The organism is Delftia sp. WY8 (assembly GCF_018437695.1).
Taxonomy (GTDB): domain Bacteria; phylum Pseudomonadota; class Gammaproteobacteria; order Burkholderiales; family Burkholderiaceae_C; genus Comamonas; species Comamonas tsuruhatensis.
On sequence record NZ_CP049795.1, the window covers coordinates 1,542,505 to 1,599,393 of the forward strand.

Annotated in this window: 48 protein-coding genes and 1 CRISPR repeat array (2 of these 49 cut by a window edge); of the genes, 27 read left to right on the forward strand and 21 right to left on the reverse strand. The window is 67.2% G+C overall.

Translation table 11 applies throughout. From position 1 onward, the window contains the following. On the forward strand, nt 1–787 hold the final stretch of the coding sequence (locus tag G4D77_RS30825; protein WP_250134278.1) for an ATP-binding protein. The gene continues 986 nt to the left of window position 1, outside the view; the window shows 787 of its 1,773 coding nt (coding positions 987–1,773); its start codon lies beyond the left edge, outside the window; it ends in the stop codon at nt 785–787. On the opposite strand, the gene G4D77_RS07115 is transcribed toward G4D77_RS30825, so the two are convergent. Next, nucleotides 774–1,277 (reverse strand): acyl-CoA thioesterase, encoded by a 504-nt coding sequence (locus tag G4D77_RS07115; RefSeq protein ID WP_017406259.1) that lies wholly within the window; start codon nt 1,275–1,277, stop codon nt 774–776. The genes G4D77_RS30825 and G4D77_RS07115 overlap by 14 nt on opposite strands. A 69-nt stretch (nt 1,278–1,346) precedes the next feature. Between G4D77_RS07115 and G4D77_RS07120 the strand changes: the two genes are divergently transcribed. From G4D77_RS07120 to G4D77_RS07130, 3 genes are all read left to right on the forward strand, one after another. After that, nucleotides 1,347–2,567, forward strand: a complete 1,221-nt coding sequence (locus G4D77_RS07120; protein WP_016449727.1) for a BaiN/RdsA family NAD(P)/FAD-dependent oxidoreductase — start codon at nt 1,347–1,349, stop codon at nt 2,565–2,567. Between the two features lie 165 nt (nt 2,568–2,732). Continuing rightward, entirely contained in the window at nt 2,733–2,945 is a 213-nt protein-coding gene (rpsU, locus tag G4D77_RS07125; protein ID WP_003052999.1) for a 30S ribosomal protein S21, read from the forward strand. A 117-nt stretch (nt 2,946–3,062) separates the two neighbouring features. Further along, nucleotides 3,063–3,509, forward strand: a complete 447-nt coding sequence (locus G4D77_RS07130; RefSeq protein ID WP_016449728.1) for a GatB/YqeY domain-containing protein — start codon at nt 3,063–3,065, stop codon at nt 3,507–3,509. A gap of 33 nt (nt 3,510–3,542) precedes the next feature. Here G4D77_RS07130 and G4D77_RS07135 read toward each other — a convergent pair whose 3' ends face one another. Further along, nucleotides 3,543–4,457 (reverse strand): LysR substrate-binding domain-containing protein, encoded by a 915-nt coding sequence (locus G4D77_RS07135; RefSeq protein ID WP_017406911.1) that lies wholly within the window; start codon nt 4,455–4,457, stop codon nt 3,543–3,545. A 130-nt stretch (nt 4,458–4,587) separates the two neighbouring features. Here G4D77_RS07135 and G4D77_RS07140 point away from each other — a divergent pair, with 130 nt between their 5' ends. After that, nucleotides 4,588–5,676 (forward strand): tartrate dehydrogenase, encoded by a 1,089-nt coding sequence (locus G4D77_RS07140; RefSeq protein WP_154834943.1) that lies wholly within the window; start codon nt 4,588–4,590, stop codon nt 5,674–5,676. Between the two features lie 38 nt (nt 5,677–5,714). On the opposite strand, the gene G4D77_RS07145 is transcribed toward G4D77_RS07140, so the two are convergent. After that, entirely contained in the window at nt 5,715–7,760 is a 2,046-nt protein-coding gene (locus tag G4D77_RS07145; protein ID WP_250134264.1) for an Ig-like domain-containing protein, read from the reverse strand. 387 nt (nt 7,761–8,147) lie between these two features. On the opposite strand from G4D77_RS07145, the gene gorA reads away from it, so the two are divergent. The 4 genes from gorA (at nt 8,148) to G4D77_RS07165 (ending at nt 12,779) form a co-directional block, all read left to right on the forward strand. After that, entirely contained in the window at nt 8,148–9,497 is a 1,350-nt protein-coding gene (gorA, locus tag G4D77_RS07150) for a glutathione-disulfide reductase (protein WP_154834944.1), read from the forward strand. A 628-nt stretch (nt 9,498–10,125) separates the two neighbouring features. Beyond that, entirely contained in the window at nt 10,126–10,380 is a 255-nt protein-coding gene (locus G4D77_RS07155; RefSeq protein WP_154834946.1) for a hypothetical protein, read from the forward strand. 114 nt (nt 10,381–10,494) lie between these two features. After that, entirely contained in the window at nt 10,495–11,547 is a 1,053-nt protein-coding gene (locus G4D77_RS07160) for an IolE/MocC family protein (protein WP_213757935.1), read from the forward strand. Next, nucleotides 11,544–12,779, forward strand: coding sequence for an NAD(P)/FAD-dependent oxidoreductase (locus G4D77_RS07165; protein WP_154834947.1), 1,236 nt, complete (start codon nt 11,544–11,546; stop codon nt 12,777–12,779). The genes G4D77_RS07160 and G4D77_RS07165 overlap by 4 nt, the downstream gene beginning before the upstream one ends. A 123-nt stretch (nt 12,780–12,902) precedes the next feature. Here the strand turns inward: G4D77_RS07165 and G4D77_RS07170 are convergent, their stop codons facing one another. Continuing rightward, nucleotides 12,903–13,841 carry a LysR substrate-binding domain-containing protein gene (locus tag G4D77_RS07170; protein ID WP_154834948.1) on the reverse strand — a complete coding sequence of 313 codons (939 nt, stop codon included), beginning with the start codon at nt 13,839–13,841 and terminating at the stop codon, nt 12,903–12,905. A 137-nt stretch (nt 13,842–13,978) separates the two neighbouring features. On the opposite strand from G4D77_RS07170, the gene G4D77_RS07175 reads away from it, so the two are divergent. Genes G4D77_RS07175 through hpaI form a run of 4 tightly spaced genes read left to right on the forward strand, consistent with a single transcriptional unit; the run spans nt 13,979 to nt 18,917 of the window. Then, nucleotides 13,979–14,974 carry a Bug family tripartite tricarboxylate transporter substrate binding protein gene (locus G4D77_RS07175; protein ID WP_046239777.1) on the forward strand — a complete coding sequence of 332 codons (996 nt, stop codon included), beginning with the start codon at nt 13,979–13,981 and terminating at the stop codon, nt 14,972–14,974. A gap of 42 nt (nt 14,975–15,016) precedes the next feature. Beyond that, nucleotides 15,017–16,546: a UxaA family hydrolase gene (locus G4D77_RS07180; RefSeq protein WP_154836403.1), complete on the forward strand. Its 1,530-nt coding sequence runs from the start codon at nt 15,017–15,019 to the stop codon at nt 16,544–16,546. A 34-nt stretch (nt 16,547–16,580) separates the two neighbouring features. Next, nucleotides 16,581–18,080 (forward strand): NAD-dependent succinate-semialdehyde dehydrogenase, encoded by a 1,500-nt coding sequence (locus G4D77_RS07185; protein WP_154834950.1) that lies wholly within the window; start codon nt 16,581–16,583, stop codon nt 18,078–18,080. Between the two features lie 30 nt (nt 18,081–18,110). Then, complete coding sequence (gene hpaI, locus G4D77_RS07190; RefSeq protein ID WP_017406921.1) at nt 18,111–18,917, forward strand: 4-hydroxy-2-oxoheptanedioate aldolase; 807 nt, start codon at nt 18,111–18,113, stop codon at nt 18,915–18,917. A gap of 1 nt (nt 18,918) precedes the next feature. Here hpaI and G4D77_RS07195 read toward each other — a convergent pair whose 3' ends face one another. From G4D77_RS07195 to G4D77_RS07230, 8 genes are all read right to left on the reverse strand, one after another. After that, complete coding sequence (locus G4D77_RS07195) at nt 18,919–19,251, reverse strand: DUF3325 domain-containing protein (RefSeq protein ID WP_154834952.1); 333 nt, start codon at nt 19,249–19,251, stop codon at nt 18,919–18,921. Further along, on the reverse strand, nt 19,248–20,900 hold the full coding sequence (locus G4D77_RS07200; RefSeq protein ID WP_017406923.1) for a PepSY-associated TM helix domain-containing protein: 1,653 nt from the start codon (nt 20,898–20,900) through the stop codon (nt 19,248–19,250). Before G4D77_RS07200 ends, G4D77_RS07195 begins: the two co-directional genes overlap by 4 nt. Then, nucleotides 20,897–21,223 (reverse strand): DUF3649 domain-containing protein, encoded by a 327-nt coding sequence (locus G4D77_RS07205; protein ID WP_016449744.1) that lies wholly within the window; start codon nt 21,221–21,223, stop codon nt 20,897–20,899. Before G4D77_RS07205 ends, G4D77_RS07200 begins: the two co-directional genes overlap by 4 nt. A 255-nt stretch (nt 21,224–21,478) precedes the next feature. Further along, nucleotides 21,479–22,390, reverse strand: a complete 912-nt coding sequence (locus tag G4D77_RS07210; RefSeq protein WP_013803501.1) for an O-acetylserine/cysteine exporter — start codon at nt 22,388–22,390, stop codon at nt 21,479–21,481. 184 nt (nt 22,391–22,574) lie between these two features. Further along, complete coding sequence (locus tag G4D77_RS07215) at nt 22,575–23,003, reverse strand: helical membrane plugin domain-containing protein (RefSeq protein WP_154834954.1); 429 nt, start codon at nt 23,001–23,003, stop codon at nt 22,575–22,577. A gap of 51 nt (nt 23,004–23,054) precedes the next feature. Continuing rightward, on the reverse strand, nt 23,055–24,245 hold the full coding sequence (locus G4D77_RS07220; protein WP_016449746.1) for an NAD(P)/FAD-dependent oxidoreductase: 1,191 nt from the start codon (nt 24,243–24,245) through the stop codon (nt 23,055–23,057). 78 nt (nt 24,246–24,323) lie between these two features. Beyond that, the gene (locus G4D77_RS07225) at nt 24,324–24,923 is read right to left on the reverse strand and encodes a TetR/AcrR family transcriptional regulator (RefSeq protein ID WP_012204257.1); all 600 of its coding nucleotides are present in this window, start codon (nt 24,921–24,923) and stop codon (nt 24,324–24,326) included. 81 nt (nt 24,924–25,004) lie between these two features. Beyond that, nucleotides 25,005–25,973 (reverse strand): helix-turn-helix transcriptional regulator, encoded by a 969-nt coding sequence (locus G4D77_RS07230; RefSeq protein WP_154834956.1) that lies wholly within the window; start codon nt 25,971–25,973, stop codon nt 25,005–25,007. Between the two features lie 176 nt (nt 25,974–26,149). On the opposite strand from G4D77_RS07230, the gene G4D77_RS07235 reads away from it, so the two are divergent. From G4D77_RS07235 to G4D77_RS07245, 3 genes are all read left to right on the forward strand, one after another. Next, entirely contained in the window at nt 26,150–27,814 is a 1,665-nt protein-coding gene (locus tag G4D77_RS07235; protein WP_154834958.1) for a hypothetical protein, read from the forward strand. A 201-nt stretch (nt 27,815–28,015) separates the two neighbouring features. Beyond that, nucleotides 28,016–28,819: a PhzF family phenazine biosynthesis protein gene (locus G4D77_RS07240; RefSeq protein WP_154834960.1), complete on the forward strand. Its 804-nt coding sequence runs from the start codon at nt 28,016–28,018 to the stop codon at nt 28,817–28,819. A 38-nt stretch (nt 28,820–28,857) separates the two neighbouring features. Then, nucleotides 28,858–29,598, forward strand: a complete 741-nt coding sequence (locus G4D77_RS07245; RefSeq protein WP_154834962.1) for an SOS response-associated peptidase — start codon at nt 28,858–28,860, stop codon at nt 29,596–29,598. Nucleotides 29,599–29,616: 18 nt separating this feature from the next. Here the strand turns inward: G4D77_RS07245 and blaOXA are convergent, their stop codons facing one another. Further along, nucleotides 29,617–30,417: a class D beta-lactamase gene (blaOXA, locus tag G4D77_RS07250; RefSeq protein WP_250134265.1), complete on the reverse strand. Its 801-nt coding sequence runs from the start codon at nt 30,415–30,417 to the stop codon at nt 29,617–29,619. A 229-nt stretch (nt 30,418–30,646) separates the two neighbouring features. On the opposite strand from blaOXA, the gene G4D77_RS07255 reads away from it, so the two are divergent. Both G4D77_RS07255 and G4D77_RS07260 read left to right on the forward strand, forming a co-directional pair. Further along, complete coding sequence (locus G4D77_RS07255; protein WP_154834965.1) at nt 30,647–31,987, forward strand: ammonium transporter; 1,341 nt, start codon at nt 30,647–30,649, stop codon at nt 31,985–31,987. Nucleotides 31,988–32,048: 61 nt separating this feature from the next. After that, nucleotides 32,049–32,357 carry a hypothetical protein gene (locus tag G4D77_RS07260; RefSeq protein WP_016449753.1) on the forward strand — a complete coding sequence of 103 codons (309 nt, stop codon included), beginning with the start codon at nt 32,049–32,051 and terminating at the stop codon, nt 32,355–32,357. 25 nt (nt 32,358–32,382) lie between these two features. Here G4D77_RS07260 and G4D77_RS07265 read toward each other — a convergent pair whose 3' ends face one another. From G4D77_RS07265 to G4D77_RS07275, 3 genes are read right to left on the reverse strand one after another with little or no spacing between them, the layout of a single operon-like run. Then, the gene (locus tag G4D77_RS07265; protein WP_047469867.1) at nt 32,383–34,011 is read right to left on the reverse strand and encodes a SpoVR family protein; all 1,629 of its coding nucleotides are present in this window, start codon (nt 34,009–34,011) and stop codon (nt 32,383–32,385) included. Continuing rightward, a complete protein-coding gene (locus G4D77_RS07270; protein WP_154834967.1) occupies nt 34,008–35,276 on the reverse strand; it encodes a YeaH/YhbH family protein in 1,269 nt (422 codons plus the stop codon). The genes G4D77_RS07265 and G4D77_RS07270 overlap by 4 nt, the downstream gene beginning before the upstream one ends. A gap of 46 nt (nt 35,277–35,322) precedes the next feature. Then, nucleotides 35,323–37,245 (reverse strand): PrkA family serine protein kinase, encoded by a 1,923-nt coding sequence (locus G4D77_RS07275; RefSeq protein WP_016449756.1) that lies wholly within the window; start codon nt 37,243–37,245, stop codon nt 35,323–35,325. A gap of 372 nt (nt 37,246–37,617) precedes the next feature. Here G4D77_RS07275 and G4D77_RS07280 point away from each other — a divergent pair, with 372 nt between their 5' ends. From G4D77_RS07280 to G4D77_RS07290, 3 genes are all read left to right on the forward strand, one after another. Further along, entirely contained in the window at nt 37,618–40,971 is a 3,354-nt protein-coding gene (locus G4D77_RS07280) for a mechanosensitive ion channel domain-containing protein (protein WP_046986683.1), read from the forward strand. A 208-nt stretch (nt 40,972–41,179) separates the two neighbouring features. Next, entirely contained in the window at nt 41,180–41,761 is a 582-nt protein-coding gene (locus tag G4D77_RS07285; RefSeq protein WP_154834971.1) for a hypothetical protein, read from the forward strand. Next, nucleotides 41,724–42,269 (forward strand): hypothetical protein, encoded by a 546-nt coding sequence (locus G4D77_RS07290; protein ID WP_016453827.1) that lies wholly within the window; start codon nt 41,724–41,726, stop codon nt 42,267–42,269. The genes G4D77_RS07285 and G4D77_RS07290 overlap by 38 nt, the downstream gene beginning before the upstream one ends. 8 nt (nt 42,270–42,277) lie before the next feature. Here the strand turns inward: G4D77_RS07290 and G4D77_RS07295 are convergent, their stop codons facing one another. Together G4D77_RS07295 and pmbA are read right to left on the reverse strand one after the other, a co-directional pair. Beyond that, nucleotides 42,278–44,026, reverse strand: coding sequence for a methyl-accepting chemotaxis protein (locus tag G4D77_RS07295; RefSeq protein WP_154834973.1), 1,749 nt, complete (start codon nt 44,024–44,026; stop codon nt 42,278–42,280). Between the two features lie 219 nt (nt 44,027–44,245). Continuing rightward, nucleotides 44,246–46,257: a CRISPR direct-repeat array (repeat unit 32 nt; unit sequence GTTTCAATCCACGCGCCCGCACGGGGCGCGAC). 284 nt (nt 46,258–46,541) lie between these two features. Further along, on the reverse strand, nt 46,542–47,951 hold the full coding sequence (gene pmbA, locus G4D77_RS07300; protein WP_016453829.1) for a metalloprotease PmbA: 1,410 nt from the start codon (nt 47,949–47,951) through the stop codon (nt 46,542–46,544). A gap of 66 nt (nt 47,952–48,017) precedes the next feature. On the opposite strand from pmbA, the gene yjgA reads away from it, so the two are divergent. Together yjgA and mog are read left to right on the forward strand one after the other, a co-directional pair. After that, nucleotides 48,018–48,695: a ribosome biogenesis factor YjgA gene (yjgA, locus tag G4D77_RS07305; RefSeq protein ID WP_016449652.1), complete on the forward strand. Its 678-nt coding sequence runs from the start codon at nt 48,018–48,020 to the stop codon at nt 48,693–48,695. After that, nucleotides 48,688–49,293 carry a molybdopterin adenylyltransferase gene (gene mog / locus G4D77_RS07310; RefSeq protein WP_154834975.1) on the forward strand — a complete coding sequence of 202 codons (606 nt, stop codon included), beginning with the start codon at nt 48,688–48,690 and terminating at the stop codon, nt 49,291–49,293. Before yjgA ends, mog begins: the two co-directional genes overlap by 8 nt. Before the next feature lie 43 nt (nt 49,294–49,336). Here the strand turns inward: mog and G4D77_RS31040 are convergent, their stop codons facing one another. Together G4D77_RS31040 and G4D77_RS07320 are read right to left on the reverse strand one after the other, a co-directional pair. Further along, nucleotides 49,337–49,645 (reverse strand): hypothetical protein, encoded by a 309-nt coding sequence (locus G4D77_RS31040; RefSeq protein WP_317840641.1) that lies wholly within the window; start codon nt 49,643–49,645, stop codon nt 49,337–49,339. Between the two features lie 203 nt (nt 49,646–49,848). Then, complete coding sequence (locus G4D77_RS07320; protein WP_209670695.1) at nt 49,849–50,535, reverse strand: helix-turn-helix transcriptional regulator; 687 nt, start codon at nt 50,533–50,535, stop codon at nt 49,849–49,851. Nucleotides 50,536–50,856: 321 nt separating this feature from the next. On the opposite strand from G4D77_RS07320, the gene G4D77_RS07325 reads away from it, so the two are divergent. From G4D77_RS07325 to G4D77_RS07340, 4 genes are all read left to right on the forward strand, one after another. After that, nucleotides 50,857–52,068: an ABC transporter substrate-binding protein gene (locus G4D77_RS07325; protein ID WP_016449656.1), complete on the forward strand. Its 1,212-nt coding sequence runs from the start codon at nt 50,857–50,859 to the stop codon at nt 52,066–52,068. 190 nt (nt 52,069–52,258) lie between these two features. Further along, the gene (locus G4D77_RS07330; RefSeq protein WP_016449657.1) at nt 52,259–53,443 is read left to right on the forward strand and encodes an efflux RND transporter periplasmic adaptor subunit; all 1,185 of its coding nucleotides are present in this window, start codon (nt 52,259–52,261) and stop codon (nt 53,441–53,443) included. 2 nt (nt 53,444–53,445) lie between these two features. Continuing rightward, complete coding sequence (locus G4D77_RS07335) at nt 53,446–55,392, forward strand: MacB family efflux pump subunit (RefSeq protein ID WP_154834979.1); 1,947 nt, start codon at nt 53,446–53,448, stop codon at nt 55,390–55,392. Nucleotide 55,393: 1 nt separating this feature from the next. Then, complete coding sequence (locus tag G4D77_RS07340) at nt 55,394–56,767, forward strand: efflux transporter outer membrane subunit (protein WP_154834981.1); 1,374 nt, start codon at nt 55,394–55,396, stop codon at nt 56,765–56,767. Between the two features lie 39 nt (nt 56,768–56,806). Here the strand turns inward: G4D77_RS07340 and G4D77_RS07345 are convergent, their stop codons facing one another. Beyond that, nucleotides 56,807–56,889, reverse strand: the 3' end of a protein-coding gene (locus tag G4D77_RS07345; protein ID WP_154834983.1) for a porin. Its footprint extends 973 nt past the window's final position; 83 of the gene's 1,056 nt are visible here — the last part of the coding sequence; the start codon falls outside the window, past its right edge; it ends in the stop codon at nt 56,807–56,809.

Here is a 56,889-nt window from a genome sequence, read left to right on the forward strand (position 1 = left end):
CGGCATTGCGCCGCAGGACCAGGCCCGGCTGTTCCAGCCCTTCTCGCAGGTGGAAGGCGCCCACCAGGACAGGGCCTTTGGCAGCGGCCTGGGCCTGAGCATCACGCGGCGCCTGCTGGAGCACATGGGGGGAACCATCACGGTGGACAGCGCACCGGGCCGAGGCTCGCGCTTCACGGTCAGGCTGAGCCTGCCACTGGTGGAGCCGGACCACCGCATGCAGGCCGACGTCACGCCCGCGTCAGAGGGAATATTGCCCCTGGTCCTGCCCGCCTCGGTGGCGCTGCAAGGAAAGCCCCAGGCCAGTGCCGAGCCCCTGCCCGCATCACAGCCCGGGTCCGGGTCCGACCTCAGAATCCTGGCCGTGGAAGACTATCTGTTCAACCGCGAGCTGCTCAAGAGCCAGCTGGCCGCGCTGGGCCACGGCATCTGCCTGGCCGGCGATGGACAGGAAGCCTGGGCACGCTGCCTGGTCGAGTCCTTCGATCTCATCATCACCGATGGACGCATGCCGCTCATGGACGGCTTCGAGTTCATCCGGCGCCTGCGCCAGCGCGAGGCCGAAAACCAGCTGCGCCGCTGCCGCGTGATCGCGCTGACCGCCAGCCCCGAAGCCTCCGAAGCGCTGCGCTACCTGCAGGCCGGCGCCGACGAGGTGCTGTCCAAGCCGGCTGCCATGGAAGACCTCAGGCGCGTCATCGAACAGGTGCGGAACGAGCTGCAGGGCGGCACGCCCGGCACCTGGCATCCGCCGCCCGCCGCGCCCTCCACGCTCAGCCCGGCCTGACAGTGCTGCTGGCCGTCACGCGGCTTTGCTCGAAGCGCTGGGCCAGCTCGCGGCGCAGGTCCTTGCGGATCAGCGCAGCCTGCCAGCGGCGCCTTTCCTCGTCGTTGGACGGCACCAGCGTCGGCACGGCGGCCGGCTGCTTGTTCTCGTCCACGGCCACCATGGTGAAAAAGCAGCTGTTCACATGGCGCACCACCTGGGTGCGGATGTCCTCGGCCACCACCTTGATGCCGATCTCCATCGACGACTTGCCCGTGTGGTTGACGCTGGCCAGGAACGTCACCAGCTCGCCCACGTGGATGGGCTGCAGGAACATCACCTGGTCCACGCTCAGCGTGACCACATAGCGGCCCGCGTAGCGGCTGGCGCAGGCATAGGCCACCTGGTCGAGCTGCTTGAGAACGGCGCCGCCATGGACGTTGCCCGAAAAGTTCGCCATGTCGGGCGACATGAGCACAGTCATGCTCAGCTGGTGCGATGGGAAATTCATCACGGGATTCTAGGAAAAAGCGCCATTGCGCGAGAATGGGCGCCCTTTTGCCCCCCGAGTGACGTTTTTGTGACCTCTTCCCTCTCTTTCGACGCCATCGTCATCGGCGCCGGCGCGGCCGGTCTGTTCTGCGCGGCCCAGGCCGGACAGCGTGGCCTGTCGGTGCTGCTCCTGGACCACGCGGAGAAGGTGGCAGAGAAGATCCGCATCTCGGGCGGTGGCCGCTGCAACTTCACCAACCGCGACCTGGACGTGCGCGCGCCCCACAAGCACTTCGTGGGCGGCAATCCGCAGTTCTGCCGCTCGGCCCTGTCGCGCTACACGCCGGCCGACTTCATTGCGCTCATGGACAGGCACGGCATCGCCCACCATGAAAAGCACAAGGGCCAGCTGTTTGCCGACCGCTCGGCCGAAGACATCATCGCCATGCTGCTGGCCGAATGCCAGGCCGGCGGCGTGCAGCGCTGGCAGCCCTGCAAGGTCGATTCCGTGGCGCACTCGGACGGCCAATACCGCCTGCAGACCAGCCGGGGCGCCGTGCAGGCGCCCAGCCTGGTCATCGCCACGGGCGGCCTGTCCATCCCCAAGATCGGCGCCACCGACTTCGGCTACCGCCTGGCCCAGCAATTCGGCCTGCCCCTGGTCGAACGCACGCCGGGCCTGGTGCCGCTGACCTTCGATGGCGACGCCTGGGCCCCCTACGCCCAGCTCGCGGGCCTGGCCCTGCCCGTGGAGATCAGCACCGGCAGCAAGAAAGAGCGCATGGCCTTCATGGAAGACCTGCTGTTCACGCACCGGGGCCTGTCGGGCCCGGCCGTGCTGCAGATATCGAGCTACTGGAAGCCCGGCACGCCCCTGAGCATCAACCTCGCGCCCGAGGTGGACCTGCAGGGCGAGCTGCTCAGGGCCAAGTCGCGCTCGCGCAAGCTCATCGCCAATGAACTGGCGCAGTGGCTGCCCTCGCGACTGGCCGATGCCTGGGTGCAGCAGGATGCTGCCTGGCAGCGCCCCATCGCCGAAGCCTCCGACAAGGCCCTGAACCAGCTGGCCGAGCGCCTGTCACGCTGGGAGATCGTGCCCACGGGCACGGAAGGCTACAAGAAGGCGGAAGTGACGCTGGGCGGCGTGGACACGCGGGCGCTCTCGCAGCAGACCATGGAATGCAAGACCCAGCCGGGCCTGTACTGCATTGGCGAAGTGGTGGATATCACCGGCTGGCTCGGGGGATACAACTTCCAATGGGCCTGGGCCAGTGGGCACGCCTGTGCGCAGGCCTTGCCTTCTGCCTGATTTGTCAGACCGCTTTCGTCTCGCGTATAATCGCCCGCTTTGCTGGCAATCGCCCCGTCGGCCAATACTAGTTAACTTTGGACGGGGACCAACCGCTGAACATGGCTCTCAGGCCCGATCTTCCCGGGAACCCGCTGTCAGCACAGATATCTGGAAATCTAGCTAATGACCACCATCCGCGTAAAAGAAAACGAGCCCTATGAAGTTGCCCTGCGCCGCTTCAAGCGCACTATCGAAAAGCTCGGCCTGCTGACCGACCTGCGCGCTCGCGAGTTCTACGAGAAGCCCACTGCCGAACGCAAGCGCAAGAAGGCTGCCGCCGTCAAGCGTCACTACAAGCGCGTTCGCAGCATGCAGCTGCCCAAGAAGCTGTACTGATCAGCCCTTGACCAGCCGGCTCTCGTCAGCCGCAAAACCCGCGCTCGGGACGCCAGGCGCGGGTTTTTTGTTTTTTTGTTCCGTGTTTTCCGACGCCATCACCTCAGGAGAAAAGCCATGAGCCTCAAGGCCCAGATCACCGAAGACATGAAGACCGCCATGCGCGCCAAGGACAGCGAGCGCCTGGGCACCATCCGCCTGCTGCAGGCAGCGATGAAGCAAAAGGAAGTCGATGAGCGCATCGAGCTGGACGACGCCGCCGTCATCGCCATCGTGGACAAGCTGATCAAGCAGCGCAAGGACAGCATCGCCGCCTTCGAGGGCGCGGGCCGCCAGGACCTGGCCGACAAGGAAAAGGCCGAGATGGCCGTGCTGACCGCCTACCTGCCCGAGCGCATGTCGGCCGAGGAAGTGGCCACCGCCGTCAAGGCCATCGTGGCCGAACTGGGCGCATCCGGCCCCGGCGACATGGGCAAGGTCATGGGCGCGGTCAAGGCGCAACTGGCAGGCAAGGCCGACATGGGCCAGGTCTCCGCCGCAGTGAAGGCCGCCCTGGCAGGCTGATCCCCGGCCAGTCCGCTGCAGCAGCCGCCCCGCTCAGGGAGCGGCTGCCATCCACTCCTTCTTGAAATGTTCCTGCAGGAACTCCACGCACACCCGCACCTTGGCCGACAGCTGCAGCCGCGTCGGATACACAGCCCAGACATTGGCCTCCTGCCGCCATTCGGGCAACACCTGCACCAGGCGCCCGGCCTGCAGATGGGCGCCCACATCCCATAGCGAGCGCAGCGCAATGCCGCGACCGTCCACGGCCCACTGCACCACCATCTCGCCGTTGTTGGCCGACAGCGGCCCCGTGACCTTCACCGCCTGCTCGGCCGCGCCCGCGCGCAGCCGCCACACGCCAAAGGCCTGGTCGCGCTCCTTGATGGCCAGGCAGTCATGGGCCGACAGCTCGGCCGGCGTGCGCGGCGTGCCACGGCGCGCCAGGTAGGCAGGCGCGGCGCACAGCACGCGGTGGTTGTCGGCCAGGCGCCGCGCAATCAGGTGGGGCGCGATCTCGTCGCCCACGCGCACATCCAGATCGAAGCCCTCGCCCGCCACATCCACCAGCCGGTCGAACACGTCCAGCCGCACCTGCAGCCCCGGATGGCGCTCCACCAGCCTGGAAAGCGCGGGCGCGATCACATGCCGCCCGAAACCGAAGCTGCTGCTCACGCGCAGCAGGCCGCGCGGCTCGCTGCGCGTGATGGCCACCTCCTGCATCAGCTGGTCCATGTCGTCGAGGATGCGCTGCGCCCAGTGGAAGACGCGCTCGCCCTCCTCGGTCACGGCCACGCGGCGCGTGGTGCGGTGCAACAGCTTCACGCCCAGCTCTTCCTCCAGCAGGCGGATGCGCTTGCTCACATAGGCGGGCGAAGCCCCCAATTCCTCGGCCGCAGCGGCAAAGCCGGATTTGCGGGCCACCACGGTGAAGACGCGCAGGTCTTCGGGAGACGGCTGTTTATTCACGATCTGTAAATAATGGAACCACAGTTGGCCGATTGTATTTAGCCCTGGCGCAGCCAACAATGCCATGCATGCGGCCAGGCTGTCAGCGGCGCCGCTTCATATCCATCCATTCGATCCAAGGACAGACACCATGCAAGACACATTCAAGATCGCCGTCATCGCCGGTGACGGCATTGGCAAGGAAGTCATGCCCGAAGGCCTGCGCGCCCTGGAAGCTGCCGCCAGCCGCTTTGCGATCAAGCTCGAATTCCACCATTTCGACTGGGCCCACTGCGACTACTACCTGGCCCACGGAAAAATGATGCCCGACGACTGGAAGGCGCAGCTGTCCGGCATGGATGCCATCTTCTTCGGCGCCGTGGGCTGGCCCGCCACCGTGCCCGACCATGTCTCGCTGTGGGGCTCGCTGCTCAAGTTCCGCCGCGAGTTCGACCAGTACATCAACCTGCGCCCCGTTCGCCTGTTCGAGGGCGTGCCCTGCCCGCTGGCCGGCCGCAAGCCCGGCGACATCGACTACTACGTGGTGCGCGAGAACACCGAGGGCGAGTACACCTCGCTGGGCGGCATCATGTACGAGGGCACGGACCGCGAGATCGTGATCCAGGAATCGGTCTACTCGCGCAAGGGCGCCGAGCGCCTGCTCAAGTACGCCTTCGACCTGGCCCGCAGCCGCGAGCGCAAGCACGTCACCCTGGCCACCAAGAGCAACGGCATCGCCATCAGCATGCCCTGGTGGGACCAGCGCGCCGAGGACGTGGCCAAGGCCTACCCGGAAGTCACGCTGGACAAGCAGCACATCGACATCCTGACCGCGCGCTTCGTGCTGCAGCCGGGCCGCTTCGACGTGGTCGCCGCCACCAACCTGTTCGGCGACATCCTCAGCGACCTGGGCCCGGCCACCACGGGCACCATCGGCCTGGCCCCCTCGGCCAACCTCAACCCCGACCGCAGCTTCCCCAGCCTGTTCGAGCCCGTGCACGGCTCGGCGCCCGACATCTACGGCAAGAACATCGCCAACCCCATCGCCATGGTCTGGTCGGCGGCGCTGATGCTGGACTTCCTGACCCACGGCCAGGGCGCAGGCCGCGCGGCGCACGACGCCATCGTCTCGGCCATCGAGGAAGTCATCAGGAGCGGCCCGCGCACGCCCGACCTGGGCGGCACGGCCAGCACCACCGAGGTGGGCCAGGCCATCGCCCGGCGCATCGCTGCCGCCTGAGGCGCCGCGCCGGGGTTCATGCCGCCCGGCAGCCCGGCCTACCGGCCCATGCGGCCCCTGCGGCCCCTGCGCAGCCTGCCGGCCCCCATCCCGGCAGCCAGCAGGCTCAGCATGACCAGCGCCACGGTATGCAGGGCCGGCACAGGCGTGGGCACCGGCGCCGCCACCACGGCCTGTGTGAAGCCCTGGCTCATCGGGGCGTGGACTGCATCCCCGCTGTAGTCGACCACAAGGCCGTGGGATCCGGCCGCCACGGGCAGCCGGACCGTGATGCTGGCGGCGCCGCCAACCAGGGGCGCCGACCCCAGCTGCGCCCCGTTGTACGAGACCGTGATGCTGCCCGAGGGGAGCGCCGCCGCCATCGCCCGCAGCGCCCCCCGTCGGTCCTGCGCCCCGGTCACGGCCGACACGCTGATGGTCACATCGTCGCCGGGCCGGGAAGGGTTGGGGGTGGAGGTGATCGCCAGGGTGGTTGTGGCCTGGGCGATCTGCACGCTTTGCTGCTGCCTTGCCGCCGCCTCGTAGTTCGCATCGCCGGCCTGGTCTGCCAGGATGCGGCAGGGTCCCGGCGCAATGAAGGAGACAGAACCGCCCGCGATGGTGCAATGGGCAGCCGTCGCCGCATCCACGGAGAACACCACCGCCTTGCCGGAAGCCCCGCCCGTTGCTGCCACGGCATAGGTATCGCCCACCTTGGCGGCCGCTGGCGCCACGGAAGTGAAGGCAATGGCCTGCGCGCCCTTGCCGATGCTCAGGGACAGGACTTGCCGGGCCGCAGGCAGATGGTTGGCATCCCCCTGCTGATCGGCGGCCAGCAGGCAGTTGTCCGTACCCGCCAGCCTGCCGGACACCTCGGCACCGCTGACGGAGCACGCCGCCGGCGTCAGGGAGCTGAACTGCACGGCCTGGGACGAGCCACCGCCGGCGGCGCTCAGAGCCACCCGTGCATCCACGACCAGGGGCGCCGGCATGCTCCAGACGATGTTCTGCGCAGCAGGCTGCACCGTCACCGGGTAAGCCACCTCGGGGGCGGGACCATAGGTCGCGTCGCCGCCCTGCCGGGCCGTCATCGTGCAAGTGCCTGCGGAATGGAAGCTGAACACCCCTGCGGCATCGACGGTGCAAACCTCTGGCGCAGATGCGGAAAACGTCACGGCCAGGCCGGAGGTAGCCGTTGCAACGGGCGTGAATGTCGTGCCGAAGGTTTGCGCCGACGGCTGCGCAAAGTCGATGCTCTGCTCCCGCCTGAGCGTGGTGAAGGGCACGCTGGCCACGTCCGGCTGCACGCGGCCTGCGCCATCCCTGGCGATGAAGTGCAGCCTGTAGGCCGTATTCACCGCCAGCCCCCCGATATCGATATCGTGGACCACGCCTGCCGTCATGCCGACCGGGGAGCCGCCGGCCTGCAGCGTGGCGGCATCCGGCGCCGCTGCGGCCGCAGCAAGCACCTGCCAGTAACCCGTGCCGTCCCGGTCCAGCGCCACGCGGGCCTTGGCCGTCACGCCGCCCGCCTGCGGGTCGACGACGGGAGCCAGACTGAAGACCGGGCGGCCCAGCACATAGCCGGCAAACCCAGGGTTTTGCGCTGCATGCCACCCATCGGACAGGGATGCCAGACCCGCCCAGACCGCATTGGCGGGGATGGACGATGCGTCCATGGCGAGCAGGGTCTGGATGCCATCGAGCGAATAGTGGAAAACAGTGCTGTCGATGGGGCGCGGGAGGGAAGACCCCTCGATCTGAAAGGAGCTGATCGTGGCCCAGGCTGCCGCTGCGGGAATTCCCATGGGATCGGTCGTCCGCAGGACCTGGCCCTGGTAGCTGTATGTGTAGTCCTCGTTCCAACTGTTGAGACCCCAGCCGTCATCCCAGTAGTTGGAAGGGGTGACCCAATCCGCAGTGGAGGGCGGCGAGCCGCCTTGCTGCACCACGCCGCCCACGCTGAACGTGTATTCGGTCACCATGGACGTATACCAAGCGTTGGACTGCGTCTGGTAGCCCGTCATGACCAGCCCCTGCGCCGGCGCGGCCACGGCCGCGACGCAATGCAGGCCGGCTCCGAATACCACCACCCACGACATCATGGCCCTGGAAAATTCCGCCTGAAGGCGACTGCCTCGTTCTCTCACATGCACTCCCGTTTCAACTTGCTGTTCTTCTGGTCCGTGCCGGGGGTACCGGCAATGCAGGAGCCTAGCGGCCGCACCTGCCCGCGCCTTGACTGCGCGTTGCGCTTTTCTTGACAGTGCGTCCCACCCCCTGCGCAACGCGGGCTGCCGCGCCGCCGTCCGTTCATTCGCCACCAAACGCCTGCTGCCCCCGGGCCTGCAAAGCGGCGATATGCCGGCCAACCGGGCCGTCGTCTGGGCGCGGAGATGGCGGCATTGCCCCCGCCGCAGGCCTCTGGCCGGCGAACAGGGCAAGATGGCCGGTGCGGCATTCGGGCCGCTTAGACACAGCACGGAATCTCCATGAAGCACTACGACTACATCGTCATCGGCGGCGGCAGCGGCGGCATTGCATCGGCCAACCGCGCCGCCATGCACGGGCGCCACTGCGCGCTGATCGAAGCCGGCGAGATCGGCGGCACCTGCGTCAACGTGGGCTGCGTGCCCAAGAAGGTCATGTGGCATGCGGCCCAGATCGGCGAGGCCATGCACCGCTACGGCCCCGACTACGGCTGGGATGCCACCGTCAACCGCCTGGACTGGCAGCGCCTGCTGGACAGCCGCAGCGCCTACATCGACCGCATCCATGCCTCGTATGAAAGCGGCCTGGCGCGCAACAAGGTCGAGCTGATCCATGGCTTTGGCCGCTTCGTGGATGCGCGCACCGTGGAGGTGGGCGGCCAGCGGCTCAGTGCCGACCACATCCTCATCGCCACGGGCACGCGCCCGGCACGGCCCGACATACCTGGCGCCGAGCTGGGCATCGACTCCGACGGCTTCTTCGCCCTCAAGACCCTGCCTGCGCGCACGGCCGTGGTGGGTGCCGGCTATATCGCCGTGGAGATTGCCGGCGTGCTGCACGCGCTGGGCTCGCAGACCCATCTGTTCCTGCGCCAGAACTCGGCACTGCGCGGATTCGATCCGCTGCTGAGCCAGACCCTGATGGAGATCATGGAGGCCGAAGGCCCCACCGTGCACCGCCAGGCCACCCCGAAGGCCGTGGTCCGCAACGCAGACGGCAGCCTGGACCTGCAACTGCAAGACGGCAGCAGCCACACCGTGGACTGCGTGGTCTGGGCCGTGGGCCGCAGGCCCGACACCTCGGGCCTGAACCTGGAGGCCGCAGGCGTGGCGCTGCAGGACAGCGGCCACATCGCGGTGGACAAGTTCCAGGACACCAATGTGCCCGGCATCCACGCCGTGGGCGACATCACGGGCCGCATCGAACTCACGCCCGTGGCCGTGGCTGCAGGCCGGCGCCTGTCCGAGCGCCTGTTCAACGGCAAGACCGGCGAGCACCTGGACTACGACAACGTGCCCACCGTGGTCTTCAGCCACCCGCCCATCGGCACCGTGGGCCTGACCGAGCCGCAGGCGCGCGAGCGATTTGGCGACGATCAGGTCAAGATCTACCAGTCGGCCTTCACCGCCATGTACACGGCGGTCACGCGCCACCGCCAGCCCGCGCGCATGAAGCTGGTCTGCGTGGGCCCCGAGGAACGCATCGTGGGCATACACGGCATCGGCCTGGGGATGGACGAGATGCTGCAGGGCTTTGCCGTGGCACTCAAGATGGGCGCCACCAAGCGCGACTTCGACGACACCGTGGCCATCCACCCCACGGCGGCAGAAGAGTTCGTGACCATGCGCTGAACGGCGCGCACCACCTGCCTTCGGCGGTTGACCACCGCCCTGGGCAGGGCACGCGCCGGGCGAGCGCGAAGCCGCCCAGGTCGGCGAAGGCATCGGGAATGGCCGGGAGCAGGCCGATCTGCGCCGTGCTCCTGACGCCAGCCTCGCGGACGCTGGTGGGCAGGCACAAGCTGCGCGCGATCCGCATCCGGCTCCGCTCCTCCTCCTCCTCCTCCTCCTCCTTCTCCTTCTCCTTCCCCCGACATGGACCTCCTGCCCCTGCATGCCGCCGCTGCCTGCATGGCTGTGGGCTGACATTTCAGCTGCCTGCGGTGCATTGCCACCGTCCAGGGTCCTGCGTCGCCACGCTGGCCCGGTGGAAACATCCGTCCACCGCGGGAATTTCAAGCGCCTACGCTCAAACACCCTATTCAATAGTCAAAAACAAATAAAGTATTTTCCCGATAGTCAAGTCAAATCGAAAAATTCACAATCCTTGTACGCGGGGAAAAAGAGGCATTGCTCCATGGAAAGCCTTGGTGTTTCTTTGTAGGCAATCCGACTTAATTAGAGTGCATACACCTTAATTTTCCGCATCAACCCAGCAGCCATGGGTCGAGAGCCGCGATCGGAGCCCAGGAGACATCCCATGCCCAGACTGCATTCGAAGACAGGGCATGGCGAGCCCGCGCCAGGCGGCATGCAGGCCAGCTTCTGGCCCCTGCGGCAAACGCAGGGGCTGGGCAGCAGGCTGAAAGCAGTGTTCGCGCTGGAGGCCTTCCACCGTGCGGGCAGCGGCGCCGGGAGCCGCTTGGCCGATGACGCCTTCTTGGCCCGCAGCGCCTATGGGGCTGAGCAGCGGCCGGGGCGCAACACCACACTCAACAAGGAGACAGATCCATGACAACCGATGTACTCGATACCTGGTCCCCGTTGACCGGGTCGCGCAACGCGGGCCACCCTCTGTCGGCGGACCGCATGATCGTGGGCGCGCCCACGGGCGGCTGAGGAGCAGGTCATGCACGAAGCCCCCCGCCCCACCCTCCCGCCCATCGGCTGCAACGGCCGTGGCGTGCAGCGCTCCTCGCGCCACCAGCCCATCGGCCTGCAGGAGCTGCCCATACGCGAGCAGTTCCGCCTCGTCAGCGAGACCGGCGTGTTCGACTGCTTCGACCGCCTGCCGCTGCGCCACCAGCTGGCCGACTACGAGTCGGCCATCGCCGAATTCAAGCTGCCCGTGCACACCGCCAGCTGGTTCTACCGCCTGGGCGAGGACGAGGTCCTGCTGGCCGGCAACCTGCGCATCTGCCGCGAGATCGGCGTGCGCTGCCACAACATCATGACCTTCAAGCACCACCGCGACGGCCATGTGCTGTCCGATGTGGAAATCGCCGAACACTATCTGCGGGTCTATGACGACGCCATGGGCCTGGGCGTGGAGCCCAGCTTCGCGCTGCATGTGAACACGTGGACCGAAGACTTCCTGCGCGTGCGCAGCGTGGCCGGGCGCGTGCAGGCACGCGGCGTGCCCTTTCACTTCACGCTGGACTACAGCCATGTGAACTTCAAGATCGGCAACCCGGCCGAGCTGGACCGGTCGGGCGTGCGCGGGCTGCTCGAGCGCGGCGAACTGGTGCTGGACCCGTTCGAGCCCGGCTCGCTGTGCGAACAATGGCTGGACATGGGCATCGTGCGCTGGGCCCAGCTGCGCGCGGCCGGCCCCAACCAGCCCCTGAACCTGTGGCACCGCGACGAGGACGGCAGCCCGGGCCGGGGCATCCAGTACCCCATGCTGCGGCCCGGAGCCGGCGAATGGCATTCGCCCTGGCATGCCTACCTGCTGGAGCCCTCCAAAGAGGCCATCCGCAAGGTGCTGGCCTGCCACCATGCGCAGCCGCACAGCCCGCTGCGCTACCTCACCACCGAATTCATCAATCTCCCCGACTACGGCCTGGGCGCAGGCTATGACCTGCTGGAGCAGAACGTGGCGGCCGCGCGCTTCATGCGGCAAGCCTGGGACGAGATCTGCGACCGCCCCGTACTCCGGGCCTCCTGCGAAGGTGCAGCATGAACCCCGCACAACACCCCCAAGGCCATGCCGTCATCATCGGCGCCGGACACGCCGGTGGCACCCTGGCCGCCCTGCTGCGCCAGTACGGCCACCCGGGCCCGATCACTGTGGTCGGCGGCGAGGACCTGCCGCCCTACCTGCGCCCGCGGCTGTCCAGGGCATGGCTGCAGCAGGCCATGGGCCCGGACGAGCTGTTGCCGCGGCCCGCCGGCGCCTCCGCGGACCAGGCCATCGCCCTGCGCCCGGGCATGCGCGCCATGGCCATAGAGCCGGGCTCGCGGCAGGTGGCGCTGAACGACGGATCGGTGCTGCACTACGAACACCTGGTCATTGCCACAGGCTCCGCGCCGCGCTGGCTGGTCCTGCCCGGGGATGAGCGGCCTGGCATCACCTACCTGCGCACCATGGAAGACGCGCAGGCGCTGCGGGTCCATCTGCAGACCGCGCGCTGCCTGGCCATCATCGGCGGCGGCTATGCGGGCCTCGAAATCGCTTCCACGGCCCGCAAGCTGGGCGTACAGGTCCGGATCATCGAGCGCGAAGGCAGGCTGCTGACGCGCAGCGCCTCGCCGCAGATGGCTGCGCATCTGCTGCAGCTGCATGCAGGCCAGGGCGTGGAGGTGCATTTCAATGCAGCGGTCGCCGCCATCCAGGGAGACAGCCCCACCCGCATCACGGCCCTGTGGATGGCCGATGGCTCCCGACTGGAGTGCGATGCCGTGCTCATCGGCGTGGGCGCGGCGCCCTGCATGGAACTGGCGCAATCCCTCGGCCTGGACTGCGCTGACGGCATTGCCGTGGATGGCGAAGGCCGCACCGCCATGAGCGGCATCTACGCCATAGGCGATGCCACGCGCCGCCCGCTGGCCGGCTACCCCGGGCTGCACCGGCTCGAAAGCGTGCCCAGCGCGCTCGAACAGGCCCGGCGCGCGGCCTGCGCCATCACGGGCAGCGAACTGCCCGCCCATGAAACGCCCTGGTTCTGGTCCGATCAGTACGACACCAGGCTGCAGATCGCCGGCCTGCCCGGCCAGGGCGACCAGACCGTGCTGCGCGGCAACCCGGCCAGCGGCAGGTTCGCCGTCCTGCACCTGCGCGGTGGCCAGCTGTGCGCCGCCGAATGCGTGAATTCGCCGGGCGAATTCATGGCTGCGCGCAAGGCCATCGCCGCCACGCACTGCGCCGGCCCCGGTTTCCCAACGCTCCCCTCCAAAGCCCCACTCACGTCATGATCTCCATTGCCTTCATGGAGCACGGCGGCAGCGAGCATGCGGTGCAGGCCACGGAGGGACAGAGCCTCATGCCGAATGCGGCGGCGCCGGTGGCGCAGCGCCAATGCAGCCGCAGCCGCAGGATCAGCGCGTTGCCAGGCTGCGCCCCACCGCCCGCAAACACTCCACCAGCAACCGCGTCGTCGCCGTCATCGGCTGGCCGCGCAGGGTGATCAGGCCCACGGGCGGCAGGTCGATGGGCACGGGCAGGTCCAGCACGGCGACCAGCCCCTGCTGCGCGAAATGCCCGGCCACGCCGCGCGCCATGAAGGCCACGGCGCCGCGCTGGTGCAGGAAGCTGATCTGCGACAGGAATGAGGCGGACTCCACCAGATCGGCCGGAGGATGCAGGCCGTGGGCGAAGAACTGCTGCTCCAGCTTCACGCGCAGCGATGCCCAGGGCGGGGGCATGACGCAGGGCATGTCGGCCAGCGCCTGCCAGCTCGCAGGCTGCGCCAGCAACGCATGGCCGGGGCGCACGACGGCGACCATGGGCTCGTCGTACAGGGCTTCGGTCTCCAGGTCGGGCGAGGCATAGCCGGGTTCGAGCCGGCCCACGAACAGGTCCAGCTCGCCCATGCGCAGCTTGGGCAGCAGCCGCGTGAGATCGCCCTCCTCGACCAGCACCGTGGTTTGGGCCGATCGCGCCTTCAACTGCTCGACGGCCCGGGCCAGCAGCACGGGCGTGGCCACGACCATGGCGCCCACGCTGGTGCGCCCGCGCGTGCCGCTGGCCTCGGCCGCCATTTCATCGCGCGTGCGTTCGAAGCCCGCCAGCACCGAGCGCGCAAAGCGCACCATGCTGACGCCGGCCGCCGTGGGCTCGGTGCCTCGCGTGGAGCGCTCGAACAGCGTCATGTCCAGCATGCGCTCGATCTCGGCCAGGGTCTTGGAGACGGCGGGCTGGGTCACGGCCAGGAACTCGGCGGCGCGGCCCAGATGGCGGAACTGGTCCAGCGCCACCAGCAGCTGCAGATGGCGCAGCTTGAGGTTGGAGCGCAGCACGCGGTCAATCTTGCTCATGGGGTCTTCATAGCTTTGAGGTTATGAAGCCAGTCTATCTTTTCATTGGATTGTCATGATCAGGCGCTGAACAATCGCGCCAGCCAGCCCAAGGCCCGGATCACAGGGCTGCAAAAAGCCAATACAGGAGACAAGCGATGAACACCCCACGCACACGCCATGCAAGCCGGCGCGAATTCGTGCTCGCCACGCTCGGCGCCAGCGCACTGGCCGCCACCGGACGTCTTTTCGCCCAGAACTGGCCCGAACGCCCCATCACCTTCATCTGCCCCTGGCCTGCGGGCGGCACGGCCGACCAGTCCATGCGCGCGCTGTGCACCGTGGCCGGCAAGCTGCTGGGCCAGCCGATCGCGGTGGAGAACCGCGCGGGCGCCTCGGGAATGATCGGCGCCAAGGCGCTGGCCTCGGCCAGGGCGGACGGCTACACCATCGGCCAGATTCCCATCTCGGTCACGCGCTTTTCGCAACTGGGCAGCCTGCAGGCCGATCCGCGCAAGGACTACACCTACATCGCGCGCACCTCGGGCCAGACCTTCGGCATTGCCGTGCCCGCCCATTCGCCGTTCAAGACGCTCAAGGACTTCGTGGCCGCCGCCAAGGCGAGGCCCGGCCAGGTGACCTATGCCCATGCAGGCGTGGGCGGTGCCACGCATGTGGGCATGGAGGAGTTTGCGGGCGTGGCCGGCATACAGCTCAACCATGTGCCCTACAAGGGCGGCGCCGAGGCACTGCAGGGTGTGCTGGGCGGCCATGTGGATGCGCTGGCCGACTCCAGCTCCTGGGCCCCCCATGTGGAAGCCGGCAAGCTGCGCCTGCTGGCCACCTGGGGCGAGCAGCGCACGGCGCGCTTCAAGGACGTGCCCACGCTGCGCGAATGCGGCTACGACGTGGTGGTCGATGCGCCCAACGGCATTGGCGCGCCGCGTGGCCTGGACCCGGCCGTGGCGGCCAGGCTGCGCGAGGCCTTTCGCGCCGCCGTGGCCAGCCCCGAGTTCAAGTCCGTGGCCGAGAAGCTGGATGCGCCGCTGCTGTACCTGGACGGCCCGGACTACGAGAAGTACGTGAACACGGTCTACCAGAAGGAGACCGTGCTCATCGACAAGCTCAAGCTGCGCGAATTGATGAAGGGCTGACCGCCCGCGAACCCACACCGATGAAAGCCCCGCATGTCCCGCATGTCCCGCACCGATAGCCCCCTGCTGCACCTGCATCCCAACGACAACGTGCTGGTCGCCAGGACCGCTCTGTCGCTGGGCCAGGAGATTCCCGAACTGGGCGTGCGCGCCCGCGCCCAGGTGCCTGCGGGCCACAAGATCGCCGCGCGCCGCATCGCAGAGGGCGAGCAGGTGAAGAAGAACGACACCGTGATCGGCGTGGCCACGCGTGAGCTGGAGGCCGGCGACTATGTGCACAGCCACAACCTGCGCATCGTGGACTACTACCGTGACCCGGCCTTCGGCGCCGATGTGCGGCCCGTGGACTATGTGCCGGAGGCGCAGCGCGCCAGCTTCCAGGGCTTTGTGCGCGCCGGCGGCGGCGTGGGCACGCGCAACTTCATCGGCATCCTGTCGTCGGTGAACTGCTCGGCCACGGTGATCAAGCGCATTGCCGCGCATTTCACGGCCGAGCGCATGGCTGCCTTCCCCAACGTGGACGGCGTGGTGGCGTTTGCCCAGACCAGCGGCTGCGGCATGTCCTCGCCCAGCGAGCATTTCGACGTGCTGCGCCGCACGCTGGCCGGCTATGCGCGCCACCCGAACCTGGCCGGCGTGCTCATCGTGGGCCTGGGCTGCGAGCGCAACCAGGTCGATGCCCTGGTGGAGTCTCAGGGCCTGAGCGAAGGCCGGCTCATGCGCACTCTGGTGATGCAGGAAGTGGGCGGCACGCGCGTGACCATAGAGGCAGGCATCCGCGCCATCGAAGAGATGCTTCCCGAAGCCGATGCCGCGCGGCGCAGCACGGTCAGCGCCAGCCACCTGAAGATCGGTCTGGAGTGCGGCGGCTCGGACGGCTTTTCGGGCATCACGGCCAACCCGGCCCTGGGCGCGGCCATGGACATCCTGGTGCGCCACGGCGGCACGGCCATCCTGTCGGAAACGCCCGAGATCCATGGCGTGGAGTTCATGCTCACGCGCCGCGCCATCACGCCAGCCGTGGGGCAGAAGCTGCTGGACCGCCTGGCCTGGTGGGAGCGCTACGCGGCCGGGCAGAACGCCCAGTTCAACGGCATGGTCGGCCACGGCAACCAGGCCGGCGGCCTGGCCAACATCTTCGAGAAATCGCTGGGATCGGCCATGAAGGGCGGCACCACGCCGCTGCGCGCCGTCTACGAATATGCCGAGCCCATCACCGAGCCTGGCTTTGTGTTCATGGACTCGCCGGGCTACGACCCCGTGGCCTCCACGGGCCAGATTGCCAGCGGCGCGCACCTGATCTGCTTCACCACGGGGCGCGGCTCCATGTTCGGCAGCAAGCCCGCGCCCACCATCAAGCTGGCCAGCAACACGCCCATGTACCGCCGTCTGGAAGAGGACATGGACATCAACTGCGGCCTGATCGTGGACGGCGAATGCGGCGTGCCCGAGATGGGGCAGCGCATCTTCGCGCAGATCCTGCGCCACGCCAGCGGCGAGCCCACCAAGAGCGAGGCCCTGGGCCTGGGCGACCATGAGTTCGTGCCCTGGCACCTGGGCATCGTGAGCTGAGCCGCCCCTTACAACACCTGCATCCACCGATTCCATGCCACTGACCCTGACCCGCCCCGAGCTGCTGCGCAGCGCCAACTTCATCGCCGGCCAATGGACGACCGCGACTACCACTGCGACGGCCACGCCCGCCGCACCCGCCCCGCGCCTGGCCGTGACCGACCCCGCCACGGGCGCACTGATCACCGAGGTGCCCGACTCCGGCGCCGCCGAGGCCCGCGCCGCGCTGGACGCCGCGCATGCCGCCTTCCCCGCCTGGCGCAAGACGCCCGCCAAACAGCGCGCCGCCATCATCAAGCGCTGGAACGACCTGGTGCTGGCCCACCAGGACGACCTGGGCCGGCTCATCAGCCGCGAGCAGGGCAAGCCCCTGGCCGAGGGCAAGGGCGAGGTCGCCTACGCGGCCAGCTACATCGAATGGTTCGCCGAAGAGGCCACGCGCATGAACGGCGAGATCATTCCCGCACCCGTGCCGGGCCGGCGCATGTTTGCGCTGCGCGAGCCCGTGGGCGTGGTGGCCGCCATCACGCCCTGGAACTTTCCGGCCGCCATGATCGCCCGCAAGATCGCGCCCGCGCTGGCCGCCGGCTGCACCGTGGTCTGCAAGCCCGCGGAAGACACGCCGCTGACCTCGCTGGCCCTGGTGCTGCTGGCCCAGGAGGCAGGCGTGCCGGCCGGCGTGCTCAACATCGTCACGGCCTCGCGCGAGAAGACGCCCGAGGTGGTGGATGTCTGGCTGGACGACGCGCGCGTGCGCAAGATCACCTTCACGGGCTCCACGCCCGTGGGCAAGCACCTGGCGCGGCGCAGCGCCGACACGCTCAAGAAGCTCTCGCTGGAGCTGGGCGGCAATGCGCCCTTCATCGTCTTCGAGGATGCCGACATCGATGCCGCCGTCGACGGCTTCATGGCCGCCAAGTTCCGCAATGGCGGCCAGACCTGCGTGTGCCCCAACCGCGTCTTCGTGCACCGCAGCGTGCACGACACGTTCGCACAGAAGCTGGCCGCGCGCGTGGCCGCGCTGCACGTGGGCCCGGCCAGCGACCCGGCCTCGCAGATCGGCCCCATGATCAACGCGCGCGCCGTGGAAAAGATCGAGCGCCATGTGCAGGACGCCGTGGCGCGCGGCGCCAGGGTGCTCACGGGCGGCAGGCGCCTGGATGCCCTGGGCGCCAACTACTACGCGCCCACCGTGCTCACGGGCGCAGATGCCTCCATGGCCTGCGCCTGCGAGGAAACCTTCGGTCCCGTGGCGCCGCTCACCGTCTTCGACAGCGAGGACGAGGTCATCGCCGCCGCCAACGACACGCCCTTCGGCCTGGCCGCCTACTTCTACAGCAACGACGCGCGCCGCATCTGGCGCATGGCCGATGCGTTGGAGACCGGCATCGTCGGCATCAACGAAGGCGCGCTGGCCGCCGAGGCAGCGCCCTTCGGCGGCGTCAAGGAATCGGGCTACGGCCGCGAGGGCTCCACCCACGGCCTGGACGACTACCTGCACACCAAGTACGTCTGCCAGGGCCTGCTGGACTGAATCTTTCCATCAACGAAATCACCGGACACCATGCCAGCCCATAACCCCTTCAAGACCGCCCTGGCCGCAGGCCAGCCTCGCATCGGCCTGTGGCTGTCCATGGCCGACCCCTACCTGGCCGAGGCGGCCGCCACCTGCGGCTATGACTGGCTGCTGATCGACGGCGAGCACGCGCCCAACGACGTGCGCAGCACCCTGGCCGCGCTGCAGGCCGTGGCCCCGCACCCGGCCCAGGCCGTGGTGCGCGTGGTCGAAGGCAGCACGGCACTGATCAAGCAGATGCTGGACATAGGCGCCACCACCTTGCTCGTGCCCATGGTGGACACGGCCGAACAGGCGCGCGCCGTGGTGGCCGCCACGCGCTACCCGCCGCTGGGCGTGCGCGGCGTGGGCAGCGCCGTGGGCCGCGCATCGCAGTGGAGCGCACGCGCCGACTACCTGCAGGTGGCCGACGACGAGGTCTGCCTGCTGGTACAGGCCGAGACCGTGGCCGCGCTGCAGAACCTGCCGGCCATCTGCGCGGTGGACGGCGTGCACGGCGTCTTCATCGGCCCCGCCGACCTGGCCGCCTCCATGGGCCACCGCGGCAACCCGGGCCACCCCGAAGTGCAGGCCGCCATCGAGGGCGCCATGAAGACCATCATCGCCAGCGGCAAGGCGGCCGGCACCCTGACCTCGGACCCCGCCCTGGCCCGCCGCTACCTGGACCTGGGCTGCAGCTTCGTGGCCGTGGGCGTGGATGTGCTGCTGTTTGCGAATGCGGCGCGCAGGCTGCGGGGGCAGTTCGATGATTCGCCGGTGGCCGCGCCTGCACAGCAGGCAGCTGCCGCCTATTGAATCAGCCAGCCACCAGCCAGGCCAGCAGCCCCGCCGCCGCTGCAGCGGCCGCCACACGCCGCGCGAACTGCGGCGCATAGGTCAGCAGCAGGCCCAAGGCCAGGGCCGCAAAGGTGAGCAGGCCCAGCCAGGCGGCCACGGCCACCGAGGCATTCCAGCGCAGCAGGCAGGGCGCCAGCGATAGGGCCAACAGCGCGTAGCCGGCCAGCCGCCAGGCCTTCAGGCGCGCGGGTGCCAGGCCTTCGGTGCCCAGTTGGTCCTGGTGCCGGTCCATGGAAGCGGCAATGACGGCAAAGCCTGCAAAGGCCAGGCAAAGGGTGGCAAGAATCATCATGACGCGCGCTCCAGCGTGGAGGCATGGCTGGCGGCGCGGGCTTGCGTGCGGGGGGCTGCAGGCGCTGCAGCCGCTGCCGGCTTGCCGCGCAGCAGCCACCAGGCCACCACGCCGTGGATGGCGGCCAGGCCCAGCATCAGCAACTCGAAGCTGGCGATGCTCCACTGCCCGTTGGCCATGGTCTGCACCAGCGATGCGCCGCCCGTCAGCAGGTTGAGCAGGGGCAGCAGCGCATACAGCACGGCGGCCAGCGCCATCTGCTGCAGCCAGGCATTGCGGTGCGAGACCCGCAGCGGATGCAGCAGGCACAGCAGCCAGATCAGGAAGAAGCCGTTGATCTCCCAATCACTGCGCGCCTGCATGGGCACGGGCAGCAGGCGGTTGAGCCAGAAGAAGCCGGCCACGGCCACCGACAGGCCCGCGATGGAGCCCACGTTGAGCACCTCCACCAGACGGTGGCCGAAGGGCGTGCGGCCCAGCTTGCGGCGCTCGGGCATGCGCTTGACCACCCACAGCACCATGCCGGACGCGGCCATGAAGGTGCCGACCACGCCGCTGAGCAGCAGCAGCCAGCGCGTGGCGGGCTCTGCAAAGCGACCCAGGTGCACGCCGGTGATCACGTTGCTGGTGGCACGCACCCAGGAGATGGCGGGCGCCTCGGGGCTGGCCTGCAACTGGCCGGTCACGCCGTCGAAGCGCAGCGTCTCGGACTGGCCCCGGTTGATGAGGCTCATGCCGCCGCCTTCGCGCAGCTCGACCACCGCGCGCGAGGTGCCGGGCGCGTTGACGGTGATGCTGCCCACGCCGTGCTCGGGCCAGCGGCGCGCGCCCTCGGCCAGCATGGGCGCGATGTCGGCCAGCGCGGCGGCCTGGCGCTCCTGTTTGCCACCACGCGCGCCAGGGCCCTGGTTGGCCGCCTGCCCGCGTGCACCGCGCACATCGGCGAAGTAGGCATTGGTGTCGCCGTTGTAGGCCGCCTGTATGCCCCAGGGCATGAGCATGAACATCAGCAGCACCAGTCCGCTGAAGGTGATGACGATGTGAAACGGCAGCGCCAGCACGGCCGTGGCGTTGTGCGCGTCCAGCCAGGAGCGCTGGCCCTTGCGCGGGCGGAAGGTGAAGAAGTCCGTGAAGATCTTCTTGTGCGTGATCACGCCCGTGATGATGGCCACGAACATCAGCATGGTGGCGAAGCCCACGATCCATCGGCCCCAGATGCGCGGCATGGCGTGCAGCTCGAAGTGGAAGCGGTAGAAGAAGTTGCCGGCGCGTGTCTCGCGCGGCTCCAGCTTCTCGCCCGTGGCGGCGTCGATCTCGGCGCGCTTGGTGCCTGCGCGGCCCGTGGCGGCGCCGGGCTCGCGCCAGGATGCGGCCACCGCCACCTGGCGCGGGCCGGGCAGGCCCAGCGTCCAGGTCGTGGCCTCCGGCGCGATGCGCTGCATGGCCTCCAGTGCGCGCTGCGCGGTATCGGCATCCTGCACCGAGCCGTGCAGCTCGGGCCGCATCCAGTCGTTGATCTCGTCGCGGAAATAGCTCAGGGTGCCCGTGAAGAACACCGCGTAGAGCAGCCAGCCCAGCAGCAGGCCGCTCCAGGTGTGCAGCCAGGACATGGACTGGCGCAGTCCCTCGGGTTTGCCGTCTGCCCTCATGCGGCGGCTCCGTTCGACAGCACCCAGGCCAGAAGTCCCAGGCCCGCGCCCGGCAGGCCGATCACGGCCCAGGCGCGCCAGGCGCTGGCGCAGCCAAAGGCCCACATGGCCGCCACGGCGTAGATGATGAAGGCCAGCAGCGTCGAGCCCAGCGCCGCATCGGCCCGTTCCACGCCCAGCCAGACCATGGCGCGCGCGCCCGTGGCGGCGCAGGCGGCCGACAGCAGATAGCCGCCGCCGATCGCCGCCAAGGCGCGCGAGGCCACGGCCACGCGGTAGCGCAGCAGGGATGGAGAGGACCCTCCCGGGGTCGAGGCTTGCATGGGGATGACCTTTCTTGCGGATCGTTGCCCGTCATGGACGCCGCGGCCGCTGCAGACACCGCTCGCAGGCCCGGACGGACAAAGGCGCCACAACAGTTCAAGGTCTGTGCGGCGCCGGGCGTTGGCCGCGCGCCTGGAGCACGCCGCCTTTCAAAGAGCGGGAATGATAATGATTTTTATTACCCGAGTCATTTAAAGAAATGCAAAGCCGGCCTCCTGTCACCGGCCCCGACCATCCCCCTGGCGCCTGTTCCCCTATCGCGCCCGCCCCGCCAGCCAGCGCCCGCCGAACTGGTTGATCACCATGCCCGCCAGCACGGCCAGCGTGCCCATCCACTGCATGAAGGTGGGCCGCTCGCCCAGCAGCAGCATGGCCGAGACCAGGCCTACCACGGGCACCATCAGAGACAGCGGCGCCACCGTGCCGGCCGCATAGCGCTGCAGCAGGCGCGTCCACAGGCCGTAGCCCAGCAGCGTGGCCAGCAGCGCCAGGTACAGGATGGAGGCCACGGCGGTCAGGTCGATCCCCGCCAGTTGCTGCACGACCGTATCCGCGCCATCGGTCCAGACAGCCAGGGCCATCAGCGGCGCAATGGGGAAGATGCTGCTCCAGACGATGAAGGGGAAAGGCTCGTAGGGGCCGCTGCGCGCCGCATAGCGCGTGATCATGTTGGACACGGCCCACATGCAGGCTGCGCCCACGGTCAGCAAAAAGCCGGCCAGCGTCATGGCGTTGTCGCCTTCGCCATGGGCGCTGCCAATGGCAACCAGCCCGCCCAGCGATACCACCAGGCCCAGCCAATGCCACAGGCGCGCGGGCTCGCCCAGCAGGAAGGCGGCCAGCAGCAGCGTGACGAAGGCCTGCGTCTGCAGCACCACCGAGGCCATGCCGGCCGGCATGCCCAGCTTCAGGCCCAGGAACAGCATGCCGAACTGGCCCACGCCCTGCACCAGCCCATAGGCGGCCAGATAGCGCCAGCCCACCGACTTGGGCGGGCGCACGAACAGCAAAAAGGGCAGCGACGCCACCACGAAGCGCAGCGCGCTCAGCAGCATGGGCGACAGCGTCAGCAGGCCGAACTTCATGGCCACGAAGTTGGTGCCCCAGATCAGGATGACCAGCAGCGCACGCGCCCAGTCGCCACGGCTCAGGTGCTGCGCGGTCATGCCCTGCCCTCGGTGCAGCGGGGCCTGCAATGGTCAGGGACAGCGGCCGGCAGCACCGGCAAGGAACAGGAAGAAGGCATGGCGGGCAATGGGCAAAAAGAAAAGGGGCGGATCACATCCGCCCCCGGCGTTTGTACCACCGCAGCCCGTGCGCTGCCGGGCGGCCGTGGCTCGACCCTGGGGTTCAGTCCGCCGCGTAGTCGATGGGATCGTGGGCATGCTGGCGCCCCAGCGCGCCGGCCATGGCCAGCATGAAGGCCAGGCCGCGCCGCACATCGGGCTCGCGTGCCATGCGCATCAGGCCGATCAGGGTGGGCGTTTCCTCCATGGCGTGCACCTGGGCCGCCGCCATGCGCGCGGCATTGCCCGCGGCCCAGGCCCCGCCCACGCCATCCTCGAAGGCCTTGGCGACCTTCTCGACCATGTAGTCGTCTGCCATGTCCACCAGGTCCGCCGTGGCCGACAGCAGATCGACCACGCGGTTCAGGCGCCGGCCCACCAGCAGCGGCTCCAGCTTGCCCATCAGTTCGGCCAGCCCCTGCAGCGCGGCGTCGTCCTGCAGCAGGCCGCCGGCGGCGGGCTGCGCCACGGGAATGTCGGAAGCGATGTTCATCTCGGTGCTCCTTGTCTTCGTGCTTGGAATGACAATGCAAAGGCCATGGCCTCAGACCAGGGCGCGGGCCACGGCCCAGTACATGCCGCGGTTGAAGCCCTTGCGCATCATCGAGCCGACCTTGGTCGGCGGCGTGGGCTTGACGTCGACCTGGTAGTCGTACCAAAGCGGCATGCCGCCGTCCAGGCCCATCTGGGCGATGGCCACCACGCGCCCGTCGTAGGCATCGCTGGTGCGGCCGAAGCGGATCTGCGAGGCGATGTTGTTCACCACCACGGGCGACTGGTTGTGGCAGGCGCCGCCGGCCTTGCTCACCGGCAGGTCCACCGTATCGCCCAGCACATAGACATGGCTCTGGCCCAGCACCTGCATGGTCTCGTGGTCGGTGGGCAGCCAGCCTTCGCCATCCTGCGCCTGCGACAGGCCACAGTCGCGCACGGCCTGCACGGCGCGTATCGGCGGCGTGGCCATGAGGATGTCGAAGTCTTCGGCCTGGCCCTCCTCCGAGTGGGCCACCTTGGCCTCGGGGTCCACGCGCGCCAGCGTGAATCCGCGCTGGTGGCGAATGCCGCGCTGCTCGAACACCGTGGGCAGGATCTCGCAGGTGTCCTTCTGCAGGAACAGGCAGTTGCGCAGCAACTGCGAGACCGTGGGATAGGTGTAGACGATCTCCACCTTGTCGCGCACGCCGCGCCGGCGCAGCAGGTCGTCCAGCATCAGCGTGGTCTCTATGGGCGCGATGCCGCACTGGTGCGGCACATTGGGCGTCTTGGGAAAGGTGACGGTGACGAAGATGCGGCCCTTTTCTATGCGCGCCAGCTTGTCGGCCAGCTGCCGCGCGGGCGCGTGCTGGTAGAAGTGGTCGCCGGCCTCGGCCAGGCCTTCGATACGCTCGGGCGAAGGCACGCAGCCCGTGGAGATCACCAGATGGTCGTAGCCGAAGCGCTTGCCGCTCCTGCAGTGCACGGCCTGCAGCGCAAAGTCGAAACGCTCCACCTCTTCCACCTGGAAGTCGATCTCGGGCCGCAGCAGGCCACGCTGCCTGCGCCGCAGCTCGTCGCGAAAGAAGGCATTGAAGGCCACGTACATGAAGGCCGGCTTGTAGTAGTGCCAGGGCGAGTTCGACAGCATGGTGATGCGCACCTTGCCCGTGACCACCTCCGGATACAGCTTGCTGACCAGGTGGTTGGCGGTCATGGTGCCGCCAATGCCCCCTCCGATGATCAAGATGTGATGCGCCATCCCTGCTACTCCTTGTGCTTTCGCCTCAGTGGAACAACCGCTGGCGCCGCACGGCGCCAGCGCCGGAAAATGCGCCGCTCAGTCAGGCTTGAGCGATCGCCACACCCCGTCCCAGAGCGCGTCGAACAGGGGCTCTATGGGCGTGTCGATGATGCCGTCCAGCCGCAGGCAGATCATGCGGATCGCGCTGCCGTACATCAGGCTGGCCGCCACCATGGGCTCCATCTGGCGGATCTCGCCATCGGTCATGCCGGCGAACACGAAGCCGCGCATGCGCACGAAGGCCGAGGCCGAGCAGATGGCCTGCTCGTCGGGCAGAAACTCACGGTGGCGCGCATTGACCACGAAGCCCATGGCCTCGGGCTCGGCCTCGGCCAGCCCGAACAGCATGCGCAGCACCTCGCGGCAGCGCTGGGCGCTGCCCGCGTGCCGCTCCTCGATATCGTCAAGCAGCACATTCATGCGCGCCAGCAAATGCCGGTACAGCTCGCGCGCAATGCCTTCCTTGTCGGCAAAGTGGTTGTAGAAGAAACCGATGGACACGCCGGCCTCGGCGCACAGGTCCTGTATCGAGGTATTGAAGAAGCCCCGCTCCACGAACAGCCTGAGCGCCACGCGCAGCGTCTGCACATGGCGCGAACCCGCATGCGGGAAGAAGGTCCAGGCCTCGTCTTGCATGGGAAATGATCGTAGAACGAATCTTCATTCTATTTTCACAAGCACGTGCAAACTACACCAGGGTTTTCCTGGACCTTGGCCTCAATCCATCAGCCGGAGTGCCTCGGCAAGCGATGCCACGTTGGCGATGCCCAGCTTTTCGTAGATGGAGCGGATCTGATTGCGCACCGTGGCAGGAGCACGCTGGAGTTGGACTGCAATCTGCTTGTGGGTCAGGCCCCGGACCACAAGCCGGGCAACCGTGGCTTCGCGGGGGGACAGCCCGTCGGCTGCGCACCGGGGGCGCGCTCGCAACCACAGCAGACCGTGCTGCGTGAACAGCGTGATGACCAGGGTGTGGGCCACCAGACGATGGGCGCCGCCCTGTGCCGCAGTCTGCACGGCCGCAGGCAGGCGAGGACCTTGCCAGCCCGGCCATTCGGCGCGCAAGGCGTGCTCGAAGACGACGTCCATGTGGTGGATGATGCCGCGCGGGTCTGCCAGTGCCGAGCCCAACCGATCACGGGCCAGGCCCTGCCGAAGCTGCCCCAGATGCGTGAGGCGGTTGAGTTCCAGCGCCTGCTGCACATGGGGCAGCAGCGCGGCCAGCAGTTGGCGCTCGCCCTCGGTGCAATGCGCATCCGTGCGGGCGCGAAACAGCGTGAGCCAGCGCGTGTAAAGAGTGCTCGGGTTCAGCATCCCGCCGATGAAGAAGTGCGACTGCTCGAAGCGCCTGCCGTAGTCGCGCAGCGCCCCCTGATGCCGGCCACTGAACCAGGTCCTCGCTTCGAAGGCCAGCGTCTCGCTGGGATGCATGGTGACGGCCTGCGCCGCCGTGTCCAGGTGCTTGACCTCTTCATAGGCCTGCAGCATTTCGGGCGGCTGCCGGTGAAGGTGGATGGTGTGGACATCGATGCCGGCCGCCGTCATGGTGGCCGAGCCCCACATGGCCGAGTCGAAGGGCAGCACGGGTTTGAGCAGGTCCAGCGCCTGGTCCTGGAAATGTTCGACAGGCTGCTCGTGCGATAGCCGGTAGAGGTTCAGCAGCAGGTGGTTGTATGCAGCGTCCATGGCGGCTTGCCTGCCTCTCTTCGATACGTTGAGATCGACTGCACGGGCGGGTGTTGCGCGAGCCGTGCCCTCTTGCCCCACCCCGGCAGCGCTTCAGGATAGTGCAATTGCATCATTTTGTTTGTTGCGTGTCACACATAGAGTTGGCTTGCCACCCACATTCCTGTACCGACACCATGCAAATCCACCCCAGTGCATCCACTTCCTTTCCCGCCGTGCGCCCTTTGCTGCTGTGCGGCCTTGTTGCAAGCCTCTATGCCTGTGGAGGAGGCAGCGGCGGCACCGACAGCGGCGGGGGCACCGGCGGCGGCACCGTGACACAGCCGGCCATCACGCTGTCAGGCACCGTCGCCATCGACCAGGCCGTGCGCAACGCTGCAGTCTGCGTGGATCTGAACGCCAATGCAGCCTGCGACACGGGCGAGCCCAGCGCAGCGGCCACCGGCAGCGACGGCACGTTCAGCCTGACCTATCAACCCGGCGATGCGGCAGCCACCGCTGCCTTCAACCAGGCTCCCGTGCTGGCTCGCATCACACCCGAATCCGTGGACGCTGCGGACCCCACCAGCACCGCCACAGCCAAGGCGTTCGTGCTGTCTGCACCGGCTGGCAAATCCGCGCAGATCAATCCACTGACCAGCCTGGTGCAAAAGGCCATCGCGGCCGGCACGGCCAGGGAAGTGGCCGAGGCTGCAGTGGCCCGCCAGCTCGGCATCGACGCCGCCAGGATCTACGACTACCAGAGCGACGCGGCCTCCAGTGCCGCCGTGCTTGCGGATACCGCGCGCACAGCCGCCAAGGTCACCGCCTACGCGCTTGAGTTGGGCGTGCCTATCCAGGTGACGGCACCTGGCGCAGCGGCCGTGGCATCGAACCAACTGGCGTTCCTGAACTATGGCAACGCGCAGAACTACTCCGTGCGTGAACGCAGGTCCGACGGCGTCGTCCAGGCAGACGGCTTTGCCCACCAGTTCGAGACACGCAGCGGAAAAACCAACGGTGCACCCAGTACGCAGGAAGCGCTGTTCCCGTCCGTCACGCTCACCAGCACCGGATGGACGCGCTGCGACAGTTCCGTTGCGCGCCTGACGACACAGGGGGTTCCCTCGCGCACACTGCTGTGCAACCAGTCCACCGCCTACCTGGGCTTTACCACCGCTTCGCAGGACGTCAGCGGCAAGCCCATGGCCGAAGTCATCACGCAATTGCGTGCCGGAGACACAACGCTGCAGGCCGAGGGCATCCGCCATGACCGCTCCATCGAAATGGACCCTGCCACGCTGGGCTCGGCCGTCTTCCCGCAGGGCGCACAGATGCGCACTGCACTGTCGGTGCAGTTGAACCGGTCGCCGGCCTTCATCAACAACACGGCCACGGACCGCTTCGGCTTCGCCACGCTGGAAGCCATGATTGCCGGCCGCCCGACCAGCGCGGTGAACCTGTCGACTCCAGCCACCGTGCGCGCCTCGACAGTCGGGGCGGCGGGGCCGGTCGATGCCAACCATGTGTTGCGCGTGGCCTTCATCGATGCGGCCAACGCCCAGTTCTACAGCTGTGAGTCCACCCCTCCGGCCTACAGCGATCTGGGCGCCTGCACCGTGCATTCGCAAAGCGCGTACACCCTCTCCACCTCCCAGGGCGTGCGCCTGCTGAGCTTTGCCGACTTCCCTGGCAAGACCTTCATGCAAGGCGTGACGCGGGGCTATACGGAATTCGACGGCAGCGTATTCGGCTATCGCCTGCCTGCCGCCATTGCCAGCGAAGACCAGGCACTCAGCTATTCCACCCGGCTGAACGGCGTGGCCTGGGCTGCCATGAAAACGGTTCTGGGCATTGAGTGAGCCTTGCAGCCGGGAGCGGGCATTTCAAGCAAGGGATGGGGCGAGGCATCCCACGCGGCGCCCCGCAGCCGCGTGGGCCGGCATGCCGGGCATGCATGCCTCAGCTCCATCCTGCCGGACCGTAGAATCCGCGCGCAGCCATTGGAGACAGAGACAACAATGACGGGCTGCACACGAATCCGACCCAAAGGCCTTTTGCAAATGCAACTCCCCATCCACGTCATCGACGCATTCACATCGGAACGATTCAAGGGCAATCAGGCCGCCGTCATTCCCCTGGATGCATGGCTTGCCGATTCCACGCTGCAGGCCATTGCCGCCGAGAACAATCTTTCGGAGACCTCTTTCCTGGTCTGGAGTGGCGAGCGCGCCGCCTTCGAGATCCGCTGGTTCTCCCCCCTGACCGAGATCGCGTTCTGCGGCCACGCCACGCTGGCGAGCGCCTTCGTGCTCTTCGAGGCCGACCCGGCGCTGAGCAGCATCACGTTCTGGGCCGCTGCCGTGGGCAAGGTCACCGCCACGCAGGAGGATGGCGGACGCATCGTCATGACCTTCCCGCGCCGCGATGCCAAGCCGCTGGATGAGGTGCCCGCCGCACTGCGCGAAGGCCTGACGCCCGCACCCACGGCCTATCTCGTGAACCAGCAGGCCTACGTGGCCGTCTACGCAACCGAAGACCAGGTGCGAGCCGTCAAACCGGACCTGGAGCGCCTCAAATCGCTGGGCCCGCTGGACGTGGTGGTGACGGCGCCTGCGGATGCGGGCGCCTCCCATGACTTCGTCAGCCGCTACTTCTGGCCCGCCAATGGCGGCGAGGAAGATCCCGTCACGGGCTCCATCCATGCGGCGCTTGCACCCTACTGGGCGGGCAGGCTGGGCAAGAACCGCCTGGTCGGCCACCAGGCCTCTCGCCGCACGGGCACGCTGTTTTGCGAGGTGACCGATGCCAGCGTCGAGGTGGCGGGCCATTGCGCGCGTTATCTGACCGGGACCATTACCGTCTGACGCCCGACTTTGCGCTGGCACGCAGGTACCATCCGCGCATGAGTACCCACTACGAATCACTGTCGCAAGCCGACGCCTACCGCGACGCCTTCGGCGTGGAGGCGCCTGCCGCCAGCGAGCGCAACATGACACCGCGCAAGTCCGGCTTTTTCATCCGCAGCGTCGCCGTGGCCGCGGATGCCGCCACCGAACAGCAAGAACCCTCCGCTTCCGACACACCGCCCGCGCCTGCGGCGCCGCCCGCACGCGAGCTGGTTGCCGCCCAATGGGGCCTGGTGCCGCACTGGGTGAAGTCGGCCTCCGATGGACGGCTGCGCGCGCTCAAGCTGGTGAATGCGCGTTCGGAGACCGTCTCCACGGCCCAGGCCTTCCGCGATGCCTGGCTCAATGGCCAGCGCTGCATCGTGCCCATGGCCGCCTTTTTCGAGGATGACTACCGCAACGGCAAGGCCCTGCCCACGCGCATCTCGCGCATCGACGGCAAGCCCATGGGCGTGGCCGGCGTGTGGGCGCAGTGGACGGGCCCGGATGGCGAGGTGCTGCTGAGCTACACCCTGCTCACGGTCAACGCCAACAGCCATGCGCTGCTGCACCGCTACCAGCAGCCCGGCGCGGAAAAGCGCATGCCGGCGATTCTCAACGAAGGCGCCTACGACGCCTGGCTCAACGCGCGCGTGGAAAAGGCGCGCGAGTTCATGCGCCAGTACCCGTCCAACTGGCTCACCGCCAACCCCGTGGAGCGAAAGGCCGACAAGCGGCCTCCAGGGCTGATGGGCTGATGGGCCTTGTCCCCCGCGCTACGGCGCCTTGGGCAACGCGTTGATGGAGCGCAGGATGTCGCGCGTAATGCCCTGGCGCTTGGGCAGGTCGGCCAGCCGGTGGGGCGTGTCCATGTTCATGGCGAAGAACACGGGGCCGGCAGGCCATTCCACCCAGCCCACCCACCAGCCGATACGGCCCGTCCAGCCGGTTTTGGCGCGCAGTATCCAGTCGGCGCCGGCCTCGTTGACCATCACGTCCTTCACCAGCCGCTGGTGCTCCACCGGCAATGGCAGCCGATTGCGGTACAGCCGCTGCAGGAAGGCGACCTGCTCCAGCGCCGAGATGGCCAGGTCGCCCTCCACCCAGAAAGGCGCCTCGCCCGTGGCCAGCGCATTGCCGTAGTCGATCTTGCGCATGTAGGCAGCCTCACGCGCGCTGCCAAGCTCCCTGGCAAAGCCTTCGTACACCCAGACGGTGGAGTTGCGCATGGCCGAGCGCAGGTCCTGATCGGCATTCCAGGCCGGCAACTGGCGCTTCACGCCATCCCAGGCAATGCGCTGGAATTCATCGCGCACCAGCCCGGCGTCCAGCGCGAACAGGCTGTGCGGGATCTTGAAGGTGGAAGCGGGCGAGTAGCGCCGCGCCGCGCGTTCACGGTTGTGGACGTAGACGGCTTCGGCCGGGCCTCTGGCATCGACCACGACGATGCTGCCATCGACCTTGGCATCGGCAAAAAAGCGGGCCCACTCGGGCCTGTCCTGCAGTTCGGCAGCCGCCAGCGCCGCCTGTGACAGACAGGCGAGCAGCGCGGCGCACATCAGATTTCTTCGATTCATGCCGGCAGTTTAAGAGCTGCACCACCGCACGCCGATGGTGCACCGCCCGCCCGGCTGCCCTGTTTTGACTCGCGGTTTTCCCGTTTTGGTGTTCCGGCTGCATCGCACGGCCCCCAAGGGCCCCGTCTGCGCTGGCACGACTTGTGCAAGGCCGCTGCAGGCCGGCCAATGCAGCCATGGCGGCAACGGCAGACGGCCCCATGACCACAACAAACAAGGGAGTCATTGCATGCACAGGTGCGCACAGGCATTGAGAACATTGGTGGCGGGAGGATGGGTCGCCGTCCTGGGTGCGGCGCAGACGGCGCAGGCGGCCGAGCAGGCGATCACGCGGCCGTCGCTGGTGGCGGTGGAATCCATCAGCGCCGTGGACACGGTCTGGCTGATGACGGCCACGGTGCTGGTGCTGCTGATGACGCTGCCCGGCATTGCGCTGTTCTATGCGGGCATGGTGCGCCGCAAGAACGTGCTCAACACCATGGCCAGCGTGGTGGCGATTGCCTGCCTGGTCAGCATTCTGTGGTTCGCACTGGGCTATTCGCTGGCCTTCACGCCCGGCAATGCGTGGATAGGCGGTGATTCGCGCGCCTGGTTCGCGGGGCTGGATTTCAACGCCGCCAAGGGCCTGGTGGCCGTGAGCCACCTGGCGCCGCATGTGCCCGAAGCAGCCTATGCGATGTTCCAGCTGGCCTTTGCCGTGATCACCGCCGCCTTGCTGGTGGGCGCCTGGGTGGAGCGCATGCGCTTCGGTGCCATGCTGATCTTCGTGGGCTTGTGGAGCCTGCTGGTTTATGCCCCGGTGGCGCACTGGGTGTGGGAGCCGGGCGGCTGGCTGGCGCGCATGGGCGCGCTGGACTTTGCCGGGGGCACCGTGGTGCATGTGAACGCGGGCGTGGCCGGGCTGGTCTGCGCCTGGTTCCTGCGGCCGCGCCGCGGCTACGGGCACGAGCCCTTCGAGCCCTACAACCTGGCCCTGACCATGATGGGCGCGGCCCTGCTGTGGATGGGCTGGTTCGGCTTCAACGCCGGCTCATCGCTGGCCGGGGACAGCCGGGCGGCGCTGGCGCTGGCCGTCACCCACATTGCCGCGAGCGCGGGCGCCCTGGCCTGGTCGCTGGCCGAGTATGTGGTGCGCGGCAAGGCCACGCTGCTGGGCCTGTGCTCGGGGCTGGTCGGCGGCCTGGTGGCGATCACGCCGGCAGCCGGTTTCGTGACGCCGCTGTCGGCGCTGTGCATCGGCCTGATCGCCGGTGTCGCCTGCTATTGGGGCGCAACGGGGCTCAAGCGGCTGCTGGGCGCGGACGATTCGCTGGATGTGTTTGGCGTGCATGGCGTGGGCGGCATCGTGGGATCGCTGCTGACCGGCGTGTTTGCCAGCCCGCAGATCGGCGGCGTGCAGGCCAGCGTGCTCACCCAGGCGGTGAGCGTGCTGGCCGTGGCCTTGTTCACGCTGGTGGCCACGGCGGCGCTGCTGTGGCTGCTGGACATGCTGATCGGCCTGCGCGTGGATGAGGAAAGCGAACTGCAGGGCCTGGACCTGGCGCTGCACCGCGAACGCCTGAGTGGATGAACGGCCGAGCCGCAAAGCGGCCCGGCGCCCGATGATCGTCAAACCGAAGGAGTGCCACTACATGCCCGAAAGCGAACTCCTGGCCATCGCAGCGCACCTGCATGTGCTGCTGCGCAGAAGCTGCGGCCGCGTGACCGATACCGAATGGCTGGCGGCCAATGCCGAGTACGCCGCCGAAATCATCCGCTTCGCCCGGGAGCAGGAAGGGGCGCGCAGCACGCCCGAACTGGTGGAATGGACCCATCGCTTCGAAGCGGCCTGGAATGCCGCGCTGGCCGGGCCCGCCGAGCGCTCGCCGCTCATGCAGCGCGCCGGCGAGCTGATGCGCCAGCGTGCGGAAAACCGCAAGTACGTGGGCACGCTGCGCTAGGGCCTGGCTGGCTCAGGCAGGAGGATCAGGCCGGTGGAGCGGGCACCGAGTGCAGCAGCACGGGCGCGTCGCCATCGCCGTTGACGCTTTCCAGCTGCACGCCAAAACCCCACAGGCGCGCTGCGTGCTTGAGCACTTCCAGCGCATCGTCGGACAGCGGCCGGCCCTGGTAGCGGGTGTGGCGCAGGGTGAGGCAGCGGTCGCCGCGCAGATTGACGTTCCAGACCTGGATATTGGGCTCGCGCGCGCCCAGGTCGTATTGCTGCGACAGCGTCTGGCGCAGGGTGCGGTAGCCGTCGTCGTCATGGATGGCGCTGACCAGCAGCTCGCGTTCGCTGGCGTCGTCATGGATGGCGAACAGGCGCATGTCGCGCATCAGCTGTGGGCTCAGGTACTGGCCGACAAAGCTCTCGTCCTTGAAGTTCTGCATGGCATGGTGCAGCGCCGGCAGCCAGGGCGTGCCGGCCAGGTCGGGGAACCAGCGGCGGTCTTCCTCGGTGGGGTCCTGGCAGATGCGGCGGATGTCGCGGTACATGGCAAAGCCCAGCGCATAGGGATTGATGCCGCTGTAGGCGCGGTGACCGGCCGGGGGCTGGTAGATGACATTGGTGTGGGAGGACAGCCATTCGATCATCACGCCGTCGGTCAGCCAGCCTTCGTCGTACAGGGTGTTGAGCAGGGTGTAGTGCCAGAACGTCGCCCAGCCCTCGTTCATCACCTGGGTCTGGCGCTGCGGGTAGAAGTACTGGGCGATCTTGCGCACGATGCGCACGATCTCGCGCTGCCAGGGCTCCAGCAGCGGGGCGTTCTTCTCGATGAAGTACAGCAGGTTTTCCTCGGGCTCCTTGGGAAAGCGCTCGCTGTGCTGGGCCGCGCTGTCCTTGCCCGGGCGGGCCGGCAGGGTGCGCCACAGCTCGTTGACCTGCTGCTGCGCATAGGCCTCGCGCTGCTCGCGCTCGGCCCGCTCGCGCGCCAGGCTTTTCTTGGAGGGGCGGCGGTAACGGTCCACGCCCAGGTTGGACAGCGCGTGGCAGGAGTCCAGCCATTGCTCCACCGTCGTCAGGCCATGGCGCTCCTCGCACTGGGAGATGAAGTCGCGCGCATAGACCAGGTAGTCGATGATGCTGCCCGCATCCGTCCACATGCCGAACAGGTAGTTGTTCTTGAAGAAGCTGTTGTGGCCGTACGCCGCATGGGCGATCACCAGGGCCTGCATGGCGGTGGTGTTCTCCTCCATCAGATAGCTGATGCAGGGATTGGAGTTGATGACGATCTCGTAGGCCAGGCCCATGTGGCCGCGCCGGTAGCGCCGCTCCGTCGCCATGTATTCCTTGCCATAGCTCCAGTGGCGGTAGCCCACGGGCATGCCCACGCTGGCGTAGGCGTCCATCATCTGCTCGGCCGAGATCACTTCCAGCTGGTTGGGATAGGTGTCCAGGCCGTAGCGTTCGGCGGCGGCCGCAATCGCTGCGTGATAGCGCTCGATGAGCTCGAAGGTCCAGTCGCTGGGATCGGGCAGAGGCTCGGCCGGCCGCTCCCCCGCCGGCAGCGGCGCGGAGGGCACGATGCGCTGGGCCCGTTCGCTGGCCAGATGGGATTTCCACTGCGGCGTGGCATGGCGGGGCGCCAGCACGGGATAGTGAGAGAGGTTCATACCGATACCCCCTCTTTCTTGAACAGGTCGCGGAACACGGGGTAGATCTCGCTGGCGTCCGACACCTTGCGCATGGCGAAATGCGAGAACAGCGGCAGCACCTGGCTGTACTCCTGCCACAGGCTCTGCTCTTCCTGCACCACCTGCACATAGGCGAAGTAGCGCACCAGCGGCAGGATCTTGTCGACCAGCAGGTTGCGGCAGTTGGAGCCGTCGTCGCCGAAGTTGTCGCCATCGCTGGCCTGGGCCACGTAGATGTTCCAGTCCCCGGACGGGTAGCGCGCGCGGATGATCTGGTCCAGCAGCACCAGCGCACTGCTGACCACCGTGCCGCCGCTTTCCTGGGAGTGGAAGAACTCGTCCTCGCTGACCTCGGCCGCCTGCGTGTGGTGGCGGATGAAGACGATGTCGATCTTCTCGTAGTGCCGCGTCAGGAACAGGTACAGCAGGATGAAGAAGCGCTTGGCCAGGTCCTTGCGGTCCTGGTCCATGGAGCCGGACACATCCATCACGCAGAACATCACGGCCTGGCTGATGGGCGCAGGCACGCGCGTGCGGTTGCGAAACCGCAGGTCGATGGGGTCGAGAAAGGCCACCGTGCCCATGCGCAGCTTCAGCGCATCGATGCGCTGCTGCAGCTCGGCCGCCGCCTCGCTGGTGCCATCGTCCTGCGCCAGCAGCGCTTGCAGCTGCTCCTCCAGTGACTTGAGTTCGCGGTGCGGCGCCTTGGTCAGCGCAATGCGCCGGCCCAGGGCGCCGCGCATGGTGCGCAGCAGCGCCAGGTTGTGCGGCGTGCCGTCGTGGCTGTAGCCGGCGCGGCGCGTCTTGTACTGCATGGTGTTGCCGATGTGGGTGCGCAGCAGGCGCGGCAGGGCCAGGTCTTCAAAGAACAGTTCCATGAACTCTTCCTTGGTCAGGGTGAAGGTGAAGTCGTCCTCGCCCTCGCCGCTGTCGCTGGCCTGGGAGCCGCCGCCGCCTGCGCCGCCCTGCGGCCGGGCAATGCGGTCGCCGCGCACATGCTCGGTGTTGCCCGGGTGCACCGTGTCATGGACGCCGCCCTGCCCATGGTGGAACACGGGCTCGCGGATGTCCTTGCGCGGGATGGAGACGCTCTCGGACTCCTCCATGTGGCGGATGCCGCGCTTGTCCACCGCGCGGCGCACCGCCTCGGCGATCTGCGCCTTGTAGCGGCGCACGAAGCGCTCGCGGTTGCCCACCGACTTGTTCTTGCCGGCCAGCCTGCGATCGATGATTTGCAATGCCATCTGTTCCCCCCAGCCCGGGCGCGCCGAAGGGCGGCGCACCCACCCGTCAGTTGCTCTTGCGAACGCGCAGATACCACTCGCACAGCAGGCGCACCTGCTTGGACGTATAGCCCTTGGCCTCCATGCGGGTGACAAAGTCCTCGTGCTTGCGGGCATCCTCGGCACTGGCCTTGGCGTTGAAGCTGATCACGGGCAGCAGCTCCTCGGTATTGGAGAACATCTTCTTCTCGATCACCACGCGCAGCTTCTCGTAGCTGGTCCAGCTGGGGTTCTTGCCCTGGTTGTTGGCCCGCGCGCGCAGCACGAAGTTGACGATCTCGTTGCGGAAGTCCTTGGCATTGGCGATGCCCGCGGGCTTCTCGACCTTCTCCATCTCGGCGTTGAGCGCGTTGCGGTCGAAGGCCTCGCCGGTATCGTTGTCGCGGTACTCGCTGTCCTGTATCCAGTAGTCGGCGTAGGTGACGTAGCGGTCGAAGATGTTCTGGCCGTACTCGCTGTAGCTCTCCAGATAGGCGGTCTGGATTTCCTTGCCGATGAACTCGGCATAGTGCGGCGACAGGTATTCCTTGATGTAGCTGGTGTACTTGGTCTCCAGCTCGGCAGGGAACTGCTCGCGCTCGATCTGCTGCTCCAGCACATACATCAGGTGCACCGGGTTGGCCGCCACCTCGGTACTGTCGTAGTTGAAGACCTTGGACAGGATCTTGAACGCGAAGCGCGTGGAGATGCCCGACATGCCCTCGTCAACGCCCGCATAGTCGCGGTACTCCTGGAAGCTCTTGGCGCGCGGGTCCGTGTCCTTGAGGCTCTCGCCGTCATAGACCTGCATCTTGCTGAAGATGCTGGAGTTCTCGGGCTCCTTCAGCCGCGTGAGCACGGCGAACTGGGCCATCATCTTGAGTGTGCCGGGCGCGCACACGGCGCTGGCCAGGGACGACTCGCGGATCAGCTTCTCGTAGATGCGCACCTCCTCCGACACACGCAGGCAGTAAGGCACCTTGACGATGTAGACGCGGTCCAGGAAGGCCTCGTTGTTGCGGTTGTTGCGGAAGGCCTTCCACTCGCTCTCGTTGCTGTGGGCCAGCACCATGCCGTCGAAGGGAATGGCGCCAAAGCCTTCCGTGCCCTTGTAGTTGCTCTCCTGCGTGGCCGTCAGCAGCGGGTGCAGCACCTTGATGGGCGCCTTGAACATTTCCACGAACTCCAGCAGGCCCTGGTTGGCCAGGCACAGGCCGCCCGAGTAGCTGTAGGCATCGGTATCGTCCTGGGCAAAGTTCTCCAGCTTGCGGATGTCCACCTTGCCCACCAGGCTGGAGATGTCCTGGTTGTTCTCGTCGCCGGGCTCGGTCTTGGCAATGCCCACCTGCCTGGAGATGCTGGGATAGCGCTTGACCACGCGGAACTGGCGGATGTCGCCGCCCAACTCCTCCAGGCGCTTGACGGCCCAGGGCGACAGCACATGGTTGAGGCAGCGCCGGGGAATGCCGAACTGCTCCTCCAGCAGCGGCCCGTCCTCCACGGGGTCGAACAGGCCCAGCGGCGACTCGTTCACGGGCGAGCCCTTGAGCGCGTAGAACGGCACCTTCTGCATCAGGTATTTGAGGCGCTCGGCGATGGAGCTCTTGCCACCGCCCACGGGGCCCAGCAGATAGAGGATCTGCTTGCGCTCTTCCAGGCCCTGGGCCGCATGGCGGAAGAAGCTCACCACCTGCTCGATGGAGTCTTCCATGCCGTAGAACTCGGCGAAGGCCGGATAGCGCCGGATGACCTTGTTGGCAAACAGCCGCGACAGGCGCGGATCATTGCGCGTGTCCACCATTTCGGGTTCGCCTATGGCCGCCAGCATGCGCTGGGCGGCGCCCTCGTAGGCCATGGGATCGCGCTGGCACAGGGCGAGAAATTCGTCCAGCGACATCTCTTCTTCGCGAAGGCGAACGTAACGTGCAGCCGAGTTGCTGATGACATCCATACGACCTCTCCCGGCGGCACCCGAGGGCGAACAGTGCCGCGAAGTTGCAAGGCATTCGCTACCGTGTGGAACTGTTGTAGCACCTTGCATCCGCTTTGAATAGCTCATACGTCCCACATGTCTGCATTGCGCGCGAGGTCACAATGTCAGGTTCCTGGACTACCCCGCTTTTTGCGGTGCCGGGACAGGGGCTTGAGCCAGCCGGGCCTGCAGCAAGGCCCGTGAATACAGCGCCTCACGCTCCCACTTTTGACAAATGATAGTCCGCACTCACACAGCGGCACAGGCCCGAATTCAGAACCGATGTCTCCTGCCGACAACCCCCTACTTGCCGCCGGTCGCCCATCGCGCAAACTGGCTGCCGTCACGCCGATGCACCTGCTGTGGGCCATGTGCCTGGTGCTCGGCCTGCTGCTCGCCCTGCTGGCACCGGGCCTGGCCAAGGCCGCACCGGCAGCAGGCCCTTTGGGTGCCTTGCAGGGCACCCTGGGCGGTGGCTCCGCGTCCGACAAGGAACGAAGCAACGCCATTCAGACCCAGCTCGATGCCGCAGCCTCGGCCACAAAGGAAGCCGATGCGCTGGCCCAGGAACTGGACCGCATGCGCGCCAGGGCACGCACGCCCGTGCCGCCCCTGCCCGCGCCGCTGAGCGACGAGCAGCTGGGCAGCCTGTTCGATCGCTGGAAGGAACGCGTTCCCGCCAACGCCAGCCAGGAAGTGCTGGAACGCCTACTGGCCGATGAGCGCGATGCCATTGCCGCCCTCAAGGCCGGCATCGAGAAATCCGCGGCCGACCAGGCCAACCTGGTCTCCCAGCCCGGCCCGGGGCGGATCGATCTGTCCATCCTGCAGCAGCGCGCCCAGGAAAACGCCGAGCCCGTGACCGCCGAGCCCGGCGAAGCCCCCGACCTCACCCAGGCCCGCCAGGCGCGCCGCAGCGCCGAGCACCGCCGCGCCCTGCTGGAGCTGGCGCTGCGCCAGGAAGAGCAGTCCACCATCGAAGCCCGCCAGCGCCTGCTGGCCGCCCAGCTGCAGGCCCAGCGCCGCGAGCTGCTGGAGCGTATGCCGCGCGCCGCCTGGCTGACCCAGCGCATTGCCGAGCGCAGCCGCCAGCAACTGGAGCAGCAGGTGCAGGAGATGGAGCTGGCCGCCCAGCACGCTTCCGCCGCCGATCCCGCCATACGCGACCTGGCCCAGCGCAATGCTGCGCTGGCCGCGCAGATCCTCAAGAACTCCAATGAACTGGCGCAGGAGCGCAAGACCCTGGCCAATGACGAATATGTGCGTGACCAGTTGAGCGCCACGCTGCGCGACACCCAGGCACGCCTGCGGCTGGGCGGTGGCAGCGCGGCCGTGGGCCAGTGGCTGTGGCAGCAGCGCGTGGAGCTGTCCTCCGGCAGCACCCTGCAGGCCAGGCACCGGGCCGTGCAGCGCCAGCTGGCCGAGCTGCGCCTGACACTGTTCAACTCCAGCAAATGGCGCCAGAACCCCGGCGCGGACACGGCGGCGCAGGCCCCGGCCGACGCTGCGGATGCAGGCGGCGTGGCGGCACCGGAGCCGGCCGCCAACGCCACGGTATCGGCCCAGCAGACCGCTTTGCTGGCCCGGCAGGTGGCGCTCACCGATCAGCTGCAACCGGTGTTGCTGCGCCGCATCGCCGTGCTGGAGCAGACCGACGACGCGCTGCGCGCGGCCCTGCGCAGCGGCAATGAGTTGCGCCAGGTGCTGGACAAGGAGCTGCTGTGGTTCCCCAGCCACCGCCCCATGGACCGTACCTGGCTCAGCGAGTGGCAGGCGCTGGAGCAGGACATCGAAGGCAGCAGCTCGCCCTGGAAAACCGCGCGGGCGCTGGCCGCCAGCATCTGGAACGATCCCTGGGCCTTTGGCGCCGTCGGCCTGATCGTGGCCCTGCTGCTGGGCCTGCGCCGCTACGCGCTGCGCCAGCTGCAGTCCATCGCCGTGCGCGTGGGCGACTTCATGCGCGACCACTTCGGGCTGAGCCTGCTGGCGCTGGGCTGGAGCCTGCTCTACACCTTGCCCTGGAGCTTTGCGGCCGCGGCGCTGGGCAGCCTGCTGCAAGGCCCGGAAACCGTGGGCACGGCGCTGGAGCCGCTGGGCGCCACCCTGGTCCAGCTCAGCGATTTCATCTTCGTGGCCACCTTGCTCAACGCCCTGTTCTGCCCGGGCGGGCTGGCACTGGCCCACTTCGGCTGGCCGGCTGCTCGCGTGCAGATGCTGCGCCAGATGGTGCGCCGCGCCGCCTGGCTGATCGTGCCTGCCGAACTGCTGGGCGGCCTGGCCTTCTACAGCCATGACAACCACGCCATCAGCACCTGGGGGCGCATCTCCATCCTCATGCTGTCGCTGGGGCTGGCCTGGATGGCCTGGCTGTACTTTCGCCGTGTCATGCAGCAAAAGCGGCCCGGCATCCACTGGGGCCAGATCGTCAGCGTGGTGCTGATGCTCATGCTCAGCGCGCTGGCCGTGGGCATCGTGCTCGGCTATGTCTACACGGCCACCGAAGTCATCCAGGCCCTGATGGCCAGCTTCGTGTTCCTGGGCGCGGTCGAGGTCGTGGTCAACCTGCTGCGGCGCTGGCTGCTGCTGGGCGAGCGGCGCCTGGCGCTGAACCGGCTGCGCGAAGCCGCCAGGCTGGCCCAGAGCGGCTCGGGAGTGGACACCGGCAAGGCCCCCACCGACGAAGCCACCCAGATGGCCCTGGTCACCGTGGGCGCCCAGGCGCACCGGCTGCTGGGCCTGCTGCAGCAGGTGCTGGTCGTGCTGACCCTGGTCTACGCCTGGCTGCCCGTGCTGCCTGCGCTGCTGCGCTCCGAAGGCGTGGTGCTCTGGTACACCACCAACACCGGCGCCGACGGCATCGCGCATGCCGCCCCCGTGAGCCTGATGGATGCGCTGCTGGGCGTGATGATCCTGCTGCTCACCTTCAGCTTTGCACGCAACCTGCCCGGCCTGCTGGAAGTGACGCTGTCGGCCTCCAACCGCATCAGCAGCTCCGCGCGCTACACCCTGGCCACGCTGGCGCGCTACGCCATCACCATCGCGGGCACGGTCAGCGCCTTCACGCTGCTGGGCCTGCGCTGGGGCCAGCTGCAGTGGATGGTGGCGGCGCTCACCGTGGGCCTGGGCTTCGGCCTGCAGGAGATCTTCGCCAACTTCGTCTCGGGCCTGATACTGCTGGTGGAGCGGCCCTTCCGCGTGGGCGATGTCATCACCATCGACACCCTCACCGGCACCGTCACGCGCATCCGCACGCGGGCCACCACGGTGCTGGACTTCGACAACAAGGAAATCGTCATCCCCAACAAGACCTTCATCACGGGCCAGGTGACGAACTGGACCTTGAGCGACGACGTGACCCGCCTGGTGATCGACGTGCCCGTGGCCCACGGCAACGACCCCGAGCAGGTGCGCGACATGCTGCTGGACATTGCCAGGGAGCACCCCCAGGTGCTGCGCGAGCCCGAGCCCAACTGCTGGTTCATGGCGCTGGAAGGCAACGGCCAGCGCTTCGAGCTGCGCGCCTACGTGGGCAAGGTCGAAGACCGCCTGCCCGTGCGCCACGACCTCAACCGCCGCGTCAACGACCGGCTCAAGGACGCTGGCATTGCCGTGGCCTTCCCGCAGCTGGACCTGCATGTGCGCAACATGCCGGCAAATCCTGCGGGGCAGCCGGCGCAGCAGACACCGCCCCAGCCGGCTGCATGAGACATTGAAACCCGCCACTCTCGACCCATGGAGTGGCGGGCCATGGGCACCACGGCATTCCACCCTCAAATCACCGTGACTCATATATCCTAGGATCATTCTGAAAATTTTCATCCCCCTTCATTTCCTCCTCCAACTGAATGGCAATCCGCACACAATCGGCATCTCACAACGATGTCTGCGGACGCTTCAAATCCTGGGAGGGGCAATGGCGGAAAGAAGATATACCAGTGCAGGAACGGATGGCTGGCTCAATGTCAGGCGCGAGCCTTCGGGCGCTATTGTTGCGCTGCCGGAGCATATTGCCACCGAGATCGAATCCAGCTCGAATGGGCGCGACCATTTCATCGTCAAGGAGGGCGTCGAAAGTGGCAACAGGTTTTCTGTGAAACAGGGATACCTCCGAAAACAGGCTCCCGCATATCGGCCTGCTGCAATCATTCAATTCATTTTGAGCCGCAAGACCCTGATCTATCCAGGGGGTCGTGTCCGAGCTTTTACAGACGACGAAAATCCTATTAAAACAGGAACGCACCCTGTTCAAATCCCAGATTTCCCACACTCAATAGGGTCTGCATATTTACATAAAACACCCTATGCCAAAAATTGGTTTTTCCTCAACAATGGAAGTGCAACTCCTTTTCGCAACGATAGATACCTGCACCCAGGGCACGAGAGTGCCGGATGCATCACCGTGGATCCGGCGCAATGGAATTCACTTTATCAATATCTAATTCTCTGCAGGAGTGGTGATGGCAAAACTGTTGGCATGGTTTCCGTGGTTCGCTAGCGCCCTGCTTCTCGCTGGATGCTATGCACAAGAAAAAAGTCCAGAAGATCTCCTGGCATCGGAAGAGGTGGGCGATGCTGACTTTGTACGCAACTGGCTTCAAACAAATCGGCATGCAGACCAAACCGCGGCGCAGAACTTCTACCAGCACGGCATGAAAGACTTTCAACGTAAAGCATGGTCTCCCGCCGCCAAATCCTTTGGAACGAGTATGCGACTCTATCCTTCCCCCGAAGCCTTGTATAGATATGTGGACGTCAAACTGCAAATGCTCGCCATGGTCAGAAAGCGAGAGGGCGATATTCAGGAAAAGCTTCCACTGGACATGAACTACGCGCTCAAGCTCTACCGTTCTGCGCTTTCGGCCAACATGGTATTGGGAACATTGTCCGAAGAGGAAAAGACGCGCATTGAAAACCATGTGAGTTGCCTGCAGGCCTATGCAGCGGCTGGCCGTCCCGACATGGACTGCGAGCCGCTGCACTGGTACTACAACGCGGCCCGATGAACACAGGGTCAGAACACTTCCCAGTTCTCACCAGCGCGCTCGGCTGCAGTGCGGGGGCCAGGCACCCGCATTGCCGTGGATGTGGATCTGCTGTCGCCCCGCATGGCGGCCTGCGCCCCGGACTGGCGAGGCAAGCTGTCGGCACCTGAAGGCAGACCACGCATGCCGGAGGCCACGGCGGGCTTCGCGACAGGAGCCTGATCGGCAGGTGAGGACAGCCCATCCAGCTTGAACAGACTGACCAGATCGACCAACCTGGCAGCCTGCGCGTTCAGGCTGGCAGCAGCCGCCGCCGACTCTTCGACCAGGGCGGCGTTCTGCTGCGTGACCTGGTCCAGCTGTACGACGGCGTCGCCCACCTGCGCCACACCATCGGCCTGCTCGGCCGTGGCTGCGCCTATCTCGCCGATCAGGTCGGCCACCTGCTGCGCCTGGCGGACGATGTCCTGCATCGCGGAACCTGCCTCGCCCACCAGACCGGAGCCTTCATCCACCTTGGACACGCTCTCGCCAATCAAAGCCTTGATCTCCTTGGCCGCCCCTGCACTGCGCTGGGCCAGACTGCGCACTTCGGAAGCCACCACGGCAAAGCCTCGCCCCTGCTCGCCCGCCCGTGCTGCCTCCACGGCGGCATTGAGCGCCAGGATGTTGGTCTGGAAGGCAATGGAGTCGATCACGCCGATGATGTCCTCGATCTTCCGGGAACTCGCGGTGATCTGCTCCATGGTGGCCACCACGCGGTCCACGATCTTGCCGCCGCCAGTGGCGGCCTGGCTCGACGAAGCGGCCAGCTGGGTGGCGGTACGCACCGTATCGGCATTGAGCTTGACGGTGGCGTTCATCTCCTCCATGGAGGCGGCGGTCTGCTCCAGATTGCTGGCCTGCTCTTCCGTGCGCTGGCTCAGGTCCGCATTGCCCGAGGCAATCTGGCTGGCGCCGGTCGCAATGGATTCGCTGCTTTGCCGCACATCGGCGACCACACGCGCCAGACCGGCACGCATGTCCTCCATGGCGTGCAGCAGGCTGGAGGTGTCTCCGGGCGCCAGTTGCACCCGCACGGACAAATCGCCCTGCGCGATCTGGCGCGCCACCCCGGCGGCATAGGAGGGCTCTCCGCCCAACTGCTGCTTGACCGTCCTGGTGATCATCCAGGCCACCAGAGAGCCCAGCGCGGCGGCCAGCAGTGTCAGCACCAGCATGGCCACGCCGTCTTCGGCCACGCTGCGCAGGGAGCCGTCCACCGTGGCCTGTGTCTGGGACTTCTGGTAGGAGACCAGCGCCTCGACCGCATCGAAATAGGTCGTCTGCAAGGAGCGCAGGCGCCCCATGATCAGATCCCTGGCGGCATCGCCCTGGTTGGCCAGGCCCAGGTCACCGGCCTGGCGCATGGTCTCCACGAAAGGCTGGCGCGCCTGCCGTATGTCGGCAAAGAGCCGGCGCGCCTGCTCGGTCTGCAGGCGCTGGTCCAACTCCTTCATGACCAGGCCGTTCCTGGCAACCACCTCATCCAGCCGGCGGCTCTCCTCGGCCATCTGCGCCGGATCGGTGATCAGCGCCAGATTGCGCACCACCCGCGCCGACACATTGGCGTTGTCCTTGAGCGATTGCAGCCGGGCCAGATTGCCCATGCGGTCCTCGGCCAAAACACGCAACTGCTCCCCCTGATCGTGCAGCTTCATCCAGCCGAAGCCGGCCACGCACATGCAGACCACGATCACCGCAAGGAAACCCATGCCCAGCATGGTTCCCAACTTCATACGCCTCAGAAAACCCACGTCGCTCTCCCTCGAACCACCTACGCAAACCGGCCAGACTGCTGGCACGGAAGAAACACATCCGGGAACAAATTTGACAATTTGAATCAGTTGCGTCGCCTTCCCAAACCCTGCACATCCAGTAGGACAGCGCCTTGCCGACATGCAGGCATCGGGCTGCCAGCCATTGCCAGAACCCGTCATTTCGCGCTTGATGGCCATGCTTCAATCCACGCGACCGCACGGGGCGCGACGACCCCCTAGAACGCTATGTCGTCGTCCATGTCATTGTTTCAGTCCACGCGCCCGCACCGGGCGCGACCCGAATCCAGAGCCGATCCCGTTGAACAGATTGCCGTTTCAATCCACGCGCCGGCACGGGGCGCGACTCTTTGCAGCGCGCGAGCGCGCCTCAGGGGATTCCGTTTCAATCCACGCGCCCGCACGGGGCGCGACGTTGCGAGGGGGGCATGCCGGCTCCTATGTGTAAGTTTCAATCCACGCGCCCGCACGGGGCGCGACAATCTCAACAGGCAAGCCCGACAGACTACGGAGTTTCAATCCACGCGCCCGCACGGGGCGCGACGGCATTTTGGCAACGGCCTATTCATCAATGGGCAGTTTCAATCCACGCGCCCGCACGGGGCGCGACACGTAGTAGCCGGTCAAGTAACCAGACTTGTTTCAATCCACGCGCCCGCACGGGGCGCGACCACGGCCAGACTCATCCAGGCCCCCTGCCCCATGTTTCAATCCACGCGCCCGCACGGGGCGCGACCTCTGGGGTAACGCTTAGTGCGCGCTACGGAAACGGTTTCAATCCACGCGCCCGCACGGGGCGCGACGGCGCGCGCACGCTGCCGTTCACCACTGCAGCAGTTTCAATCCACGCGCCCGCACGGGGCGCGACCTGGAGCGCCAGATCGCCATTGCGCGTCACATAGTTTCAATCCACGCGCCCGCACGGGGCGCGACGGCAACGAAGGGCAGTGGGATGTGCTGCATGCGGTTTCAATCCACGCGCCCGCACGGGGCGCGACTCACGTCATCGAGCGCACGAAGGGCGGTGCAGCATGTTTCAATCCACGCGCCCGCACGGGGCGCGACACAGGACCCACTTCAGGTGCAGAAGGTCATGTTGCGTTTCAATCCACGCGCCCGCACGGGGCGCGACCGCGCTGCAGCAGCGGGCATTTCTGAGCTGCCTATGGTTTCAATCCACGCGCCCGCACGGGGCGCGACCGCCCCGATCGCGCCGATCAGCGCAAAAGCGGCATGTTTCAATCCACGCGCCCGCACGGGGCGCGACCAGTTCCGGCCCCTTGAGATAGGCCTTGAAATAGTTTCAATCCACGCGCCCGCACGGGGCGCGACGTAGACCAAACGGGCACAATAATTGAGGACCGGGTTTCAATCCACGCGCCCGCACGGGGCGCGACGTGCGCGGCACGCCCAGCCGTTCCGCAATATGCGTGTTTCAATCCACGCGCCCGCACGGGGCGCGACGTGATGGTCGGCACCATGTCCGCGAAGTAGTCGTGTTTCAATCCACGCGCCCGCACGGGGCGCGACGTCGAAGGGGCCAGCAAGCTCGGTCGCAGGCAGTGTTTCAATCCACGCGCCCGCACGGGGCGCGACCTGGACCGACTCGGGACAGCCGACGACTATCTGACGTTTCAATCCACGCGCCCGCACGGGGCGCGACTTCAGCGCATTTGGCGCCCGTCTGGTCCTGGTCAGTTTCAATCCACGCGCCCGCACGGGGCGCGACGGAGCTCTGTGTGTGGCGCATTGGACCCAACAAAGTTTCAATCCACGCGCCCGCACGGGGCGCGACCGTGGTAGCAGGAGAAGTGGCCGCAGAGCTTGGCGTTTCAATCCACGCGCCCGCACGGGGCGCGACGTGTCGAGGCCTATGCGCCCGTGGCCTACCTCATGTTTCAATCCACGCGCCCGCACGGGGCGCGACCAACCCTGAACTGGACACGCAGGGCGCTTGGCACGTTTCAATCCACGCGCCCGCACGGGGCGCGACCCTTGCTGGACGGCAGGCACGGCCTGCTGCTGCACCGGTTTCAATCCACGCGCCCGCACGGGGCGCGACCGGTGCGGACCTCGAGCAAGAGGTTGACGAAAAGTTTCAATCCACGCGCCCGCACGGGGCGCGACTCAGGCGGGCAATACACGGGGATGAAAGAGATCGTTTCAATCCACGCGCCCGCACGGGGCGCGACGGCATGCTTATAACCCAGCCGCACCACTGCAAAAAAAGCTTCGCCATCGCGAACCTGCGCGCTCTGTCACGGAAAAACGGCAAGGACCACGACAGACGCAGTGATGCCTCAACAAAAACAACGGCTTGCAGAAATGCGAACCTCAGGGGAGGACAAAGGTCACTTGGGGTTCGCGGGACGCGAGCTGGTGCGGCCAACTGCGGCCGGGGCACGCGGTGACTGGGTGCCCACAAAAAAGCGGCCTTTCGGGCCGCTTTTCATCAGCATGCGCAGCCGCAAGCCGATCAGCTACCAGCCACCTTCATGCGGTTGATCAGGATAGAGCCCACGGTCTTGGCGCCGTAGTTGTAGGCATCCGCGCCCACGGCCTCGATGCCCTTGAGCATGTCCTTGAGGTTGCCTGCGATGGTGATCTCATGCACGGGGAAGGCGATTTCGCCGTTTTCCACCCAGAAGCCGCTGACGCCGCGCGAGTAGTCGCCGGTCACGTAGTTCACGCCCTGGCCCATGAGTTCGATCACGAACAGGCCCGTGCCCAGCTTCTTGAGCATGGCGGGCAGGTCGTCGCCGGCCTTGGTGCGGCGCGAGGTCATGACCAGGTTGTGCGATCCGCCGGCATTGCCGGTGGTCTTCATGCCCAGCTTGCGTGCCGAGTAGCTGGACAGGAAGTAGCCCTCGACGCGGCCGGCATCCACCACCTTGCGGGCCTGCACGCGCACGCCTTCCTCGTCGAAGGGCGAGCTGCCCTTGCCGCCGAGGATGAAGGGGTCTTCCGTGATGTCGATGTGCTTGGGGAAGACGGGCTTGCCCAGCGAGTCGAGCAGGAAGGTGCTGCGGCGGTACAGCGCGCCGCCGCTGACGGCCTGCACGAAGCTGCCCAGCAGGCCGGCGGCCAGCGTGGACTCGAACAGCACCGGGCATTCGGTGGTCGGGATCTTGCGGCTGCCCAGGCGGCTCAGGGCGCGCTGGGCGGCGTAGCGGCCCACGGCTTCGGGCGAGGCCAGGTCGGCCGCGTTGCGCATGGAGCTGTACCAGGCATCGCGCTGCATCTCGCCATTGCGGCCGGGCAGCGATGCGATGGGCGCCACCGACAGGCTGTGGCGCGAGCTGGCGTAGCCGCCACGGAAACCATTGGTATGGGCACTGAAGAAATGGCTTTGCTGGGCCGAAACGCCAGCGCCTTCGCTGTTGGTGATGCGCTTGTGCGTGCCCAGGGCAGCTTCTTCGCACTGCAGCGCCAGCTGCGCCGCAGCCTCGCTGGTCAGCTCCCAGGGGTGGAACAGCTGCAGGTCACGGTGGGTGCCGGGCGGGGCGATGTCGGCCGCATCGGGCAGGCCGGCCATGGGGTCCTCGGCGGTGAAGCGCGCGATGTCGTAGGCGGCCTGCACGGTCTGCTGGATGGCGGCATCCGAGAAGTCGGAGGTGCTGGCGTTGCCACGGCGGTTGCCCAGGTAGACGGTCACGCCCAGCGACTTGTCGCGGTTGCGCTCAACGGTCTCCAGCGCCCCCTTGCGCACACTCACGCTCAGGCCGCAGCCCTCGGAAGCCTCGGCTCCGGCGTCGGTGGCGCCGAGCTTCTTGGCATGGACCAGGGCACGGTCCACCAGGTCTTCAAAAAACGGTTGGCTGTAGCTGAAGCCGGAATCAGCCTGCGGTTTGGCGGTGCTTGCCGCGCGGGGACGGGGTTTTTTCATAGCGGCGGCTATGATAGCCGCCACTGCAGCGCCCTCCGCGCCGCCACTGTATTTGTCCCCTACCCCATGTCACGCAAACCCAAAAAAGGCTACTACGTCAAAGGTCACTTCGTTGCCGAAGGCAGCGAACTCGACCTGCAGCTCAAGGCCGAACTCAAAGGCACCCCCGACTCCAGCAAGACGGATCTCAAGCGCGAGTCCGACGCCTTGCAGGACCTCGGCAAGGATTTGCTGACGCTGCGCTCCGACCTGTTCAAGCGCCTGCAATTGCCAGACCAACTGGCCGATGCCCTGGCCGAGGCCAAGCGCATCACCAATTTCGAAGGCAAGCGCCGCCAGATGCAGTACGTCGGCAAGCTCATGCGCAAGCTGGACGAGACCGAGATCGCCGCCGTGCGCGCCGCGCTGGACGAGCAGCACAACGGATCGGCCGCCGAGAAGATGGCCCTGCATGCGGCCGAGCAATGGCGCGACCGCCTGATTGCCGAGGAATCAGCCCTGTCCATCTGGCTGGACCATTTCCCCGACACCGACACCCAGCAGCTGCGCGCCCTGATCCGCCAGGCCCGCAAGGACATGCCGGGCGCCCATGAGGCCAATGTGCAGGAATCCACCGGCCTGGCCCAGCGCAAGGGCCGCGCCTACCGCGATCTGTTCCAGCTGGTGCGCCAGCAGTTGGGCGGCACGGGCCGCGAGACAGCCGAGGACGGTGACGGCGCTGGCGAGGAAGCCGACGATGAGTGAGCCCGTCCATGACGCCGTGCGCATCGGCATCGTTTCGATCAGCGACCGTGCCAGCAGCGGCGTCTATGAGGACAAGGGCCTGCCGGCCCTGCAGGACTGGCTCACCCGCGCGCTCAGGAACCCCATCACGTTCGAGCCGCGCCTGATCCCCGACGAGCAGGCCGGCATCAGCGCCACGCTGATCGAACTGGTCGATGCCGGCTGCTGCCTGGTGCTGACCACGGGCGGCACCGGCCCCGCCCCGCGCGATGTCACGCCCGAAGCCACGCTGGCCGTGGCCGACAAGGAAATGCCGGGCTTTGGCGAGCAGATGCGCCAGATCAGCCTGGCCTTTGTGCCCACGGCGATCCTGTCGCGCCAGGTGGCGGTGATCCGTGGCAAGAGCCTGATCATCAACCTGCCGGGCCAGCCCAAGGCGATTGCCGAGACTCTGCAAGGCCTGCAAAACCCTGATGGCACGCAAACGGTCAACGGCATCTTTGCGGCTGTGCCCTATTGCGTGGACCTGATCGGCGGGCCCTATCTGGAAACGGATGACAGCGTCTGCAAGGCGTTCCGCCCCAAGAGCGCAGTGCGCACCGCGCGACCTGCGGCCTGATCGCGCGGACACGGCAATCGACAAGCAGCCTGCGGGCTGCTTTTTATTTTTTCAGCCCCTTGAACCAGCGCTGAATCCGGGCCCGCAATTGCCGTTTGCCGTCATCACCCAACGGCATGCTGCTTGCCAGTTTCAGTGCCGCATCGACCTGTACATGGCCATGCTCCATCAGTGCCATGCAAAACACCCGGTCCTTGTCGCGCCCCGCCTGGGCCTTGGAGAGAAAGAGATCCAGCACATCAAGGCAATAGCCGACGCGATCGTTGGTATTGCCGTTCTGGATACGGTGCAGCCGGTTTTGCCAGCCTGAGGCAAGCACTGTCCGGGCCCACGCCCTGCGCGTAGTAGCCATTGGACTCGTGGAAGCGAGAGCCTTCGCCAATGGATCCGTCGATCCGGTCCGCCAGATCCGGAGTGTTGAGCGGATAGATGTCCGCCTCTGCGGACATCTTGAAAACCGGCTCGGGATACGGGATGGAGCCCAGGATTGCCTGGCTTCCCACGATGACGAATTCATACTCATTCGTCACATCCCCGCTCGCACGAATGATGTGCTCAAGATCCTCTCGGTTCATAGGCCCGCCCTGTATCTCCCAATGCAACGCCCCGCTTGAGATCCCCCACCTGCGCCAGTACCTGCTGGCGCACCTGTTCGGGCAGCACCGATGTCAGGGGCGAGGCCTGGCGCAGTTCCTGGGCCCTTCGCGTGCGGGCCAGGATGGTGCGCCAGCGGCCATTTTGCAAGACATCCTGCCACTGCCTCCACAGGCTGGCGGAATGCGAATCCCCCTGGCTCAACCACCTCTCCAACGTGTCCTGTGCCTGCTGCAGCAATGCCGGGTCAGATCGCACAAGGCGCACGGCTTCTTCATGCAATGCGAGGCTTTGCAGATCCTGCACTTCATGGCGCGCATCCTGCGCACGCACCAGAACCTGTACGACGGGCCTGGCATGGCGCGAACGGGCTGCGGCAGTTCCTGCGGGCGCGGGCTGCAGGGCGTCGCCCGCCAGCAATGCCAATTCTCCCCCTATGCCCAGTTCCGACATGACTCGCAGGTACGTGCCCATGGATGGCCCGGGATCGCCGGACTCGACTGCAGCGAGCGTGCTGCGGGATATGCCTACGCGCGAGGCCATCTCGACCGTGCCCAGCCCCTGCTCCTTGCGCAGGCGCTTGAGCCGGTCACCGAACTGCAAAAGCAGTTGGCGCTGAAGAAGGATGGATTTTTCTGGCGTTTTCATTTGTCCATTATTTTAAGCAAAACCTGAATTTTTGATTGTTTTTCTAGACAAATTAATTCAAGTCCAGTGCTTTCACATCCCCAGGTCAAGGAACGGAAAAGCAGGTCCTGACGCGCGCACAAGCCACGGCCGGGATGCGCAGCGCATGGCGATCAATCAACGGGCCGGCCACGTTGCAAGGATGAGCGGCTGTACTGTCGCACCGGGGCCACCAAGCCCGTGCTTGCCCCAATGCGGCAGACCCCTGTCCCTGCCAGCATGGAATCACCCGGCCCCTGCGCAACAGCAGCGGGCTTTTTCCATCCAAAGCAAGGAGACTTCATGCAGCAACGCCCCAAGACATCGCTGATGACACCGCTGGCACTGGCACTGTGCGCCGCCGCACTGGCAACGCCGGCCCTGGCGCAGCAGGACAAGGTTCGGATCGGCTTCATCACCGACATGTCCAGTCTCTATGCCGATGTCGAGGGCAAGAACGGCGCCGTGGCGATACAGATGGCCATCGACGACTACGGCGGCAAGCTGCTGGGCAAACCCATCGAGCTGCTGACGGCCGACCACCAGAACAAGGCCGATATCGCCGCCAGCAAGGCGCGCGAGTGGATAGACACGCAGGGCATCAGCCTGGTGTTTGGCGGCACGAACTCGGCCACGGCCCTGTCCATGGCCAAGGTGGCGCAGGAGAAAAAGCGGGTCTTCATCGACAACGGCGCGGGCAGCTCGGCGCTGACCAACGAGCAGTGCAGCCCCTACACCGTGCACTACGCCTTCGACACCGTGGCCCTGGCCAAGGGCACGGGCGCGGCCGTGGTGGAGGCCGGAGGCAAGAGCTGGTACTTCGTGACCGCCGACTATGCCTTCGGCCATGCGCTGGAGGCCGATACCACCAAGATCATCGAGGCGCGCGGCGGCAAGGTGCTGGGCTCGGTCAAGACGCCGCTGAACGCCAGCGATTTCTCCAGCTTCATGCTGCAGGCGCAGAACTCCAAGGCCCAGATCCTGGGCCTGGCCAATGCCGGTGGCGACACCATCAACTCCATCAAGGCAGCGCGCGAATTCGGCGTGACCAAGGACATGAAGCTGGCCGGCCTGCTGGTGTTCTTCACCGACGTGCACAGCCTGGGCCTGAAGAACACGCAGGGCATGCAGTTCACCACCAGCTGGTACTGGGACATGAACGATGCCTCGCGCAAGTTCGCCGACGCCTTCATGGCCAAGACCCAGCGCCGCCCCAGCGAAATCCATGCGGCCGACTACTCGGCCACCATGAACTGGCTCAAGGCCGTGGAAAAGGCCGGCACGCTGGATGCCGACAAGGTCATGGCCACCTGGCGCGGCATGAAGATGGATGACTTCTTCGGCAGCGGCTACCTGCGCGAGGACGGCCGCTACGTGCACGACATGTACCTGATGGAAGTGAAATCCCCGGCCGAATCCAAGGGCACCTGGGACTACTACAAGCTGGTCAAGAAGCTGCCGGCCGAGCAGGTCTGGACCACCAAGGCCGAGAGCAAGTGCCAATATTGGCGCTGAACTTGCGCTGAACTTGCGGTGAGCCGAGGGGGCAGCCCGGCCGCTCCCTCTCCTCGCTTTTCTCCACTGAATCTCCATGCCTTGGTCAATGCCGGGACATCGAACCGCGCCAGACTGGTAAGTTCGAGCATCTGGCGCGGCGCCGGGCAGGGACTGTCTCCCCTGCGGCCGACCGCGCGGCAGGGGAAGAATGAAGTTCAATCGCAAATGGGCCATGGTCGCCGTCGCAGGCGCATGCATGGTCGCAGGCCTGGTGTGGTGGAAGGCCAGTGCCAAGCCCTCCACCCAATTCGCAACCGCACCCGTCACCGTCGGCGACCTGGAGCAGACCGTGCTCGCCGTGGGCCGGCTGCACCCCAAGGAACTGGTGGCCGTGGGCGCCCAGGTCTCGGGCCAGGTCCGGCGCCTGCACGTGGAGCTGGGGCAGAAGGTCAAGGCCGGCGAGCTGATCGCCGAAGTCGATGCCCAGCCGCAGCGCATCAAGCTGCGCAATGCCGAGGCATCCGTCACCGCCTTGCAGGCCCAGCTGGCCGCGCGGCGCGCGGCCCTCGTCCAGGCCCGGCTGACCTTCCAGCGCCAGCAGGAGCTGCTGCAGGCCGACGCCACCTCGCGCGCCGACCATGAGGCCGCCAAGGCCGCGCTGGACACCGCGCTGGCCGATGTCGGCGCCCTGCAGGCACAGATCGAGCAGGCACGCACCCAGGTGGAGACCGAGCGCATCAACCTGGGCTACACCCGCATCGTCGCGCCCATGGACGGCGTGATCGTGGCGGTGGTCACCAAGCAGGGCCAGACCCTGAACTCCTTCCAGACCACGCCCACCATCGTCATGCTGGCCAAGCTCGACGTGATGACTGTGCGCGCCGAGATTGCCGAGGCCGACGTGGACAAGATCCAGCTGGGCCAGACGGTCTGGTTCACCACGCTGGGCAGTGGCCGCCAGCGCCACACCGCCACGATCGAGCGCATAGAGCCTGCGCCCGCCTCCATCGCCACGGACGCCACCGCTGGCGCAGCGACCGCCACCGGCGCCCAGGCCGCCAAGGCCATCTACTACAACGCCCAATTCGACGTGCCCAACCCGGAAGGCAAGCTGCGCCCCTCCATGACCGCCCAGGTCACCGTGCGCGTGGCCCAGGCCGACAAGGCCGTGCTCATGCCGGCCGCCGCGCTGGGCAGCCGCGATGCCGACGACAACTACAGCGTGCGCGTGCGCGATGCCCAGGGCCAGGTCACCGAGCGCAAGGTGCGCGTGGGCCTGCGCACCAACGCCCAGGCCCAGGTGCTGTCGGGGCTGGAGCCCGGCGAGCAGGTGGTGATCGGCGAGGCCAGCCCCGGCGGCAAGCCGGCCGGCAGCGACCCGATGGGAATGTAAGCATGGACCATGCATTACTGCAGATGCAGGGCCTGCGCCGGGAGTTTCCTGCGGGCGACACCACGGTGGCGGTACTCAAGGACATAGACCTGACCATCGAGGCCGGCGAGATGGTGGCCATCGTCGGCGCCTCGGGCTCGGGCAAGTCCACGCTGATGAACATCCTCGGCTGCCTGGATCATCCGACCTCGGGCAGCTACCGCATCGCGGGCCGCGAGACCAGCGAGCTGGGGCCCGACGCGCTGGCCGCGCTGCGGCGCGAGCACTTCGGCTTCATCTTCCAGCGCTACCACCTGCTGCCCGACCTCACGGCCCAGGGCAATGTGGAGCTGCCATCGGTCTACGCCGGCACGGCGCCCACGGACCGCCATGCGCGCTCGGCCGCCCTGCTCGAACGCCTGGGCCTGGCCGACCGCATGCAGCACCGGCCGGGCCAGCTGTCGGGCGGGCAGCAGCAGCGCGTGTCCATTGCGCGTGCGCTGATGAACGGCGGCGCCGTCATCCTGGCCGACGAGCCCACGGGCGCGCTGGACAAGGCCAGCGGCGAGCAGGTCATGCGCATCCTGCAGGAGCTGCATGCCGACGGCCACACCATCATCCTGGTCACGCACGACATGGCCGTCGCCGCCCACGCCACGCGCGTGATCGAGATCAGCGACGGTGCCATCATTGCCGACCGGCGCAGCACCCCGCACGAAGCCAGGCCGCCCGTGGAGCCGGCATCCGGCGCGCGCCGGGCCTCCTGGCGCGGACTGTCGGACCGCTTTGGCGAGGCCCTGCGCATGGCCCTGCGCGCCATGAACGCCCACCGCCTGCGCACCTTCCTGACCATGCTGGGCATCATCATCGGCATCTCGGCCGTGGTCTCGGTGGTGGCGCTGGGGCTCGGTGCGCAGCAGCAGGTGATGAACCAGATCAGCGAGCTGGGCACGAACACGCTGGACATCTTCCCCGGCAAGGACTTCGGCGACACGCGCGCCGCCGCCATCGAGACCCTGGTCGCCGCTGACGCCCAGGCCCTGGCCGAGCAGCCCTACGTGGACAGCGCCACGCCCAATGTGTCGGTCGGCGTCACGGCGCTGTACCGCGAGAACGCGGCCACGGCCCAGGTGACGGGCGTGGGCTTCGAGCACTTTCGCGTGCGCGGCCTGCGCCTGGCATCGGGCCGCTTCTTCGACCAGCGCGACGTGGACCTGCACGCCCAGGTGGCGGTGATCGACCAGAAGACCGCCACCGCCCTGTTCCCCACCAACCCCAGCCCGCTGGGCGAGGTCGTGCTGCTGGGCCAGATGCCCGTGGAAATCGTCGGCGTGCTCCGGCCTGCGCAAAACAGCTTCGGCGGCTCCACGCCCACCTTCTTCGTGCCCTACACCGCAGCCGCCACGCGCCTGGTCGGCAAGTACCACCTGGACAGCATCACGCTGCGCATCAAGGACGCGGTGCCGGCCGAGATCGCGCAAAAGGCCGCCACCAGCCTGCTGACCGAGCGCCATGGCACCAAGGACTTCTTCATCTGGAACTCCGACCAGATCCGCCAGGCCATCACGCGCACCAGCACCACGCTGACGCTGCTGGTCTCGGCCATCGCCATGATTGCGCTGCTGGTGGGCGGCATCGGCGTGATGAACATCATGCTGGTGTCGGTGACCGAGCGCACGCGCGAGATCGGCGTGCGCATGGCCATCGGCGCGCGCCAGTCGGACATCCTTCAGCAGTTCCTGATCGAGGCCGTGCTGGTCTGCATCGTGGGCGGCATCCTGGGTGTCTCTCTGGCGCTGAGCCTGGGCCTGGCAGTGAGCCTGTCGGGCTCCAGCTTCCAGCTCTCGTTCTCGGCCGCCTCCATCGTGCTGGCCGTGGCCTGCTCCTCCCTCATCGGGATCGGTTTCGGCTTCCTGCCGGCGCGCAGTGCTGCGCGCCTCGACCCCGTACAGGCTCTATCGAGAGATTGACATGCATATGCTGAAGACCGGCGTGCTGGCATGCGCAGTGGCCCTGGCGGGCTGCGGCGCCATCACGCGCACAACCTACGAGGCGCCGCAGGTGGCGCTGCCCGCACAGTTCGAGCATGCGCAGCCCTCGGCGGCCGCGCCTGCGCCCGAGGCATGGTGGCGCGCCTTCGGCGATCCGCGCCTGGATGCATGGATCGACATGGCCCTTGCGCGCAACCCCGACCTGGCAACGGCAGGCATCCGTGTGCGCCGCGCCGCGCTGCAGGCGCAGCTGGCGGGCCGCGCCCTGCTGCCGCAACCCGGCGGCACACTCAGCACCGGGGCCAGCCGGCCGCTGTCCGGCAGCCCGCGCAGCACGCTGGAGACGTCCAGCGCCACGCTGAGCGTGGGCTGGGAGCTGGACCTGTTCGACCGCCTGGGTGCCCAGCGCGATGCGGCCGTCTTCGAGGCCCAGGCCAGCGAGCAGGACAGGCAGGCCGTGGCCCTGTCCCTGGCGGCCACCACCGCCAGCCTGTACTGGCAACTGGCCCTGGCCAACGAGCGCCTGGAATTTGCGCGGCAAAGCCTGGAGTACACACGCCGCACCGGCGAGCTGGTGGAGGCGCAGTACCGCAGCGGCGCCGTATCCAGCCTGGAACGGCGCGAGGCCCGGCAGGCGCTGGCCGAGCAGCAGGCGCTGCTCAGCCAGTACACGCAGGCCCGCGCCGAACTGCGGCAGGCGCTCAACGAGCTGCTCCTGGGCGCCGAGGCGCCCGGTGGCGAGCCGCAGGCCCTGCCCACGGGCGCGCTGCCTGCCATTGCCGCAGGACTGCCCGCCGAACTGCTGGGCCGCCGCCCCGACCTGCGCGCCGCCGAACTGCGGCTGCGCGCCTCCCTGGCCAGCAGCGATGCGGCCACCGCGCGCTACTACCCCACGCTGTCGCTGACCGGCAGCCTGGGGGGCTCCAGCAACTCGCTGCTCGACCTGCTGGCCAACCCCGTGGCGGCCCTGGGCGCCAGCATGACCCTGCCCTTTCTGAACGTGGGCGAGATGCGGCTGAGCACCGCCATTGCGCGCAACCAGCATGAAGAGGCCGTGGTCAACTTCCGCAAGTCGCTGTACGCCGCGCTGGCGGAAACGGAAAAAGCCCTGTCCGCCCGCACCGAGCTGGCCAGCCAGGAGCAGGCACAGCAGCGCGTCACGCAGGAATCGGCAGAAATCACCCGCCTGTACGAGGCACGCTACCGCGCAGGCCAGGTACCCCTGCGCACCTGGCTGGATGCGCAGGAGCGCAGCCGCAACGCACAGCTGGCCCTGTCGGCCCTGCACCTGGCGCAACTGCAAAACCAGGTGACGATCAACAAGGTGCTGGGCGGCGGATGGCAAACCCCTTGAGCAAGGGCCGGCAACCTCCGCCAAAGTGCCCCGCCCCGGTCAGAACGAATGCGCCATGCCCAGGTACAGGCCGGTCTGGCTGCCGCCCGGCGCCGGGTTGTTGTTGGTGGTCTCCACCGAGA

Bases quoted from the DNA above. Each gene is read 5' to 3' on its own strand.
- G4D77_RS07115 (WP_017406259.1), bottom strand. From the start codon at position 1,277: ATGAATTTCCCATCGCACCAGCTGAGCATGACTGTGCTCATGTCGCCC.
- rpsU (WP_003052999.1), top strand. From the start codon at position 2,733: ATGACCACCATCCGCGTAAAAGAAAACGAGCCCTATGAAGTTGCCCTG.
- G4D77_RS07130 (WP_016449728.1), top strand. From the start codon at position 3,063: ATGAGCCTCAAGGCCCAGATCACCGAAGACATGAAGACCGCCATGCGC.
- G4D77_RS07140 (WP_154834943.1), top strand. From the start codon at position 4,588: ATGCAAGACACATTCAAGATCGCCGTCATCGCCGGTGACGGCATTGGC.
- G4D77_RS07145 (WP_250134264.1), bottom strand. From the start codon at position 7,760: ATGATGTCGTGGGTGGTGGTATTCGGAGCCGGCCTGCATTGCGTCGCG.
- gorA (WP_154834944.1), top strand. From the start codon at position 8,148: ATGAAGCACTACGACTACATCGTCATCGGCGGCGGCAGCGGCGGCATT.
- G4D77_RS07155 (WP_154834946.1), top strand. From the start codon at position 10,126: ATGCCCAGACTGCATTCGAAGACAGGGCATGGCGAGCCCGCGCCAGGC.
- G4D77_RS07160 (WP_213757935.1), top strand. From the start codon at position 10,495: ATGCACGAAGCCCCCCGCCCCACCCTCCCGCCCATCGGCTGCAACGGC.
- G4D77_RS07165 (WP_154834947.1), top strand. From the start codon at position 11,544: ATGAACCCCGCACAACACCCCCAAGGCCATGCCGTCATCATCGGCGCC.
- G4D77_RS07170 (WP_154834948.1), bottom strand. From the start codon at position 13,841: ATGAGCAAGATTGACCGCGTGCTGCGCTCCAACCTCAAGCTGCGCCAT.
- G4D77_RS07175 (WP_046239777.1), top strand. From the start codon at position 13,979: ATGAACACCCCACGCACACGCCATGCAAGCCGGCGCGAATTCGTGCTC.
- G4D77_RS07180 (WP_154836403.1), top strand. From the start codon at position 15,017: ATGTCCCGCACCGATAGCCCCCTGCTGCACCTGCATCCCAACGACAAC.
- G4D77_RS07185 (WP_154834950.1), top strand. From the start codon at position 16,581: ATGCCACTGACCCTGACCCGCCCCGAGCTGCTGCGCAGCGCCAACTTC.
- hpaI (WP_017406921.1), top strand. From the start codon at position 18,111: ATGCCAGCCCATAACCCCTTCAAGACCGCCCTGGCCGCAGGCCAGCCT.
- G4D77_RS07195 (WP_154834952.1), bottom strand. From the start codon at position 19,251: ATGATGATTCTTGCCACCCTTTGCCTGGCCTTTGCAGGCTTTGCCGTC.
- G4D77_RS07200 (WP_017406923.1), bottom strand. From the start codon at position 20,900: ATGAGGGCAGACGGCAAACCCGAGGGACTGCGCCAGTCCATGTCCTGG.
- G4D77_RS07205 (WP_016449744.1), bottom strand. From the start codon at position 21,223: ATGCAAGCCTCGACCCCGGGAGGGTCCTCTCCATCCCTGCTGCGCTAC.
- G4D77_RS07210 (WP_013803501.1), bottom strand. From the start codon at position 22,390: ATGACCGCGCAGCACCTGAGCCGTGGCGACTGGGCGCGTGCGCTGCTG.
- G4D77_RS07215 (WP_154834954.1), bottom strand. From the start codon at position 23,003: ATGAACATCGCTTCCGACATTCCCGTGGCGCAGCCCGCCGCCGGCGGC.
- G4D77_RS07220 (WP_016449746.1), bottom strand. From the start codon at position 24,245: ATGGCGCATCACATCTTGATCATCGGAGGGGGCATTGGCGGCACCATG.
- G4D77_RS07225 (WP_012204257.1), bottom strand. From the start codon at position 24,923: ATGCAAGACGAGGCCTGGACCTTCTTCCCGCATGCGGGTTCGCGCCAT.
- G4D77_RS07230 (WP_154834956.1), bottom strand. From the start codon at position 25,973: ATGGACGCTGCATACAACCACCTGCTGCTGAACCTCTACCGGCTATCG.
- G4D77_RS07235 (WP_154834958.1), top strand. From the start codon at position 26,150: ATGCAAATCCACCCCAGTGCATCCACTTCCTTTCCCGCCGTGCGCCCT.
- G4D77_RS07240 (WP_154834960.1), top strand. From the start codon at position 28,016: ATGCAACTCCCCATCCACGTCATCGACGCATTCACATCGGAACGATTC.
- G4D77_RS07245 (WP_154834962.1), top strand. From the start codon at position 28,858: ATGAGTACCCACTACGAATCACTGTCGCAAGCCGACGCCTACCGCGAC.
- blaOXA (WP_250134265.1), bottom strand. From the start codon at position 30,417: ATGAATCGAAGAAATCTGATGTGCGCCGCGCTGCTCGCCTGTCTGTCA.
- G4D77_RS07255 (WP_154834965.1), top strand. From the start codon at position 30,647: ATGCACAGGTGCGCACAGGCATTGAGAACATTGGTGGCGGGAGGATGG.
- G4D77_RS07260 (WP_016449753.1), top strand. From the start codon at position 32,049: ATGCCCGAAAGCGAACTCCTGGCCATCGCAGCGCACCTGCATGTGCTG.
- G4D77_RS07265 (WP_047469867.1), bottom strand. From the start codon at position 34,011: ATGAACCTCTCTCACTATCCCGTGCTGGCGCCCCGCCATGCCACGCCG.
- G4D77_RS07270 (WP_154834967.1), bottom strand. From the start codon at position 35,276: ATGGCATTGCAAATCATCGATCGCAGGCTGGCCGGCAAGAACAAGTCG.
- G4D77_RS07275 (WP_016449756.1), bottom strand. From the start codon at position 37,245: ATGGATGTCATCAGCAACTCGGCTGCACGTTACGTTCGCCTTCGCGAA.
- G4D77_RS07280 (WP_046986683.1), top strand. From the start codon at position 37,618: ATGCACCTGCTGTGGGCCATGTGCCTGGTGCTCGGCCTGCTGCTCGCC.
- G4D77_RS07285 (WP_154834971.1), top strand. From the start codon at position 41,180: ATGGCGGAAAGAAGATATACCAGTGCAGGAACGGATGGCTGGCTCAAT.
- G4D77_RS07290 (WP_016453827.1), top strand. From the start codon at position 41,724: ATGGCAAAACTGTTGGCATGGTTTCCGTGGTTCGCTAGCGCCCTGCTT.
- G4D77_RS07295 (WP_154834973.1), bottom strand. From the start codon at position 44,026: ATGAAGTTGGGAACCATGCTGGGCATGGGTTTCCTTGCGGTGATCGTG.
- pmbA (WP_016453829.1), bottom strand. From the start codon at position 47,951: ATGAAAAAACCCCGTCCCCGCGCGGCAAGCACCGCCAAACCGCAGGCT.
- yjgA (WP_016449652.1), top strand. From the start codon at position 48,018: ATGTCACGCAAACCCAAAAAAGGCTACTACGTCAAAGGTCACTTCGTT.
- mog (WP_154834975.1), top strand. From the start codon at position 48,688: ATGAGTGAGCCCGTCCATGACGCCGTGCGCATCGGCATCGTTTCGATC.
- G4D77_RS31040 (WP_317840641.1), bottom strand. From the start codon at position 49,645: ATGGCTACTACGCGCAGGGCGTGGGCCCGGACAGTGCTTGCCTCAGGC.
- G4D77_RS07320 (WP_209670695.1), bottom strand. From the start codon at position 50,535: ATGAAAACGCCAGAAAAATCCATCCTTCTTCAGCGCCAACTGCTTTTG.
- G4D77_RS07325 (WP_016449656.1), top strand. From the start codon at position 50,857: ATGCAGCAACGCCCCAAGACATCGCTGATGACACCGCTGGCACTGGCA.
- G4D77_RS07330 (WP_016449657.1), top strand. From the start codon at position 52,259: ATGAAGTTCAATCGCAAATGGGCCATGGTCGCCGTCGCAGGCGCATGC.
- G4D77_RS07335 (WP_154834979.1), top strand. From the start codon at position 53,446: ATGGACCATGCATTACTGCAGATGCAGGGCCTGCGCCGGGAGTTTCCT.
- G4D77_RS07340 (WP_154834981.1), top strand. From the start codon at position 55,394: ATGCATATGCTGAAGACCGGCGTGCTGGCATGCGCAGTGGCCCTGGCG.